Below are 57,671 nucleotides of genomic sequence, written 5' to 3'. Positions count from 1 at the left end.
TAATTATTAATTGTCGAACATATTCATCAATTTTTTGTAGGTGCTAAACAAGTATACATATTATTCTTTGATCCAACTACTGGTTTAACTTGAACAATATATTTATTAATCACCTTTTCTACTTCAATTTTTACATAATTAGACATTAAAGATAACCATCCATCAATATCAATATGCATCCACTTTTTACTAGCCTTATTATCAACAGCAAACTCAAGCAAGCGACTCATATTTGCTGAACCTGCTGTTTCACTAACTTCTTTCATCATAGAGTAAGTCAAGCTGTAAAAAGGTTCGGAACCTTGTTGAAAATATGTTTCCCACCCACTCCAATCTAAGTCCTTACGAGTTAACACTTTCTCAGCAAAAACAGTAGCCAGACCCTCTACATAACAATCAAGTAATTGCGCATTTAATAAGTGAAAAATTTCATGACTTAACTGTCCGTGAAAAGCATATTCAGAGGGTTTACGACTTAAATAGATAGTAAACTCACCTTGATTTGCATTATCAAGTGAAGCTAAAGGAGTTGTATGTAAGCGTAAATTTACTTTTTTTACTGCTATTCTTGGCTCGCCGTAGAGTTGTTGACTATAATTAAATACTGATTGAACAAAAGAAGAAATACTAACATTATTTAAACTATCATCTAAGGCATTAACTTCAGGTGATGAAATAAATTGAGCGGAAACTTTCTGCCGTTTTAAATTAGGAATGTAGAGAAAAATCAGCAATGAAATAAATATAGTGAATAATAGCTTAGGTCTGATAAACTTTAGCATAATTTGTATCAAAATCAACACGGATTACATTTTTTATTTCGCTAATTAATATTGATATTGATGAAATCAAAAAAATCTATGACTATTTCCCAAAAACAAGCGTTCAATAGAGAAATAGCCCATAAAAAAACTCAACTCGATATCGCTTATTCTATATCTCAGAAGTACGGGGTGTTAACAAGAAAAGCTCTAATGTGCCATTAACCTTAATTTTGTAAACTTCTTCAGCTTTAAACTTCTTTTCAATGCCAGACAGTAGGGTTGGTGATGGATTAGCATATGCTAACCAGATGCGCGATCTAGTTTTTGGTAAACTTTCCAGCCAACTTTCTACAGCTTGGGGATTATCTTCAGGTTCGTCTATTCTTACCTCAATAGTTGCAGAACCCCTATAGTAATGATTTAATGCTCTGGGACGTGACTGATTAGCTTTCCAAACAATTACGTCCCCAGACTGCTCGTTGGTTTGAATAAGTTGGACAAAACCCCGCCAATCTTCTCGATCCTTTACTGTATAGTAACGCTTCAAACCCCCACCAATAGCAACAAAATATATCAGAGCGATCGCCACTACCGGGATTCGCCACCGACGCCAAACCCCCATAAACCCTGCTGCCAAAAGGATAAAAAGATAGGGGGCAGTAAACAGAAGGTAACGATCTACCCAGAGAGAACGGGAAATTTGAGAAACTAAAAATATTGGAATTAAAGGTAAAAATCCCCAGGCAGCTGCCCAACCAAGTTTATGTGAATTTCGTTTCTCAAAAAAGGCTAAACCTATTAAACTAGCTACCATTACGGAGTAGAGATTATAAAACCAGAAAATTACCGTTGAATTAGGTCTGCCAAATGACCAAGCAGTAAAACGTCCAGGTTGTAGTAGTACATTAATTATAGTGGGGACAGATTTTAAATTAGATTTTACATTTTCTACACTTGGGTCTACTGTTCCTCTGAATCCACCCATAAATCGAGCCGAACGAATAGCTAAATCAATTATAAGGGGAGACCATAATACAATAATAACAATCAATCCAGTAATAAAACTCAATAATACACGCTTTTGCTTACGAAACTTCCAACCAAATAAAACTATGTCTGGTAGTAATAAGAGTAAATTTAGTGGTGTAGAACGAATAGCTAAATATCGAGCTATTGCCCAAAAACTGATAGAAAACTTATTGGGAGATTCTAAAGCAAAAGTTAAAGCCAGAGTACCAACTAATCCAAAAAAAGTGCTCACCCCATACATCCGCACCTCTTGAGCATGATGAATAAACAAAGGAGACACAGCCATAAGTAGAGCAGAAATTAAACCTACAGGTTTACTTGCCAAACGACAACCAAGTTGATAAATTAAGAAAACGCTACCTATAGTACAAATAACGCATAACCCGCGCAGCCAACTATCGCTATAGCCAAATACCATCCAACCTTTGAGGAGAATGAGATGAGTACGGCCTCTCCACAAGAGATCTAAAATATCTCTTTTTGCTCGATCTACACTGATGAGTTCATCTATCCAAAGACTTTCTGTGCCTAGTTGATAGAGATATAATCCAGTAGCTAATAATAGGATTAAAGTAATAGGAAATATCTGCCAAAATAAATCGGACTTTGCTTGATTTTTTGTAAAAGACCAAATTTTTTCTTTCATAGTAGATCCACCACAAAATTATCGGAAATTTAGGAAAATATAGATGATTTTGTTCGGCGCTGGTGAATCAAGCCATGAAATCCAAGTTGGTACTACAAGAAACTGGGTTTATTGGAGAAAGATGTCAGTATGATAAGGCATCTAAATATAAACCAGGTTTATACACTTAAAAAAAATCATAGCTCAAATCACCAACACCTTTTGTTCAATAAACATCTGCATAAAATAAAATGGCCCTTTATTTGGCATTAACTATAGTTGTAAAATTCGCTCACAAAACCATTTTTAGTTCATTTTTAATGCAAATATATTATTTATTCCTGTTTAATATTCCCTGTTCTTTACTTGGTAAAAAAGTCTATATTTTTTTTCAATAGATGTCTAATATTTTAATTAAGGGTTGTGACAAAAAGGTGCATCAAATCTTTTTCTCTATAAAACTGTTCATTAGTAAATTCCCAGTGTTTTTCCAGTTTTAACTGATCCCCAAAAGTCTTTTCAAACAAGGTTCGGTCGAAATCACCTGAGCAAACTAACCACAGTCTTTCTATTGGTAATAGATTGGATAACTCTACCTCTAAATCAGTTTTGTTCACCTTCGGAATAGAACAAATTTCTGGATTACGAGAAATAGGTGCAGTACCATGATAGTAATGAGTTAGTGCAGTAGTCATTTTTTCAGAATCTATAGATAAAACTATTTTATCCCCTGGTTTTTCTGTCGCACTAATTACTTGTGCAACACCACGCCAATCTTGGCGATCCTGAACTGTGTAGTAACGTACTAAACCATTACTAACAGCGATGAGATATATAATTGCTACTACAATAGCTACTGTACGCTGCAAATTCCACACTCTCATAAAACCAGCAGCAAGTAAAATCAGAATGTAAGGACATAAGAATAATAAGTAACGGTCTATCCATAATCTCTGAGAAACTAAAAATATCATAGTTGCAGGAATAAAAGCCCAAGCTGCAATCCAAAGAAGTTTTCCTGAACGATGCTTTTTAATCAACCCAAAGCTTAATAAAAATAGTAAGATGATTGTGTAAGCTTGATAAAATAAGCTGATTGCTTTTGATGTTGAAGGGAATGGAAAAGCTGTAAAATGCCTCAACTTACGTATTACTTCTACTAGACTGGGAAATGCGTGTGCAGCAGAAGATGTCTCAACCTTGGCAGTTATGTTTACAGCTCCCTTCAAGAAACCTATAGTACCTGAAACTAATGCCCATAATGAGGGAAACCATAAAAAGAACCCTACTAACGCCCATTTTCCAAAACGTAATAATACATCACGTTGTTTGCGAAACTTCCAACAAAATATGAGAATATCTGGTAATAGTAAGGTGGCATTCAGTGGGGCAGTCATGTTCATTAATACTCGTGTGCCAGCCCACCAAGCTATTGAATAGTTAGTAGGATTCTCCAGTGCATAAACTAAAGCAAGGGAACCACCAATAGCTAAACAAGTACCCAGTGAGTACATACGCACCATTTGGGCAAAATTAATGAAAAGTGGTGAAAGTGCCAGCAATAGAGCTGCTATTAGACCTACTGCTTCTCCAGCTACACGACGACCAAGTTGATAAATTAAAAATACATTAGCTAATCCAAACACAACAGATAAGCTGCGTAACCAACTATCGCTAGTACCAAATAACATCCAAAACTTTAGGAGGATGTAGTAGATTGGGCGTATCCCAAATAAAGAGATATTACCTTTAGCATCATTAATACTGTAAAGTTCCTCATTCCACATACTCTCTGTGCCAAGTTGATAGAGATATAATCCAGTAGCTAGTAATAGAATTAAAGCAATTGGCATCCATTGTTGCCAGTAAAATTTTTCTTTGTGAGTAGTTGTATTCATAGCATTTATTAAGGATTAACTAACTTATGGACTATAATAATTCCAGGTCATTTTACTACGGCGGTAATGATTTTGAGACCATAATCGAGGGCGATTCGGATTTGGATTTGGTTCGGGGTTACTGTAAATGTGCAACTGATTTCCGTTGAGAACAATCAATTCCTCTCGCCAGTCTCCAGACACATCTGCTACATAGAGGCGATCAGCCTTTTCTTTAAACCTGTGAAGAAATTTCCCAGTCAAAGGATCGAAAATTGCCACATCTCCTGATTCATGGCGCTCTTTGGCAGCAGCTAACTGTTTCTCTTCTCCTATCCAATCTATGGTAAATATAACTTCCACTCCCTTGACTGTCCAATCTCTAGGGGCAACATTGTCCATTTTATACTTGGCAATGAGCTGACCCTGGGCATCAAACACAAAAGGTTTCTGATGTTCAGGATAACGACTGCGAGACCATATTTCTAACCCCGGTCGATTGGGGTCAAAGTCACCAATAGCACCATTTTGAGGTTCTTTGTTTTTGTAATCAGTTTCCCAAATTAAGCGATCGCTGTTAAATAGAAAAACTCGATTACCACCACCCTCTTCCAAAGCTACTACCTCTAATCCAGGAATGTCTGGTCGGACATCAGCAACAAATATGGCATCAATATGACCTTTCAAGGAAATTTGAATTAGTATCTCTCCATCTGGTGAAATCAGGGTACCACCCAAAACTTCATCTTTCCCATCTGCATTCAAGTCTGCTACTCGTGCCCCATTATGAGCACTGGCCACAAAATCATCTCTCGTCCATAGAGGTTGGGGGTCTTCTTTTTTCAGCAAGTCATCTATTGCATAGGCAGCTAAAAAGACTCCCGTGCGATACCCTTCTGAGTTAGTGGTTTGCAGTAATAAATCCCTATCACCTTGCCCACGGAAATTAGTAATTACTAAGTGTTCCCATCTTTCTGTTCCTGCTGGTGATTTCAGAGTGATAGTTTTCTTAGTTTTTCCACTTTCACCCTCAACAATATGAAGAGTGTTATCTTTAGTTAAAAATAATACTTCTGTTTTACTATCTCCATCTACATCACCTGCTTGTACTCCAGGTCCGTGCCATCCAGGTAATCCATTCTTCTCTGATTTTTTGGCAACTTGAATATCGATTTGTTTTGCCCAAAGTTTTTGTCCATTTCCTTGATAAACTACAAGATGACCAGGTTTAGTGACGATTAAATCTTTCTGACCATCATCATTCACATCTGATGTAATTAGTCCACCTATTCCTTCGTCTTCAGCAGGTAAATCTAATTCTATGCTCTGAGGTTTAATCGAAGAATAGGGTAAACTTGATAATTGACTGCATCCACTACTCAGAAACAATAGAAAAAATAAGAATATGTCAACTCTAAATTTCAAGAAATTTCTTTTGATCAAGTAAGTATTCATAATTGATTTTATTGATTTTTTAGTATCTATAACTATCGCTCTAGGGTTTGCTGATTAAACTATCCGCGGAAAAAGTTAGCATTTTCAGTAGACAAGATTCGATCTCTTCACCCCTCTCCGCACTCCCACACTCCCACTCTAGTTTCTTTTCACCAATCCCTATCTATACTATACCTGAAAAATTGCTTGGGAACCATCAAAAAAACAATAGCCACTATACTTATAGTCATTATTCCTATGGCTATACCAGGGTTTAATCCATACAAAATCAGAGATGGCACCCCCGCAAGTAATAAGCTAATTGTTGCAATTAAACACAAATATCGACCTATTTTATATCCCATGTAAGCCATTAAACCCAAACCAGAAATCGCTAAGACAACTTCACTTAATAAAGTAGCAATCGCTGCACCCACTGCTTGTAGATGAGGAATCAAAATTGCATTAGCAGCAATATTTACGATTACCGTTACTAGCAATAATTTTAGTAAAGATTTTTCCCTTCTTGTAGTCTGTAAAAAAGTTTCTACCAAAGTGCCAAACATTTTAATGCTTAGACTGGGAAGTAGGATTGCTAGAGAATTAATAGCAGGATAGAAAGCTTCCCCATAAATGATACCAACAATGATAGTTTGACAAAATCCAGCAACAACAATTGTTGGTAAAACTATAGTTAGTAGAAGCTTGGTTGATTTATAAGTTTCTATTGGCAGATTATCAGGGTTTGTAGTAAAGCATTTGGTAAATCTGGTGAAACCGACATAAAAGATTACACGAGGTAAGGCAGAAAATATTTCTATTGTCCGGTAACTAACACTGTAAAATCCTGTTTGTTCTGGAGTAGTTAACCCCTTAAGCATTACTAAGTCGATTTGATAGTATAAAATCCAGAGAACTCCAGATATGGCAAAAGGGTAAGCCATCTTCAGGGTTTCCCAGAGATTGCTAAAATTAATGGGAGACCAAATAGATATTTTTTTGCTCAGGTAATAAAGTAGTACTAGGATGTCGAGGGTACGGAATACTACTACAGTTGCTAACACCAATACCAAGTTCTCAGACCAAAATAATACCCCACTTGCAAATAATACTACGAAAAATCGCTCTATAGCAACAGAAATGCTCTCACCACGAAAGTCTCCTAAACCTCGTAATACAGCCCGCAGAGTTTGTTTAGCACTACGACAGACTTCAGAAAAGACAGCTAAGTAGCAAACTATTAGACCATTTCCCTCAAAACCTAGTAATTGTGCAATAGGCACCAGAACTAAAAGAATGGGTAAAGAATTCAATCCTTCGAGTAAAAGAAATCTGATAGTAAATTTAGGAGCTTCTAATGGATTTGCAGCTACTTCACGATTAATTAGGGTAGGAAATCCAAATTGAATAAATAGGGAAAGAATTGCTGCTAGAGCAACTGCTCCTGCAAAAACCCCATACTCTTGAGGTCCTAGAACTCGGGCTAGGATTATATAAAAAATGAAAGTAAGAGCTAGAGTTGCTTCACCTAGAAAGGCGTATATATAGGAGAAGTCGATTCGAGAGAGTAGAGCTTTCATAATTTAATGGGATACCCACAAGAAGAGTTAGAAGAAGACAAGAAAACTTTTTGAGAGTAACATCAGTTTAAATAATTCATTAATCCTATAGAATATCCTTGACAAAAAGGTAAAGATTAGAGTCTTTTTGCAGGTCTCCATAATAGTTGAATATATCTGAAAAACGTTCAAAGATATGACTTTATCGAGGAATAATAATATTGGGATGCGCATCTATAATAATTTGAAGCAAAGTTGTACCTGAGCGTGGACAACCTACGATAAAGAATGGTGTTTCTAGAGTTCGCGAAATTATCTTTTCTGTCATCATCTTAGAATTGTTTTTGTCAGGAATGCCCAATAATTGTTTCTGAGTTATCTCTAAATTCCCGTATTATTTTAACCAAGGATAGATACCAAATTCCCTACTTTTATACAATAGGATAACAGAGAGATCATAATTGATTAAATATTAATACTGGGATTACATAAAAACTGGGTTAAAAATGAAACATTATAATAAATCCGCATAAATTGTAGCTAGGCGCTGTACTGAATTCGATATATCATAATTTTGGCAAACTTCCCAAGCTTTGTCTCCCATCATTTGGACTAACTCCATATCTTTTAGTAACTCAATGATTTTTTCAGCTAACATCTCACTATTTTTGAAAGGTACGATAAATCCTGTCTCCCAATCACTAATCACATCTGGAATTCCTGGAGCAGGAGTTCCCACTACTGGCTTTTTCATATTCACTGCTTCTAAGAGAGTTAAAGGAAATCCTTCCCAAAGTGAAGGCATAGCTATAACATCTGATAAAGTTAGTAAAGCAGGGACATCTTTACGAAACCCAGTAAAAATTACTTGTTTACTAATTCCTTCTTGTTCAGCATAAGACTGAAGCATTGACATATCTGGTCCATCACCAACTATTAAAAAGCGAGTTTTCGGGAAGTCTCTTAAGATAGAAGATGCAGCTTTGAGAAGATAAATTTGACCTTTTTGTGTATCTAAGCGACCCACTGTGGTAATAACTTGTTCATCTGGTAAAATGCCAAGCTCTTGACGAACTACTTTTATTTGGTCTGGTTTAGGTGCTTGAAACTCAGCTAGTGGCAACCCAATAATTACTGTTTCTAGCTTTTTTGGTTGAATTTTGCGCTGGGAAATCATAAATTCTCGCACAGGTTCGGAAACTGCGATTCCCTTAGTTGTTAAAGGAGATAAAAGTGTATCAGCTATAGTTTGATATAAAGGTTGATTAGGAAAAACAGCGTGTTCATGTACTATATTAGGAATTCCTGTTAACCAACTTGCTAAACGACCAAAATTTGCTGCACCATAACCGTGCAAATGTAAAATATTAGGCTTTTCCTGCTTGATAAGTTTGAGTAAACTGGTTAAAGTCGTTGGATCAAATTTTCCTTTACTCAAAAAATAGATTGGTGTTCCCTGTTTCTCAAATATTTCACCTGATATTTCAGGAGAACGAAGACTGCAAACACAAAACTGAAACTTCTCAGGAGCGAAATGAGGTATCCACCTTTCAATGACTCTGGTTACTCCATGAATCACTGAACCAGATACACTTAATTTATCAATTATGTGCATAACCCGGATCGGTTTTGGTAAATGTTGTTGAGTCTCTTCCTTCTGTTTAGTTAGATGTAGATGCATAATATTTATTATTTCGACTATTTATTTAAGTTAATAATATATATTTAAAATTAAGCCCCCCCGTTACGCATCCGAGTTATCTTGGCTGGTACACCAACAGCAATAGCATAATCTGGTAAATCTTTAGTTACCACCGCCCCTGCTCCCACTATACATCCTTTACCAATTTTCACCCCATCTAAAACTATTGCCCCCGCTCCCAACCAAACATCATCACTAATCATAACAGCTCCTTTTGAATAAACCCCTTGTTCCATCATCGGAATATCCAAGCAATCTGATATATATCTACCCCCACCTATATAACAGTTGCCAGCAATTAAAACATGAGAGCCAATAAAAATTCCATTACCTGAAGAGATAATAGTATTACAACCAATATCTGTTTTTTTTCCAATGACAACTGCTCCAGTTTTTCCCTGAATTACGCAATTTCTAGAAACTATTACATTATCTCCTAAACTAACACCTTCCTCTCCAGCACCACTAGCATCAAGCAAACTATAATCGTCTATTGCTACCCCATCTCCCATAGTAATTTTTCCCGGATGACGTAGCACAATTCCCTTGCCAAATATTGCTCCTTTTCCTACTTTTTTAAACAGGGCGGGGTAAATTTTTTTCCTCAATACATATCCTAATCCACCAGAAATATTGCTCAGTAATAATGTTGCTAATTCATATTGAATTAAATAGCTAATATTATCATCTCCTAATACTTTAGCTTGATAAGTTTTTAATAAAGATGATTCTTTTTGATTAAGCTGTTCTGTTAAAGGAATTTTGTCAATTTTTTTTACTTCTTGAGGAACTGTCATTGTTAATCCTCTAGTTAATTTAATTGAATTTTATTTAGAAAGTGAAAGCCAGCCATTATCTAAATACCATTGAGCTTGTTCTTTTAATCCTTCTTCATCTGAATGAGCAGGCACAAACCCTAATAAATTGCTCATTTTGATTGTATTAAATGAGCGGTCTTTTGTATAAAATGCTAACCTCCTTCTATATATAGGTGGTTCAATTCCTAAAGGCCGACAAATAAATTCTAAAATGTCTCCGAGTGCAAATACAGGAGCTGCGGGGAACTGCAAAAATTTTGCCGAAACCCCATAATATTCACTGATAATATTTACCAGATTTTTAAATGTCATAGCTTCAGGACTACCACAGATAAAAACTTCTCCTACTGCTTGGGGATGAGTTGCAGCTAATATAAAAAAGTTAGTCAAATCGTCAACATGAATAAAATGTAGTAAGTTATTACCATTGCCAATGACTGGGACTCTGCCTTTAGCTACCCATTTAAAAATTTTTAATAGTCTTTTTTCTCCCGGACCATATATTCCCGCTGGTCTAACTACGGTAACTGGTAATCCTTCTTTTTCCCCAAATTTTTTAATCCAAATTTCTCCATCTAATTTAGTTTCTTGATAAATATCTCCTGGTTTCATTGGACAATTTTCATCACCAGGTGGATTTTCTATATGACCATGAATTCCTATAGTAGAAACGTGAACAAAACGTTGAAAATTTGCTTCTTTTAATGCTGCTTTTGCTAATAGTTGAGTGCTTAAAACATGAACGTTATAATAACCAACATCAGCAGATTTTGCTTCCCGAAATGGAGTCACCATGTGAAATATATAGTTAACTCCTTTCACAGCTTCATCAATTAAATTTTGGTCAAAAACATCTCCTTGAAGCCATTTTATTGGCATTCCAGCAAAGGGTTTTAAGTTTGAAGTTTTACGAGCGATCGCTACTACTTCTACCCCTTGTTTAACTAATTTATTTACCAGCACTGAACCTGTAAATCCTGTTGCCCCAGTTATTAAGGCACGAGAGTTTGGTTGCAGTTTATATTTAAAGTCTTCCTCCATATTTTTTTCTTTATTCTAAATCAATTAAAGTTTAATTTTTAGAGAATTTGGCAATTACAGGAGATCCCAATAAACTGGTTAATCCTGTCAATCTAATTGACTGTTCTAATACTGAAGAAATACCCGGAGATTTTAAGGCGCGATGAACTACCATTGGCATAAAAAATTGTGCATAGCGTTCTGTTTGTTTTAAACCTAGAGATTTGAAATAATCTAAAATTTCTGGTTCTTGATAACAGATAAATGGTCTTGTATTACCTTCCAAACCTTTCTTCAATTTAAACAAATAGGGAGCAATGGAATTAATACTTCTTATTGTAGGATAATCTATTATTACTGCTTTTTTAGCCACCCTAGTTAGCTCAGTTAAAAAATTCTGCCATTGAGTTACATGAGCTAGAAATCTATAACTAATAACTACATCAAAAGCATCATTTGGATAGGGTAAGTCTAAAACATTCCCTACTTGAAATGAGCAAAGATTAGCATCTACAAATTTCTTAATTCTTGCCTGACAAATCTCGGCACTACCTAGGACTGTAAGTTGGTAGTTCTTGTTAATCAAAGGTTCTGTTAATTGACCATGACCACCCCCTACATCTAGTATTTTAGCATTGGGATGGGGAGCTAACATCTTTAAAGTCGCTTCTTCCTGTATTTTCAGCAACCAAGCACCGATATTTCCCGCAAAACGGGAAGCATAATCATCGGAAGATGTTTCTATATCTGCTGTTTCTGGAAAATTAGTAGTAACCATATTTCATATTCCATTCTTTACCTTGATTAAAAACTTTCTATTTTGCTAATTATGATCACCATATCTAATCGCAAATTGGTTACGAATAAATCTAAATGGTGTTTCCAGGCAACCATAGGGTTGAATTGAAGTAGTAGGGTTTAATAAAATCTGCTTCATGCTTTTTCCTGGTTCCACTATATTAAATTCACCCTCTACTATAAACCCAAAACTTCCTGGTTTGGTATATTCAGATTTTAAGGGTAGAGGGTCTGTTCCTGGCAAAACTTTCCATCCCTTTTTTTCAGCTAGTTGAAAATAAGATGGTCTTGACCAAAAATTAGGACGACCACTATTGTCACCGAGACATATCATAGAAAGGGTATCTGAATTTAATAACTTTTGTAAAATATTACCTCTCTTCCCTATCCATTTTCCTACTCCCCAAGGTAACACAGGTATACTATCTTTTGATACTATGTTTTGGATGGTAGTTTCTACAGGTAAACCATCTACAAATTCATTATCTGAAATTAAGGCTAAAACTTCTAATTTTTCTGCGGTTACAATTTGCCGACCAGCAATGATGAAAATTTTTTGATTCTCGTTATTAGTGGCAGAAATTGATATTGATTCTTGAGTTGGAGCTAATTTCCAGTTATTAATTTGCTGATGATTTTGAGCATATTCTAATATTTTACTAAATTCAAAATCACCAAGCATTTCTGTTAAAAATATCAAAAAAACCGAGTTTTCAGTATCGGTTTTCGTTCTTGATATTTTATGAAAATTTGCTAGAGATGCATTCAATAGTTGGTCAAGTTCAAAACATTTATGAATATGAACGTGAGCATCTGCAATAATTTTTTGATTTATTTTGACTTGACTATTCATTGATTTATTCAATAAATTTGCTAGAGCGAAAATTTTTCCACAGCCATAATATACCGACAATTAATATTGAGTAAGACAATTCCCAAGTAATAAATATAAAATGGCTGACATCAAATAATCCTCTGGAGTGATGAACTGAGGGAAAAAACGGTATTGCTGACTTCAAATATGTATCTGTAAACGGCCAGAAAAGTTGTAAACCAGAACCACTTGTGGCAGTGAAAAAGTCTAAAACCAAATGAGAACTATAGATAACTAAAGTAAATAAAAATAGTTGTTTAAAGGAAGATTTGCGACAATAACTAATTAGCCAACTAACTATGAAACTAAAACCAATGGCAAAAACAAAAGTGTGAGTAATACCCCTATGAAATCTTTCGCCTGTGATTAACTGAGGTAGAAAATCAAAGTCAGCAAAAATAGCGACAAAAACAGGATAAAAAGTTTCCCAGCTCCACCAACGAGAGGGATAATATTTCAATTTTTCCTGGGGTAGAAACTTAGCTAGTACATATCCAGAAACTGAGTGAGCTATTGGAGATGGCATAGTTAAAAATTGTTGATATAAAGGAAAAGTATTAAAATAATTTTGGCGCTGGTATCAGGATAGTTATACTAATTAACTTAAACAATCTCCCCGAGAATTTCAAAACTAAGGGGAGCAAATAATCAGCTCAATTTTTGAGGGCTTAAAGTTTGTTTTTTTCAGATAATTTTACTTTCAATTTTCTGACAAAAAAAAGGTCTCAAGCCTCCCCTTTGAAGGGTATGAAAAAAACAAATCCATTAACAGGAAAGGAAAGGAAAAAACATAGTTACCACTTGGGAGGCTAACTGATAAATGATAACTGAAATGACTTGGATAAAACAAAATTAGAGATTTCCTGGAGTTTATCTAGACGGAAATTTTGACTGGGGTAAATCCAAAAATATTTTGGATTTCCTCTACTTCTTGTTGTAATTTTGTCGGACTCCAACCTAACTCTTTGCTCATAACTTCAGCACAGAATAGAATAGTTTCATCCCCTGGATATCCAGCACTACCTAATTCTGTCCGGCGCAATATTACATCACTTAATTTATGAGCCATTTCTTGATGGATAGCATGGAAAATTTCAGCTTTAATAACTTGCAGTTCACTCTCAGGATTATCCAAATAATTCAGAACTTCTGGATAAGCAGAGCCATAGTTATAAACTAGGCGACGAATAGTTGATTCTGTTAAACCTTTTCCTTGGTTTTCTACAATAGCATTCTGTAAAAAAGCGTTAAAATTTTCTATTTCCCCACCATATATAGGTGTAACTGATGAAACTGACTTAGGAGATTTTTTCCCTAATGATTTGAATAGATAATTAACTACTTTTTCAGCTACGTCTCTGGCAGTGGTATATTTCACTCCTACTATTGAAATTAAACCTAATAATCCAGTTTCGGAATGATCTAAAATTTGATAATGTTTGGCTAAGACGGGTTCGCCAGTTTTAGGATTAACATTAGTTGTTGGTAGCATCCCCCCATGTACAAATGAAATTTCTTCTCGCTTTAACTTTGCTCCTGGATATGCTTGGTTAATAGCAGTAATAAATTGATTTATGTCTTCTTCTGTGATTTGAAAATCATCGGGGTCTTGAGTATAAACTGCATATTCTGTACCAATCATAGACCGCCCACGCCAAGGAGAAATAAATAGAAAGCGACTACCTTTGTTAACTATACCATCTGAGTCAGCAGAACTATTTTTACTGGTAATACCTACTGCATATTTTTCAAATAGAGGACGAGTGGTAACTAAATTCATTGCTTTAGCCAAACCAAAAGGCGATCGCTCTTGTTGGTTGACCATACCTAGAATTTTATTTACCCAAGCTCCAGAGGTATTGATAAATGTTTGACCACGGATATCTAATTTATTTCCAGTTAGTCGGTCTATTGCCGTTACGCCAGTAATGCGATTATCATTTTGAATAAACCCATTAACTTCAACATAGTTTGCTACAGTTGCGCCTTTTTGGTCAGCAGAGCGTAAAAATGATATGTTCAGTCTTTCTGAATTATAGACTTGAGCATCATAGAATATAGCTCCTCCGGTCAAACCTTGAGTTGAAATACCAGGAAGTAACTCCAAACATTTCTTTTGAGAAATTACACGACCGTTAGGAATATGTTTTTGTTGGTCTAGGAGTCTGTTGCGATCGCAACTTACCAAGTCATTAACTGCTAATGCTATAGACAAAGCTTCTTTTCCCTTCAACCCATGTCCATAAGTAGGGATCAAAACTGGCAGTGGATGAATAAGATGGGGTGCTATTCTCATTAAAGTGGTGCGTTCGTGAATTGACTCCCGCATCCGCTTAAAATCGGCATTTTGTAGATATCGCAGTCCTCCGTGAATAGTTTTTAAGCTATTAGCAGAAGTTGCCGCACCAAAATCATTTTTTTCTACAAGGGCTACAGAGAGGCCACACAGACTTGCTTCCCTAGCTAGAGTAGCTCCATATATTCCCCCACCTATTACCAGTACATCGTAAACTTGATTAGTTAGTTCCGTTAAATTTCTTTCCATAACATCTGAAATCTAAGGATGTAGATAACGAAGATAACTTTAGTGACATACTCGCACACTAACCTGACGGTATAGTGTGGGCTTCTCGTTTCACAGTCCCGGTATCCCGTCGGACTCCACGAGCTTTAAGAACGAGATGCCCCACCGCTCTTTTTGCACATAAAAAACTGCTCACCTAGTTCCGGAATAAGATTTTACGTTTTCCCACAGTTGACTAGGAATTCTGGCCAACAACCCCATATCCTATTAAATTTTCATGGTTCATTACTGGCGGCGATTAGCTCAAACCAGCATAGTTCAATGATAACATAAAAATTTGTAAATTAATTAGACATCGAGTCCCATTAATTTACCGCCGATTCATCTCACGCCAAATCGGCGATTTAGCTAACCTTAAGATACTTGATAATCTCCTGATTGCACAAGCTTTTTTTCAGAATCTCCATTCTGATTTTTGTCAGAGTTAATTGTTTCTTTTACTTGATTGTAGATACTACCTAACTTTTCACAAAAAGCAGCATAACTATGTTTTTTCTGAACCATGTTTTTACCTGCTTCCCCTAATTTAAATCTTAATTCAGGGTCTTTAATTAGAGAAATTATTCCTTTGGAAAAAGCTTGAGGATTAGAGTGAGATAACATTGCTGTTTTGTCATCTAATACCTGAGTATGAGTTGGTAAATTAGTTGCTAAGACAGCTTTACCACTATCAAGATAAGAATATATTTTCATTGGTGTATTCTTACCTTTTATCCGAGGAGATACTAAAACGTCAGCTTGAGCAAGATAATTTCCTAATTCACTAGCAGGTTTCTTTCCTAGAAAATATACTTTTTCTTGAATTCCTAACTTTTTAGCTTTATTTTGATATTTTTTAATATCTTCTTGCTCTCCTCCTACTATCACTAAATCAACTTCTTTTGTTTGTTTTAGTGCTAAAGCAAAACTATCTAGCAGTAAGTCCATACCTTGGTATTGTTCCAAATTACCCACATACATTAGCATTGTATTGCTAATTTTTAGCTCTTTTTTGAGGTTATGCTTAGTTGCAACTTTTTTTTCATTTAACAAAGAAATATCTGGTAATAGTACAACCTTTTTGGGTTGATATTGATTGATATTATTAGCCAAAGCTTGACATACTGGAACTACAACTTCTGCATTTTTGACTGCGTGTTTCTCAAGCCACTTTAAGACATAAATAAAAGGTGAAAGAAACGGATATTTTTCGATCATTTGCTGAGACAAAGAAGAATCCATATCATAGATGTAAGGAATATTCAACAAAAATTTCAGTAGTAATGCGATAAATACTGATTCTTCTACAGCATGAATTAAACTATAACGTTTCTTGGAAAGTAGTCTAGCTACTTCTAGGAACATTAATAGGTCATAAATAATTTTCTTCCAAGAAAATCCAGGACGTACATTCTTGACAAATGGGATGTTGATTGTACGGTATATATTAGTATTTTTATAGTCAACATCTTTCCCTTGTGGATAGGTTACTACATCAATTTTATCGTTTTGTTGTGATAAAAATTTTAAAACTAAATTATCAGCAATAGGTGAACCTCGGTCTTGATAAAAAGGATGAGGAATTAAAAATAAAATATCTAAAGGAGAATTATCGTTTTTGGTTTGATCATTGATTATTTCCAGATTTTCATTGTTTTTTGCACCAAATAACTGTATTCCGTGATTTTTAGTTAAAGTAAATGATTCAACCATAATTAAAACCTTTTTAGCACCTCATAAATTTTTGCAATTATATTTGATCACGCAATTTTATTTGCAGATCAATCAAAAAGCTAGATATACTTGAATTCACAAAAGTATAGGTTGTGAATTCAACAGTTAATTGCTTATAGTAAGCATGAATTTCAAAGTTTTTTCTATTACTTAGTATCCTAACAATCAGCATCAGCAATTTCAAGTAGTTTCGAGGAACTTTACCAAAACTTTAAAAATTATGGCCTTTAGGCCCGATGATCTTCATCAGAATTTCATAATTCTCTTGTAAACTCAAGATTACATAATTAAATTCACTACTTATATTAAATATGTATATTGAAAACTTATTTATACAGAACATTACATTCCTCTCTAGGAGGTTTCGGAGTTGTATCCGTATCGGTACAACCATCTACTATTTCTGTTACTCTCTCCAAACTGTAGTCTAATTTCTGTCCAAATCAGGTGGCCAACCTTGATCTTCTATTGCATCCTGAAGTAGTGCTGCTATGGCCTCATCCTCATTCCATATTCAAGGGCAATACTAACTACCCCTAAAAGCTGAGAAATGTGACCCACATATTGAAACACAAAATGTAGTACAATAAATAGACAAGCATCGTCATCAGAATTATCAGTCTACTTATTCTTGTATAGATAAAAAAGCGAGGGTTAAAGTATTGTTCCTGAACAATAAGTTGCTATAATCACCAGAAAACACAGGAGCAACAATACTCCCGTAGATCGCGTCAATCAATTTTGAGTATTAGGTAGTGTGGTCGCACACCACTCAAATCAGTCTTGAAGAAGGAGACAGGAGACAGGAGACAGGAGACAGGAGACAGGAGGAAAATTACATGGGGATAGTCAACGAAGGGCCGCTCCGCGTCTACGCTCCCCCAAGTAATGCGTGAACACCCCCGTTGACGGTGGGGTATTAAACCCACAAAGAAAATGATAATATTTTTGACAAGTAGAGGGTAAAATTTCTCAAATAAAGCTTCGTTCTGATGTAAGATTTATTACTTGTTTTCGACCATTTATTGTGAATAAGTGAATTCCTTGCAAATATTGAAATACCCATCTTAATGTTGGATGTTCTGTAAGTTTTCCTATTTGGGTAGCGTGTAACTCAGTGGCGTAGATTAAAGCTTCTGTAAAACGGTGGGAAAGTATCATTTGTTTAAGTTAAAAGTCAAAAATAAGAAAAATCTATCACTTTTTAGATAGTCAATCTGAGGATGCTTTAATAATAATTGTTCTTGGATATCAATCAACTATAAAACTATAAGATTGATTGAATATAGAAAAATTTTATGGATAAATTTCGGGTAGAAGTGATTGCTAAAACTCCAAATCCTCAACAGGTAATTTATGCAGCTCTGCATCAAGACGTGCGGTTCGTTTGAGGTGTAATGGCCTCAGCACCTGTCTTTATATTGAAAGACAGGTCAATAGGGAAGGGATAAAACCCGATACCGAGACAACTCACTTCCCGTAAGGGTGAGTCAAATCACGACCAGAATCACATGGTCAATAAACATCAGATCATGACAAAATTTAACAAAAGTTAATATAACTACGTTAAATAAATATCAAGATTTGACAAGTCCCTTCTCGAAAGTACCTCGATGACAGCATATACCCCAATGTTAAGCAGGTAGCGACTACTGACATTGAAGCGGGTATAAAAGCGAACAAATACCGTAACCTAAATGGAAAATTTTCGCAAGCATTCAGTCATGGGTAACGAAAGTGAACTTCTATATTTGTCGTGAGCAGCAAAGTTGCGAAACTAGGTTGATACGCAGCGGTCAAAATCACCAAAGGTTAAGGGATAAATATGAGTCTTGATATTTATCGGTACTCCAAAATGACCTCGGCAAAAAGGAAGACCCTAAAACTGATACCAACGGGAAATGGGAACGAATTAAATCTAAGGATAGGCTCTTAAAGTGGTCGAATCTTTGAGTAGTAGCTAGCGTAAGCCACCTTAGATGGGATTGAATCCGAAGCTAATGCCAATTTGTAATGAGTTGGATATGCCCACAGATTCACGATTTAGGAATTATACGTTCTTAAGTAGGAGTAAATATGTCCAGAACAGAGATAAAATCAACGTTGGAATGGAAAGACATCGACTGGAAAGCAGCCGAACAAAACGTCTTCAAGCTCCAAAAACGAATCTATAATGCTTCTAAAAGTGGAAATGTGAGGTTAGCCCACAAACTACAAAAACTTCTTGTCAAATCTTGGTCAGCAAGACTCATCGTAGCAAGAAGAGTCACACAGGAGAATAAAGGGAAGAACACAGCAGGGGTAGATGGGAGAAAATCCCTTCCTCCCTCAGAAACACTAAAGTTAGCTCAAAAGCTAAAGTTAAGTCATAAAAGCACGCCAACCAAAAGAGTTTGGATACCCAAACCTGGAAGGAAGGAACAAAGACCCTTAGGAATCCCAAACATATTACCGCGAGACACAAGCGAGTAAAACGTATGTGAAAGTCAAGGGAGATGCTTCCCCTGACAACGGAGATGATAATTATTGGTCAAAGAGATTAGGGGATAAATGTAAAACCTCAGACTCTTAAAAAGCCAGAATCATTAAAAGACAAGAAGGAAAATGTACCGAATGCGGACTAACTTTCGCGCACTGGAGATATATTGGAAAAACACCACATTGAGCACAAAGCTAGAGGTGGAAACAATACCGATAAAAATCTAGAAGTACTACATTTACACTGTCATGACAAAAGACATGATCCTGGGAAGTCGTTGCAAGCAAAGGCAGCAGTCCTAAATTGAGGAGCCGAATGAGGTGAAAGTCTCACGTTCGGTTCTGAAGCCGAGTATATAAGGTAACTTATATGCTTAGGGTAACTATAGTGAAGGATTTGTATTTGACGAACAAGATAATTGGCCTACGGAAACAAAATGTGGTGAAATAATTGTCAAGAGACTTTTGGCAGGAGACCGTGGGCATTATGGATGTATAGAGCGTGCGACTCGTTGGTCAATAAGCTAGTAAAACTAGATATAAATGGCCATCCTTAGTCAATACATGAGGACAACCTCGACTAATGGATAACTCTTATGTCCTTGATGGTGAAATTCCATCCGCCTTGTTGTTGGGTTGACAGCATAGGCCACAGGGTAGCGACTGAACATCAATCCCTGAAGCTGGCCTAAATGGGATCAAAGCTTTAACTATCAAACAAGTGAGATTTCTAGCAGAGGCTGACAAGTGGACGAACAGGAAGGTAATCAAACTCTCGAAACATCCATCCATCCCTAAGATAGCTATGGGATGTAGGACAACAAGTCAGAGGGTTAATGGATAATAGTATGTTCTAGCTATGATCAACAACCATGCCAAACCCTCCGGGAGATTTTGCCCCACTAAATCAGCCGTAAAAAGGAATAAGGGAACGAGGAAACCTCTCTAAGACACCTAAGCATATAGGTCGAAATCTTAGGAAGCCATTCAAGGTCAATCTGCGCATTTTGGACGTAGGTCTTAGGGAGAGTAGGATTGGGTAAAAAGCAGTAATGCAGACGTACCCACTGTTAGACGTAATGTAAGGCAATGAATAGTAATGAATAAATCTCAGACACTAAAAAGAAAGTTAGGGAATCCTAAGCCCTTTCTTGAGTGCGTCTTACATTCTGAGGAGACCTCAGAATTACGCACTCGCTTTTTAAGCGTAGCATGGGATACAGAGGATATGCTTTCACAAGTTTCAATCAATCCTAACCTTAAATGGAAGGATATTGATTGGAAGAAGGTAGAAAAATCTGTATACAAATTACAAAAATTGATTTACAGAGCATCTAGTCGTGGCGAATTCCGCAAGATGCACAGATACCAAAAACTTCTTTTAAAAAGCTACCACGCAAGGTTGCTAGCTGTTAGGCGCGTGACACAGGATAACCAAGGAAAGAGAGCTGCTGGAGTAGATGGGATTAAAAACTTACCTCCAATGCAGAGATTTAACTTGGCCGAATTATTAAACACACGCTACCCCAAAGCAAGTCCAACCCTTAGAGTCTGGATACCAAAACCAGGAAAAGATGAAAAACGCCCATTAGGCATCCCGACGATGTACGACAGAGCGTTACAAGCCTTGGTGAAGTTAGGTATGGAACCAGAGTGGGAAGCACGCTTTGAACCTAATAGCTATGGTTTTAGGCCAGGTCGGTCAACACATGATGCTATTGCAGCCATCTATGCCAGCATCAACAAAAAGCCCAAATATGTCCTTGATGCTGACATATCCAAGTGTTTTGACCGAATTGACCATGATGCACTGCTAGGAAAAATTGGCCAAACACCCTACAGACGACTAATCAAACAATGGTTAAAATCCGGAGTGTTTGACAACAATAAATTCCTAGACACTGTGGAAGGAACCCCACAGGGAGGGGTAATTAGTCCCCAAAAGCGCAAACATCGCCTTACACGGTATGGAAGAAAGACTCATGACATTTGCAAAAAACCTTGATATGAAAGGTAACAACGGTAGGCAAATAAGCCAGCGAGACAAAATGAAGAGTCTGATCCTAATACGCTATGCGGATGACTTCGTCATCTTACATGAGAACATCGAAGTAGTCTGGCAAGCAAAAATCGTGATACAGGAATGGTTAAACCAAAAAGGATTAAAGCTAAAACCAGAAAAGACTAAAATTGTCCACACCCTAAAAGAGTATGAAAGGAATCAACCCGGATTTGACTTTTTAGGATTCACAATCAGGCAATGGAAAGTAAAGTCAATCAAGCAAGGATTTAAAACACTGATTAAGCCATCCTCTAAGAGTATAAGAACTCACTATCGGAAATTAGCAGATATATGTGACTCTCATAAAAATGCACCAGTAGAGTCACTTATAGGTAAACTAAACCCGGTAATCAGAGGATGGACGAACTACTATTCAACCGTAGTCAGCAAAGAGACATTTAGTAAACTTGATAATCTCTTATGGAAAAGACTATGGAGGTGGGCAAGTAGAAGACATCCAAATAAGTCAGCCACCTGGGTCAAACAGAAGTATTTTCACCAAAAAGGAACCAGAAATTGGGTTTTTACTAATGGTAAGATTATACTAAACCAACACTCAGACGTACCTATTGAACGGCACATCAAGGTGAGAGGTAATAAATCTCCCTACGATGGTGATTGGATTTATTGGAGTAGCAGAATCGACAAACATCCTGGCGTAAGAAAAGAAGTTACAACGCTACTTAAGCGACAAAAAGGTAAATGCGCATTTTGTGGATTACACTTTAGACCAATGGATTTAATCGAAGTTGACCACATCGTTCCCAGGTCTGAAGGCGGTGATAACACCTATAAAAACAAACAACTGTTGTACCGATATTGCCACGACGTTAAAACTGCCGAGGATTTAAAAGCAGTGAACCATTAGGACTCATTAGATCTTAAGTGGAATTTTAAGGATGTACCCATGACAAGGGACGTTTAAGAGAGGAGCCGTGATGAGGTGAAAGTCTCACGTCCGGTTCTGAAGACGAACAGGCTTTATAAAGGAGTAATCCGGAAATAAGCTTGTTTAGTTTAACATCCTCAAATTACTTTTAATTGTGGTTTTTTTCCTCATAGTGTTATGCAGCAAGCAAGAACTCATCGTGTGGGAGTTACTTTCGATGTACAAAGTTATCGATTTTGTTCGGGAAAAGTTATTGCAGTTGCAGAGGGAAAAACGGATATAGAAACTGCTTTTTATTTACGTCCAGTAGGGGAATATTCTGACCGTCAAGGTAAAAAATATTATTATTCTGCTGAACAACGAGAACAAGATTTACATTGGTGTTTGGAGGCAGCTAAGAAATACAAACTTGATATGGAATTTGGAATGTCTGAAGAACACGCAAGAGGAAAAATTCCTTTTGATTATCGTCAGCATTTTGTTGTTAGTTTTAATTGTCGTAGTTTGCTACATTTTTTGGATTTACGTTGGAAAAAGAATGCTCAATTAGAAATTCAAAAACTTTGTGAGTTAATGTGGCCTCATGTTCAATATTGGGTGCCGAATATAGCAGAATGGTATGAAAAAAATAGACTTGGTAAAGGTAAGTTAGCACCATAGAAAGTCAAAAGTCAAAAGTAAGAATTCAATAGAAATTCAAATGAAGAGGAGAGCGATCGCCTCTGGTTAAGAAGCGATCGCTCAATTAATAGGCTGTTCTATAATTGTATGTTCTTTTGGAGAATAAGATTGAATAGCATGAGCCGATATTCCTCAGCCAAAACCACATTCTAATATGTTACCCCCATTTCGAGTTACTAACGCAGCAAAAGCTTTCATATAAGGCGTTTCCCAACGTTCCATTACTGGATGCCTTTCAATTGCTAATTTTTCATCACTCAGCAATGCTTTTACCGGAATGGAAATACTCTAAAAATACTTTTTTATAAGCATCCATTTCAAAATAACGAGAACGAGAAGGGGAGGGAGCTTCGATAATTTGATTACCTATGGCAAGAAACAGATCGCGAGGACAATAATTAAAATGTCCGCAAGTAGAGCAATTAGGGGTAGAAAAAGAGATTGAATGGTTGGTAATTTCTGGACGACGAACTTTCACGTTTAATTCTTGCAACGTGGCAACCAAAATAGCAAGGTCTTCTTGAGTTTCTTCTAGGACGCGATCGCTAAATTGCCCAGTTGGGATATCTTCGTCAGCTAATTCAGGAAAATCTACCCCGCGCACACTGGGGTCAATTTGAGGAAGTCTTGCATTTTCTACCACTCCGACAATAATTTCTTCTAATGGAGACCATTCATCATAAACGGAAACTTTGCAGTTATTTGCGGCTTTGTTGCATACAATTGATCGACATCTTTGTTGTGAGAGTAATTTTGGACTTTATAAACTGTTTTTGACATATTTTTAAATTAAATTTGGTTGGATTTGTCGTTGAGTCTTGGATAGTGATAGTTGAAAGCGATCGCTCTCTCAACCACAAAATCCAAGTATGGGTATCAAGATTTATCATAAATCAATGTCCCAATTGTCACCTTGATTTGTCGCAACCTATTTAGGATTTTTATAGTAATAATCTATCATTTTGTCAAAAAATTATAACTTTTTAACGCATAGGAATTAATTAATTAATTATCAGGAAAAAATTATGTTTCATTATAATATATTTGACTATTTTTTATTTAAGAATTATACAAAATATCTTATACTTACTTTATAAGTCTTTGTTATGAATGACTACGGAATTTTTTAGAAGTCTGAATTAATAATTCAGGAGTGATTCGGGAGTAGCTTTGATATGATTTTTTAGGTCATAAATCATCTTTTTTGTCAAAAATACATCTCCTGCAAAATCTTTTTAAAGTAATGCAGCATTTTAGATGAAACAATCTATTACTGGCGTGTCAAGGTTGAAAATATGAATTAAAAAACCTAACCCTCCCAACCCCCTTCCATCTCGCTTTGAAAGGGAGGAAGAAGGAAGCGGGAGAAAGACTCTCCTGTGAGCTAGAGGGGAGTTGGCAGAGAGGTCTCCATACAGGTATAAATCAAGGTATCATATATTAACAAAGCTCTCTATTTCCTATTATTAAACTGAAAGTTAAAAAGTTAGATAAATCGGCAATTATTCTCTTTAAAGTCAAAATTCAAAATTCCAAAGTAAGAATTAAAGAAAGTAAAGTCAAAATTCAAAATTAAATCAGGTCAATTAAAAATGATAAAACTGAAATTTAAAAAGTTAGATGAATAGGCAATTATTCTCTTTAAAGTCAAAATTCAAAATTCCAAAGTAAGAATTAAAGAAAGTAAAGTCAAAATTCAAAATTAAATCAGGTTAATTAAAAATGATAAAACTGAAATTTAAAAAGTTAGATGAATCAGCAATTATTCCCTTTTACGCTCATAAAGGAGATGCCGGATTAGATTTATTTTCTATTGATGAATTAACTATTAATCCTGGAGAAAGCACATTAATTCATACAGGTATTTCTATAGAATTACCATCAGGAACAGAAGCACAAATTCGCCCGCGAAGTGGATTAGCTTTAAAACATCAAATTACTGTTTTAAATACTCCCGGAACTATCGATGAAACTTACCGAGGAGAAATAGGAATAATTCTGATAAATCATGGTAAAAATTCCTTTAAAGTAACTAAAGGAATGAAAATAGCTCAAATGGTTATAGCATCAGTCTTATCTGTTAAGGTAGAAGAAGTCGATCGATTAAGTACAACTGAAAGAGATATTAGTGGATTTGGTTCAACAGGAATATGACAGAAGAATTATATCAAAGACCGACCTGGGATGAATATTTTTTAATGATTGCTAAATTAGCTGCTACTCGCTCAACTTGTTTAGCTTTTCCAGTGGGGGCGGTAATAGTTAAAGATAGACAAGTTTTGGCAACTGGTTATAATGGTCCTCCTTCTGGTTCTTCACATTGTACAAGTCAAGGTTTTTGTTATCCTGAATTAAGTAGTTGTGATGCTAGTAAAGTTTTACCATCTCGTGCTGTTCATGCAGAAGCTAATGCTATTGCTCAAGCTGCAAAACATGGCATTTCTACGAATGGTTCAGTTATTTATGTCACTCTAGAACCTTGTATTTATTGTTTGAAATTAGTTATTTCTGCTGGAATTAAAGAAGTGTTTTATGAGACTCCTTTTAATAGTGGAGAAAAGGCAGCTTTAAGGGATATGTTTATTAAAGAAGGTTTGGTTATTCTCAAGCAAATTTCCATCTCAGAAACAATTGCTAAAAAAGCAGCAACATCTCTACTTTTTCCTACTTCTGTTGCTAAATCTTCTAAACTTGAGGAAGAATAATTTTTGAAAGTTAAAAGTCAAAAGTTAAAAGTTAAAAGTAATCTGTGCCTGAGTGTCCGCTGTGGCAATGTTCCGCCAAAGGGATTTACCAATATATCCATAAAAGGAAGCATAAACTGTTCCCTGTTCCCAGTTAAGTGTTCCCTACCCTTGCTATACAATACCGATGCTATCGGACATGATATAACTTGGTCTTTTTGTTAGACGTTTATGGTTCTATGAATACTGCCAATAAACTACCCTTAATCAAATCATATTTTCAATTGTTGGTAGGTGAACTAACAGAGAAAGATACTGTTTCAATAGTTGTTTATGCTGGAGCAGCAGGAGTAGTTTTACCACCTACAAAAGGCAACGAAAAAGAGAAAATTATCACAGCAATTAATAACCTCGAAGCAGGAGGTTCCACTGCTGGATTTGTCAATGAATATTTAACCTGATTAAATAAAATACTTTTGTTTTCCTTTCTAACTTGAATGACCGAACTTAATAGGAATCTCAATTATAAATTCCGTACCTTCTCTAAATCGAGAATTACAGTACAATTTTCCATGATGTTTTTCAACAATTAATTCTTGAGAGATTGACAAACCTAAACCTATATTTTTTTCCGTATGTTTAGTAGTAAATAGAGGTTCAAATATACGATTAGATATTTCTTTAGTCATGCCATGGCCATTATCATAAATAGCAATCTCTACAGAATAATCTTTTGCTTTTGTACTAATTAAAATTTGTGGCTCAAATGGTTGATGACTGATATTTTTTGCTACTAAATCTTTGTGTTTCTCCTCCAGTGAATCAATAGCATTAGTTAAAATGTGCATCAAGACTTGATTCAACTGTCCAGGATAACATTCTACTTTTGGTAAACTCCCATATTGTTTAATCAAATTAATATCAGGACAACCTCCTTTGCCTTGAAACTGATGCTGTAAAATTAAAAGTGTACTTTCTAAACCTTTGTGAATATCTACTGTTTTTATAGATTCTTCTTCTACTGCAGAAAACTGTTTGAGTGAGGTGACTACATCTCCAATTCTTTCTGATCCGGCCATGATTGAGTCTAATAATTTTGGCAAATCTTCTTGAATAAAATCTAGTTCTATATCTTCAATTTCTGACTCAATTTCTGGCAAAAGGCGAGGAAGATTTTGTTGGTAGATATTGACTAAATACAACAAATCTTTAACATCATTTATCGCATGAACAATATTGCCAGAAATAAAATTAATAGGATTATTCACTTCATGGACAATACCTGTAATAAGCTGTCCTAAGAAAGACATTTTTTGCCTTTGAATTAACTGAGTAGTTGTCGAGTTTAGTTTCTGCAAAGTTTGCTCTAATTGATAAGCTTGTTGCCGGAATTTTTCCTGACTATTGCGTAGTGAAGCCTCCATTTCCAAACGTTCTGTAATATCTAAACCGACAAAAACTGCTGATGGTAACGATACTTCATCGCGATAATATTTTTGAGCAACTATTAGATAAGTTCTAGTATTTCCTCTAACATTGGTTTTTACTTCTTTGGCATAATTCCAATCTGGTTTAGCAAAAAATTCATAAACAAAATCATTAAATTCTGGGCTAGTTTGCAAAAATCCTACTTCTTGATTAATAAAAGTTTTGATGGGTAAATTATAGGCATTAGCTAAATGTTGATTAACTCCTATATATCGTAAATCTGCATCTACCCATGAAACTAATCCTGGTACAGCATTTAAAACCGCTTGCAATTGTTCCTTAGCTTCTCGTAAATGTAGATTAATTTTATTTTGCTGAGAAATGTTACGTACAAAAGCAAATTGATATTCATTACCCTGAAATTCTAAATAATTAACATTAACTTCTACAGGTAAAATATTGCCTTTTTTTGTGAGAAAATTAGACTCAAATCTCAAATAATTTTGATTTTTAACTTCTCGCCAATGAGTTTGCCAAACTTCTACTGATAATTTTAGGTCTATATCATGAATTCTTAGTTCAAGTAGTTCAGATTCGGAGTAGCCAAGAAAATTACAGCCTTGTTTATTTGTATAACATATTTTTCCAGCAATTGTTATCCAGAAAATAGCATCACCAGCATTATCTGTTGCTAACTGAGTTAATTCTAGTTGTTGTTGAAGTTGTTTGTCTGGTGTTATTTTCTCTGTAGATATAATCAGACCACCAATAATACCTTCATCTGTATGCCAAGATTTGACATTCCATTTTACCCATTGTATCAATCCATTAGAAGCAGGAACGGTAGTTAGATGTTCTAAATCAAATTGGTCAATGATACCCAGTAGACATTTTTTAGCTTGTTGATGCCAAGAATCTGGGAGATTAGGGAATAGCTGAGAATGTTGATTACCAATAATTTTATCAGATTCAAGTTGCCAATATTGTAACCACATCCCAGAAGTGGCCAGGTAACACATTTCTTTGTCTAGCATTGCTATAGCAACAGGTATGTGTTTGATGAATTGGCATAATTGATGGTGACTTCCATGTATCTCTGGATATTGATGACTCTGGGGAAGGGTTGAATGACCATCATTAGTTGCTTTAGTTGCTTTTGTTGGCCTTTGTTTCATTTTTGAAGTTTCTTCCCTAGTCTGATTTGCTGTTTGTACTGTCAGATTGTACATAATCTCAGTTTGATAAATTAGGGGGTGTTGAATATGATTGGTTTCACCACCTCTACTATCATCTTTTTAAGACTAACTTGTCTATAAATGCAAGTTGTCAAATCTTAATTAATAGTTAATTTTTATATTAAGAATATCTCAGTTGGAGAAGTTAACTATGATTTTTTTTAAATAGAAGAATCAGAAAAATATTTATCAGACTTCTTCATAAATTCAAAAGTTATGAATATGAAATAAGTAAATCAAAAATATAATAACTACTAAATAAAAAAGCAAAAATAACTCTCAAAATAGATTTACTATCAGAATTATTTCCTATTTTCTGTATATTTTTTTTTACTTCAGGAAATTGTCAAAAAAAAGGTAAGCATTCAGCCGTCAGCATTCTGCAGGAAATGCTTACAAAAAAAGTTGATTCAATCTAAAATTCACAAATAGGCCACATCAATTACCTGAATATTAAGTGTATAGATGGTTGAATATAATTTAAGCTACATTTATTGTTTTTGGTAATTTCCCACTAATACATAGTTATTTGTAACTTAATCAAATACAGGTTTGAAATTTTTATACTGAACAATAAATATTGAAATGGACTTTTTCATATATTATTAATTCTTGCCAATAAGCCAATAAAAAAAATCCTATATTTTTTATTATCCAATTTTTATGATTACTTTACCTGTAAACATTTATAAACTCAATTCTAAGTATATTTTCCACTTAGAATTATAATTCTCCTCTTTAAGATATTTTAGCAACCTTTTGTGTAGAAACTAAAGTCTACATCAAAACTTTATAAACCAAACTACATTTTACGCAAATTTACACAAAGCAGTAAGTAAATTCATACATTAAATCTACTCTACCTTTGCGTAAAATAGCTGGATCTAGCCTTTCTTTAGTATTACAGGTCATTAAAACAACTAATTTCTGTTTCAGATAAATCCCTGATTCATCTACGACACTTTGATATAAAGTACCATCTAGCAAACTGAGAATATGTTCTGTTTTATTATTAGTTTGTGCAGCTTGAAGCGAGCGGTCCTGAGCTAAATTATCTGCCTCATTGATAATAATACAAATTTGTTCTAGATATGCTGGTGGTACAAAATTTTCTACTGCATCATGATCTAATATAAAAATTACATATCCTAAAGGAACTAGAACTTCTTTTGCTAATGCTTGAGTCCAAGCTGTTTTACCTGTTCCTGGTTTTCCACTTACTAATACAGCTAATTGATTTTGTTCTAGAATTGCTTGTTGTACCGTGTCAGTAAAATTTTGAATATTTTGAGGAAATGTATCGATCGGAAATTGACTTTGAACCTGTCCTATACGACATTGATAACCACTTACCATCACTGCCATATTATAGGTTGATTTTCTTACAAGTGGTGCTATATCTTTAGCAATTAAACTGTAGTAACGTCTACCTTTATCATAAGATTCTATTTGTAACCAACAGGAATATTTTGACCAATAAGCATATACTGTTCCTAAAGTTTCTAGACTTTGCCAACTGATAAATCTTTCTATCGGATAGTAAAAATTTCTTTCCATGAATGACTGGGTAATTATGTCAGGTTTACCCAATAAATCAAGTATTTTAAAAATAGTAATTTCCTGTAGTCTATTGAGAACATACTCAATAGCAATAGTGTCTCTAGTAATAGTGCGTATCACAGGTGTTTCTACACTCAATACATCTTGATAACGATAATCTGGAGCTGGAGGTTGAGGAGTTATATAGTCCCAAAATTCATCAAATTCATATCGTGTATTTTCCGAAAAAACATTTAATATATTCGCCCACCAAGCAAATTGATGACGACCCAAAGCATCAGCAATATCGCTAGCTATATCAAGAGTTTTTTGACTGAGTTCCCAAGGATCTTTAGATAATAAGTGCCATAAATATTCCCAATCAAAGTCTCGGTTAAGTGGTCGCCAACCAGCTCCTAATAAACCTTTATTTTGAGGATTATTTTGTTGAGAATTTTCTTTACTGTCGAAATATTCTGTTCCCATATTTTGTCAAAAATCTACTTGAATAAGGAGTCAGGAGTCAGGAGTCAGGAGTCAGGAGGAAAAATTGCTTATGGATTAGCTCCCCCAAACAATTTTGAGTACCGCGGGTGAGATGTGGGGGTATTAAACCCGCAAAAGAAAAGATAAATAAATTCCTTTTATAAATAGTTTTTATATCATTCAGTATTCAACTTTCATAATTAATTTGATACTTGATTAATTACTTTGATTATTTTCTCATTATTTGTAAATACTGTGAGGGGACTTCATCAACTAACCAGACATGATTTGCAGAAAAGTAAAATTTATAATCATCTTTGTACATGGCACTTGCATCTACAGCAAATACTGCTGGTTTTCCTTTTCTTTTCCCGACATTTATAGCAGTATTAATATCTTTTGATAAATGAACATGATGTCTCGACATTTTTTGTAAACCAGTCTGTTTAATCAAGTCAATTAAATGATTTCCTGTGCCATGATAAAGTATATCTGGAGGTTTGATTGCTTTTAGCTGTAAATCAACTGTTAAACTGTGTCCTTGATTAGCACGAATTAAAGTCTGAGTAGAGTCTAAAGAAAAGCGTTTTTTATCATTTTTTTCTACAACCTCATTTAATTCTATCTGAGTTATCGGAAAGTTATAATTTTGAGATGCTTTCAACAGTTCTTCAATGGCAACCCAACCATTAGCATCAAGTTTTATACCTATTTTATCCGGGCGATGTCTCAAAACCCAGCTCAGATACTTGCTGATTTTTTCTATAGGATAATTATTCATATTATTATTCTGATAATTCGTTATTTTTTCAAAATTAATATATTTATTTTTACTTATTCAACTGAGCAAACTAAGATAACTTATACTGTCTAGAAAATCAAATACAAAAGTCAAATTTAAATTATATACTACTTTTATATTACATTATAGATACAAAAAGTGTCAAGGATAGGTCATTTCAGTTATCAGTTAGCCTCCTGTCAACTGCCTTAAAAGTATTTCTGCAATAAGGAGACTTGACATAAGAAATACGCTCTTTTCTCTTGGTCGATCAGATATGGTGTTTGCTACCGCAAAGCTTTCCGTTCCGGAATGCTACCGCAAACGCTAACCGCCATCTCACCCTACAGGAAGCTGCGAAGATCGACCGCTTTTTATCCCCTAAAAAGGCTATGCTTTATAAACATCTTTCTTAGTATAAAACTTGACAAAATATACAAGTTATGTGCTAGCCTTTCAAAGATTTTTACCAGAGAAAAAGTGTATTAAAAAGTAGATTTTTCTTGATAACTTAAGTAGTTTTTCCGATCTAAATTGATTCTTTATCTCTTCTCCCCTGCTCCCTACTCCCCTACTCCCCTACTCCACACAAGGTTTTCAGGAGTTCCTTATAAGGGATACCTAAAAAGGGGAGGCTTTAGACCGGAATTTTTCGGTAAAAATGATATAATCTTTTTGATTCAATGGTGGTAAAGACAGAAAGCAAAAACTTATCTAAAATTTATCAAACTTACTCATAATTATAGCTATAAAACTAAAATGAGTAAATTTTATCAGTTGTTTATCCATTGAGTCGTTATCACCTACAATTAAGGCATGAAGCTAGTTGAACGTCATGTTATTACCAAATCACATAATTTGTGGTTAGCTTGTCACAACAAGGCTTTTTTGTCAAAAAATCTGTTCAATTTAGCCAATTATTATTATCGCCAACATTTCTTTTCTTATCAAAAGAAACTAAGCTTTAATCAACTGTATCATCTAGTATCTAATACTGATGATTATCAAGCTTTACCAACTAAAGTTAGCAAGCAAATAATCAGGAGATTAGACTCAGCTTGGAATAGTTATTTTGCAGCTTTAAGAGAGTGACAAAAACAGCCAAATAAATTTTTAGGAAAACCGAAATTTAGTGGAAAAAGAGTAACAATAGGGTTGTATAAAACCAGGGAAAATAAATTATTAAATGCAGATGTAAATAGGTCGTTGAACATTATTAAAAAAGTAATTCCTGATGTCTTGGACCAAGGAATAAAGGGTTTGCCGTTTAACCCTGTGGTGGTCGAACCACTAAGAACAACTAAGCTTTCAGGCTTTTGATTAAGTTTGAGTAAGTTTAGTTGAGCGGTAAAGTAGCTATACTTAAAAATAAGGCAAAATAAATAAAAATAAAAAAAGCAGACCGCTAATAACTGAATACTAATATGATATCCGTGTAATAAGTAATAAAAAACTTTCTTCTACTCTGGTCTCTTATTTCCTTCTCACTCCTGACTCCTACGGAAATGATTTAATTAGGGCTTGCTGATTAAATCTAAAAGCATTGACTGATATTGATTTCAGCCTTTTTTTGCCTTTAAAAAGTGCAAGTTTTTCGGTCTAAAGAGCTGCATAAAGCTAGTATTTTGGGATGATTATGGCAGAAAAATCAAGGGATAATTCTTCCTACTGCCTCCTCGCTCCCATACCCATTTCTCCTGTCTCCTGTCTCCTGTCTCCTGTCTCCTACCCCTACCAACAGACTTTATTCAGCAAACCCTAATTACTATAAAATAGCAACCAAAAGAAAGTTCTCTTGGTTGCTCAAAATCAGATATTATTTATAGTTCAAACTCTATAGACACTTATTATACTATAGAGGCTAACTGTGGACTAAATGCTTCCTTCAGTAACTCTACCTTATCTATTTGCTCCCAAGGTAAATCTAAGTCGTTACGCCCTAAGTGACCATAAGCAGCCACATCTTGGTAACAACGGCCTCCTCTTTCCGCAGGTAAGTTTCGGAGGTTAAAAGTTTGAATAATTCCTGCTGGACGAAGTTCAAAGTTTTCTTTAACTACCTCTAGTAACTTATCTTCATCTACTTTAGAAGTACCAAAAGTTTCAATCATCATGCTCACCGGTCTTGCTACTCCAATAGCATAACTAATTTGAACTTCACATTTTTCTGCTAGACCTGCTGCGACAATATTTTTTGCTATGTAGCGACAAGCATAAGCTGCGGAACGATCTACTTTTGTAGGATCTTTACCAGAAAAAGCTCCTCCACCATGACGGGAATAGCCACCATAAGTATCAATTATAATTTTACGTCCTGTAAGACCACAATCTCCCTGTGGACCGCCAATCACAAATTTACCAGTGGGGTTGACAAGGAAACGAGTTTGTGCATCTGGCTTAATCTCTATATCTGCAAATATAGGTTCCACAACATACTTCCAGAGGTCTTCTTTAATCTTTGCTTGAATTTCTGATAATTCTGTAATTTCCCCAATTGTAGCGGCGTGTTGGGTAGAAATTAAAATTGTATCAATACCAACAGGACGACCATCTTCGTAAGCAATAGTAACTTGGCTTTTGCCATCTGGCCGTAAATAAGAAAGTTGACCAGTTTTTCTAACTGCCGCTAGTTGACGACAAACGCGGTGCGCCAAACTGATAGGTAAAGGCATTAATTCAGGAGTTTCATTACAGGCGAAACCAAACATCAATCCTTGGTCTCCTGCACCCACTGCATCAAGTTCTTCGTCACTTAACTGCTCGCGAGTTTCTTGGGCCTTGTCTACCCCTTGAGCAATGTCTGCAGATTGCTCATCTAAAGCCACTAATACTGAGCAACTATCTGCAGAAAAACCATTTTCTGCATAAACATAGCCAATATCAGCAATTTTTTTTCTAGCTAATTCTATGTAATTTACTTGGGCCTTAGTGGTAATTTCACCAGTAATTAGGACTAACCCGGTGTTAACTACTACTTCAGCAGCTACACGACTCTGAGGGTCTTGGGTCAGTAGAGCATCTATAATAGTATCAGAAATTTGGTCGCAAATTTTATCTGGATGTCCTTCAGTAACAGACTCAGAAGTGAATAAGTAACGACTAGACAATAGTAGTTCCTCCTAATATTTTTCCAGGGATTAGCCGTTCAATCAACTTCAGCTTAGGGAGTTAAGGTTGTAAAAAATAACTACTTTCTACTATCTGTGAAGTCGGATGATTTTAAACGGCCTCACCTGAGATTATTTTTACTTGTCAATACATTTTTTTGGCCAGAAGCAGAAAATTCTAGATTACTTTTTACAGTCTCTAAGCTAAAAGTTGTTTTCTACTATAACAGGCGGTTGGTTATGCAAATACACAAATAATTAGGGTTTGCCGAAAAAAGCAGAGTGTGGGAAATTTGCGGAGGGTAGGGAGAAAGATAAAGTAGGAAGAATCATTTTACCTGTATCTTTCTGTGCTTGTCTGCCCAAAGTCCTAACTTTTTGGTCACTCAAGCTGAAAACTTGGCACTTTTTTTCGCTCCAAAAAGGCTAAAACTTTATATATATCAGTGCTTTTAGATTCGGTCGGTAAACCCTAATTAGGGTTTGCGCTCAAAAGTCTTTTTGTGAAGATGGGAGTAGGGAGTAGGGAGTAGGGAGTAGGGAGTAGTTAAGAGTCAGGAGGAATGGGAGTTATAGAGGAGGTAGAAGTAACAATTATCTCTTAATTTTTCTGTCCTACTCAACTTTTTCTGCTAACTTTTTGCGCCTTTTTGACCTCAAAGCTGCTACAATTTGGGGACTAAAAATTGCTTTTAGCAATATCAGTCAATGCTTTCATATAATTTCAGCAAACCCTAATTAATCTCGTAGCCAAGTAAATGTCGCGACTTGTATATATTCTTTTTACCTAAGTATTGCTCAGAAATGAACCCAATTGAGCTGGAGTGGAAGCATCTCAAGAAAGATGAATTATCTATCAGGTCAAATGTTTGATGACAAGTTAGATCTTGCTTATGCAGTAATTGACGGTATTCAAGCTAGGGGAGAAAAGGGAAACTACAGTACGGAACGTTTTAAATTTTACTCAAATCAAACTGCTTAAAATTTCTTTACATACTTTGGTTTTTTTTCACCGACTTACTTAATTTCTATTTACAATACTTTGATTTCTTCTAAATGGGCGATCGCTACATCTGCTCCCTGTAAATAGTTAACTTCTGACTTGCCCCAACAAATTCCGATACAACCTGCTGCTCCTGCTTTTTTAGCCATTTCTATATCCATGGGAGAATCTCCCACCATTAATACTTTATCTGGTGTAACTCCCAATTTTTGGCAAGCTTGTAAGAATAGTTCTGGATCTGGTTTACTTGGACCATCATCAACCCCCATTTCTAGTTGGATATAATCTTTGAGTTGATAGTATTTGACAAAATTTTGTACTGCTTTTGTGGAAGCTGCAGATAATATGCCCAGTTTTATACCCTTTTCCCAGAGATACTTTAGCACTTCCAGACTTCCTATAAATATAGGAGAAGGTTCAGATTGTGGCAAGATTTTTTCAGCTTCCTCAAAAGTCTCTTTGGCAATAGCTAGTGACTCTAACCATCCTCGACCTGTTTCAGCAATATAAGCTGCTGCTGCAATTTCATTTTCTCGCCTACTTCCAACTGCCATTAATCCTGTCGGGTTAAGATTTTGTCCATCAATCCCGAAAGACATTAGTAATGGTTCTCCAATTCCTGGAATTTTAGCGTCGATGAGGCGAGCTAGCTTTTGTCCTAAATTTCTGAGAAACTCTTGGGAGTTTTCCAAAGTGCCATCTTTATCAAAAATTATTGCTTGAATATCTTGGAATATTACATCTCGGCAGTTAATAGCTACCATTCTTTAAAATAGGAAAAAATATATTTTTAATTATTACTATAGCAATGTGCGCTGGCATATTTACAAATTACAAGAGGTGTCCAATAGCTAAAAGTCTTATATTATCAGCTTTTTATTCCTCCTGTTGCCAGATGAGCTGTTGCCTGTTGCCTGCGCACAGCGCTATAGAGTTTATTCTGATTAAGAATATCAAGTCAGCAGGATATAGGGAGTAGTTATAAGTTATTTTTGATTTAGTTATTTTCTAACTTATTCTTTTATTTACTCCCTATTCACCTACTAACCTCAATCTACTTATTCTACAGTTGCTGCTGATTTTTCTTCATCTTCTGTTGTTTCTGCTGTCGCTTCAACTTCAGGTGCTTCTGTTGTTTCTGTTGTTTCTACCGTCGCTTCAACTTCAGGTGCTTCTGCTGTTTCTGCTGTCGCTTCAACTTCAGGTGCTTCTGTGGTTTCTACTGCTGCTTCAACTTCAGGCGCTTCTGTGGTTTCTACTGCTGCTTCAACTTCAGGCGCTTCTGTGGTTTCTACTGCTGCTTCAACTTCAGGCGCTTCTGTGGTTTCTACTGTTGCTTCCACTGTTTCTTCAATCGTCTCTCCCCGTTGTGCCGCCAGCATTTTTTCTCTAAACTTAGCCGCCATTTCTTCTGCTTGGTCATATACGAGTTGTGGATTTTTGACCATTGCCCCTGGTTCTGGTTCTAGTTGCTTAGTTGACAGAGATATTCGACCTCTGTCAGAATCTAGGTCAATGATCATAACTTTTAGTTCATCATTGACCTTTAGTACGCTACTAGGAGTTTCAATATGGTCGTGAGATATTTCTGATATGTGCAATAGGCCACTAACACCACCAATATCAATAAAGGCACCATAGGGCTTAATACCACGAACTGCTCCTATAACTACCTCTCCCACTTCTAAACGATTCATCTTCCGCTCAACTAAAGCGCGACGATGACTTAGAACCAAGCGATTACGTTCTTCGTCTACTTCTAAGAATTTCAGAGGCAATTCTTCGTTAAGTAAATCTTCTTTTGGTTTACGCGTACTAATATGTGAACCAGGAATAAATCCACGCAGTCCTTCTATCCTAACTAAAGCACCACCACGGTTTGTTGCAAATACTTGTGAGCGTACTGTTGCATCTTCAGCTTGTAATTGTCGGACCCTTTCCCAGGCCCGCATATATTCTATTCGTCGAATGGATAAAGTTAGCTGTCCATCTTCATTTTCATCTGTTAAGATAAAAAATTCTCTTGTTTCATTTGACTGTATAACTTCTTCAGGGTTTTCGACCCTATTGATTGACATTTCCTGGATAGGGATATAAGCAGCAGTTTTTGCTCCAATATCAATCAATGCTCCTCTTGGTTCTATGCTAAACACTGTTCCTGCTACAATATCTCCAGGACTAAAGTGATAGTCATATTTATCTAATAAAGCTGCAAAATCTTCGTGAGTAAAGCCAACTTCTTTGGCCGGTGTTTTCAAATTTGTCATGCGTTATAATTTCTTGGGATTTCTCTCCTTAATGTTTTTTACTTGCCTGATTAACACTCTCACTGTTAAATCGCTTGATTATAACGGGAGACTTTTGTGAGTGCTGACGCAACTACGCGTTTTTGGTGCGGAATGCTACGGAAACATATAGCGGAGCTAAACACAGATTCTGGGGCTAGGTAACAAATCAAACAAGTTAAGTTTTACCAATGCTACTACCATCTCCACAAGCTTTCTTGCTCCGTCTTTACGGTTAGGAGACTTCAGCACAGGGGGTGCGCTTTTCTCGGGCGGTGTGCCCGGCCACTATTAACCCTCTACTTCTGATACTGGATTGATTCGCTACCACTCAATTAATTGGCTGGTTAAAATTTGCGTTGGGGCTGTCTGCGTGGGTTTCCCGGGCAGTTTATACCCCTCGTATCACCGCTAAATTAAAAAATTATACCGGGAGTCCTCTTTCAAGATTATCTATAGAGCTAAAACCCTAATGTCATTATTGAGGCATTCTTGTACCTATATATTAATTACAAAGCTCTTGTACTGCCAGGACATCAGCTCTTAGTGAGACCTTTAAAGTCTTTTGGCTAATACTTCTTGCCTAATTATGAGCTTTCACTTCATTAAATTTAGGTCAGTCTCATTCAGAGTTAAACTTCATCTAAAGTCTTAAAGTCCTCTGGTTAAGAATATCATATAGAATATAGATTTTATCCAGCAAAAGCTAACCCTAATCTACTATTATTACTTAAAACAATTTATTTTACCATAAATTTTGATGTTGGTTTTTCATTAACCACTTGTTATCCAAACAGTCCTAACCAATAGTTTTGTATATCTTTTAGGACAAATATCTTGCAGATTATTGAACCTGATATCTAATAATTTGGTTCGCCTAAGTTACCTAATTCTTTTCTCTAAGTAAGTTTGAGGCCACATTAATTGATTGATCCACTATTCTTTTAACTAGTTCAGCTCCAAAATATCTTCAACTTACTTACTGTTATAGTTATCATCATTAAATTTAAGATGAGGTTCCACAAGAAGCAGGGGTTTCAAAATCAATAGCATCTGTTTTTGCAGAAACTTCAGAACTTTCTAAGGGAGTAGAATTGAAATCGAAATTATTTTTTTGATTTTGGAGATGGTCTAAAGTATCTACAAAATCTCTAATACCTTGAAATTTACGATAAACAGAGGCAAAACGGATATAAGCAACTTCACTAATGTGAACCAATTTACTCAGGACAATTTCACCAATTTCAGCGCTGGTAACTTCTCTCTGGGATCTACCCTGTAGTTCAACTTCAATTTCATCTACAAAAGCTTCGAGTTCAGCAGGTTCAATACCAGTTTTTTCACAGGAGCGGATAATACCTCGGAGTAATTTCAACTTGTCAAAAGACTCTTTTTTACCGTCCTTTTTAATCACTGTTACTGTAACAAACTCTATTCTTTCATAAGTCGTGAAACGATGCTGACAGTCCAAACATTCCCGTCGGCGTCGGATACTCTTACCAGATTCAGCTGAACGCGACTCTAGAACACGACTATTTGTATGTTGGCACACTGGACATCGCATACTTTAAAAATTTCTCAGACATATAATTTCAGACATGAATATTTTAGCCTAATTTAGGCCAATGATAATTTATTTAAAAATTAGAATAAATGAGTACTGGGTTAAGGACTCAGCACTCATTTTTCATAAAAAAAGCAATTTATTTGATAATCAACCGATCAAAACTAATTACTTTCCAATTCTGGGAGGATCGCGGAAGGCGATCGCAAAAAATATCACACCCAAGGCCAAAGCCAATACTAATATATAAGCTGCACTTTCCATAAGGGAATTTCCTGAAGATCCAGTTCTATATTAGTTTACCAGCTTAACGTAAATAAAAGTCCAACGAAAATACTTTGTAACTTTTATCAAAGTAGTCGTTGGACTTTTATCGAAAATTTGAAGATGAGAGATACCTAGTTGTCTTAGTGGTTTACCTTTATTATTTGTTAAACCACATTCGCTTTAGGTTTCCTTCCTACGAGTACTTAGGTCACCCAATTTCTGGAATAGACCAAACTCTACTTGTTCCTCTAGGTCTGGGTCAATACCTGCGAATACGTCGCGGAACAATGTCCGACATCCGTGCCAAATATGACCGAAGAAGAATAGCAAAGCAAAACAAGCATGGCCATAAGTAAACCATCCACGAGTGCTAGTCCGGAACACACCGTCAGAGCCTAAAGTTTCTTGGTCAAACTCAAAAGGTTCACCTATCTGAGCTTTACGAGCATACTTCTTAACATCTGTAGCTTTAGTAAACGTTTGACCATTAAGTTCACCGCCTAAGAAGCTAACTGTTACGCCCTTCTCCTCAAAACTATATTTTGATTCTGAACGACGGAAAGGAATATCAGCCTTGACTACACCATCAGCATTGGTCAAGATAACTGGGAAAGTTTCAAAGAAGTTTGGTAGACGACGCACAAATAATTCCTCGCCATCTTTATCCTTAAATACTGGATGACCAAGCCAACCTTGAGCAAGACCATCACCATTATTCATTGGGCCAACACGGAAAAGACCACCTTTTGCAGGGCTATTACCAACATAGTCATAGAAAGCCAATTTTTCAGGAATAGTTGACCAAGCTTCTGAAGCAGTTTTACCTGCTGCTATTTCAGATTGAACGCGACGATCAATTTCTTGCTGGAAGTAACCGCTGTCCCATTGATAACGAGTAGGGCCAAATAATTCAATAGGGGTAGCCGCACAGCCGTACCACATTGTTCCAGCCACAACAAAGGCTGCAAAGAAAACTGCTGCAATACTGCTAGAGAGGACTGTTTCAATGTTACCCATCCGCAATGCTCTGTAGAGACGTTCTGGTGGTCTTACAGATAGGTGGAACAAACCAGCAATAATTCCCACAATTCCAGCAGCAATGTGGTGGGCGACAATGCCACCAGCATTGAATGGGTTAAACCCTTCCGGTCCCCAGGCTGGGGCTACTGGCTGAATAGAACCCGTTAATCCATAGGGGTCTGATACCCACATTCCTGGACCAAATACTCCTGTCAAATGGAAGGCTCCAAAGCCAAAACAGAGTAGACCTGATAAGAATAAGTGAATACCAAACATTTTTGGTAGGTCTAGAGCAGGTTCTCCGGTACGTTGGTCAAAGAACAGCTCTAAGTCCCAAAAAACCCAGTGCCATACAGCAGCTAGGAACAGCAAACCAGAAAGAATAATATGAGCTGCTGCTACACCTTCAAAAGACCAGAAACCAGGGTTAGTAGCGGCTTCTCCAGTAACACTCCAGCCACCCCAAGATTGGGTAACACCTAGACGTGCCATAAATGGCATAACGAACATTCCCTGACGCCACATTGGGTTCAGGACTGGATCGCTAGGGTCGAAGATTGCTAGTTCATAAAGGGCCATTGAGCCAGCCCAACCTGCTACTAGAGCAGTGTGCATTAGATGCACGGAAATTAGTCGTCCTGGATCGTTCAGAACAACTGTGTGTACTCGATACCAAGGTAGTCCCATTGACTACACTCCTCCTAATTAAGTGATGTCTATTCTGAAAGCTTTTTTCTTTTGTTTGTTATGCTCTTGTCTAAAATTGTCTTAGTTTTAGTCCAATAGTCAATATAGTCACTGACAAGATGGCCAATTTTATTCAAATAGGAGCATAAAAATTAAAACTATTTCAAGAATTGTATAGAGTTTTTAAGTTAATAGCAAGCAAACATTACAAAAGGAAAAAGTTGATGATGAATATTCAGTTAGATCAACTTTTGACTTTCAACTTAAGCCTAATGACTTTAGCTAATTTGACAGATGGCTGAGGTAGTACAAAGATATTCCAAGACTTTTTCAGAATTAATCAAGCGAGTCAACACCACGTTGCCAATATTCTGACTAGAAACAGACTTTTGAGCTTCAGCAGTGGGATAAATCTCTACCATCAATACTGGATCTTCGACTCGATGCAGCCACATTTTTTCATTTTTATCCAAAATACAAAGATTCATTTTTTCAATATCTGGTGCTCGTCTCCAAGCTGTTTCACTCCAGAGACCGCCGACAGTCCAAACTCTACCTACGGCCCATCCCTCTGATAAGAAGAAGTATTTCACAGACTTTTCTAAACTTGAGTAATTTATCAGAAAGTTTATCAAAGATTAAACCTTCTTTATGTTTTCAACTTAAAAGGTTCAGGACTTAAGATGTACGCTATATGTAGCGTACATCTTAAGTTTAGTTGGTAAAGAAAAAGAAAATACAATTTAAAATAGTGTTAATGGATAGTTTATCTGCTACTCAAATACTGATGGCTGTAATTGATAATCTAGATCAGATTTATTATTGTTCTCTCAAGAGTAATCGTTTAGTCGATGATACTGATGGTGTAAAAAAAATCTCAAAATCTGGGAACATTAAGTTGGATTCAAGGGGAATTATTATCGGGAAAAATTATAAAAATCAAGGGTTTTCCTAGGGATAAAAAAGCGAGTGCGTAATTCTGACTCAAGATAGTCAAATTATTTCGGGGTACTGTTAATAACAGAACAGAATTTATTGTGACTAATGATTTAAATAAATCTGCTATAGATGATAGCGTAGCTCCTCTGAAAGAGGCTGTATAATTTGAGTATCAAACTAGGTGTAAAATTGAGGAGTTTCACAGGGAGTTCAAGCAACTAACTAGACTTGAATGTTGTCAAGGCAGTTCTACACAAATTCAAAAAAATCACATTGCTTGTGCAATACTGCCGAGTGAATCATCTGAAGAATTTAGCATATAATTTAGGAAAAACTATTTATCAAATTAAGAATGGGTTATTATGAAAATATCTCACTTAGGAACTGAAATATCCAACCATAAGAGCTGATTTATAAAGCAAATATTAAGAGATTTAATTCTTTGCAATACAAGGGTTTTAGGAGTTATAGCCCAATAACACCTAAATTCCTGAGAGTTAGATTACATAAAGGTTTTAGCTAAGTTTACAAATCAGCTCTAAAAATGACAGTTATTTAACTTTTTCAAGATTGGGGATTTAGTTAGTAAATTGAGGCTATCTGATTAAAAATCGACTAACATTTCGGTTTCGCTTCGCGACATGAAAAGCGGAGCGAAAGCCTCAGAAATCGCCAAATTTGTTATGCACTATGCCGCATTTTTGCCTGATTCCTGAAATCTTGAGGCGATCGCTAAATTAGTAGGTGCTATATATAATGTCTTTGGGTAAGTCCTGAGGTTATTAAAAAAAATATATAGAACTCTTCATATCAAATCCGTTTAATTCGGTATAAAAAAATGTTCCATCTTCAACTATTACCAAATATTTCTCGATCTCCCCTACTGCCTATCTCCCCTACTCCCCTACTCCCCATCTAATTACACCGATGCTACCGGATTTGATATCATTCCTGGATCATACAGTCAAGTACAGTGGAAGTCGCCCGCAGTGTTATCCATAATGCCAGATTTGATATCACTAGTGCAGGATGGCGGAAATAACTAACCAGTTAAAAAAGGTTCAAAAGCTTGTACAATAACCTTTCTTCCCTTCTGCCTTCTGCCTCGTGCCTTCTGCCTTTTTGCACTAGAAGTTTACCATTATTCATGTAGCAATTAGAGCGATCGCCACAAGGGAAAAACCAATTTCCATCACCTGTTTTCCAACTGACAAATACTTCAACGTTGCTATCAATCCAAATTTTTTTCACCACAGGGAACCTGCTGATATTGTTATATCCTCCATTGTAATACCCAATGCCTCATCACGACAAAGGAAAGCTGCTAGTTTGCCAACTTCTTGTGGTTGTATAATTCTCTTCTGAGGATAGCTATGCTTGATTTCCTCTAAGTATTCAGCAGCAGTTCGACCTTCAATTTTAGCAAGTCGTCCTATCATCCCTTCAGCTAATTTAGTTTCTACCCACCCTGGACTAATTGAGTTACAAGATACTCCATAAGGTGCGCCTTCCAAAGCGACACAGCGAGTCAGTCCAAGAATTGCTGCTTTAGAAGTACAGTAGGCAGCGTGAAGCGGAGCACCTACTGAAGCAGAAGTCGAGGCAATATTAATAATACGACCCCATTTCCGTTTTATCATTCCTGGAAAACATAGCTTAGTAGTGCGATAGATACCGTTGAGGTTAATATCTATAACCTTATACCACTCTTCGTCAGGATGATTGCACATTTCATGCTCATAAGCAATTCCTGCCGCATTGACAAGAATATCAACTTTGTCAAATGCTTTTATTGTAGTATCATAAAAAGCCTGGACTGAGTCAGTTGAGGATACATCCAGATTCATTACTAGAGCTTTAACACCTTGTGACTCAATTTCACTCTGACATGAACTTGTGCTAGCAGAACGAGAACCGACTGCTACATTTGCTCCACTTTCAGCTAAAGCAATAGCAATAGATTTTCCTATGCCAGATGTACCACCTGTTACTATTGCTACGCGATTTTTTAGAAATTTTGCTTGATTCACATTTTTCAAGAATTATAGAAGCCATTTAGTGTTTTTACAAAGGTGCGGTTTTTTGTCAAAGCAGTTAACCCACCCCTAACCCCTCCCAGGAGGGGAAGTCAGGAGATAGACAAATAAAATATAGTTGTATCTTTCCAGCATTTCGCAGGAAATGCTTAAAATTGTTATTCAATCTGCAAGCGATTTTCGTAGAGTTTTTGGTAGTAAGGTAAACAAAATTCATAGGCTTGCTTTAGATGTTCGCTATCTTCTATTTTGGCATAATCTTTCTTTTCCCTTTCTTTAAATCCTTGACTAGATAACACATAATTATGCCACCCCCCTTCCCATTGATTGATTTCTGGTTGAGGTTTAGATTTCCATTCTAGAGCTTCTTCAATAAATGGTATACCTATAGCATTACAATAGGCTTTAACAGTTGCTTGAGGTTTTTTAACTAAATCATCTGAATCAATTACTACTGGTATTTTTCCAGTAATTTCTTTAGCCATTTCAAACAGCTTATCAAGTTGAGCATATCCAGTTTCTTCTAAGGTAAAATCAGACCAATTTTTAAAGAGAGATGGCAACATTTTTTCTGGATGTCTAATCAGAAAACTATTATTAAAATTAGACAAAAACTCTTGATTAGCTACAGGTGCAACCTGGTAACTCATATCTTTAATAAAAACTGGCTGCTTTTCATTTTCTTGCTTTAATCTTTCCAAAATACAACTAAAATTGTATTGGGGATCTGGTTCTATATCTGGATAACGAGTAGTATTACAACGTTCTTCAGAGTAGTAAAAAGATTTTCCAAAAGGTTCGTCATCTACGAAAAAATCTCCTCTTTCCCGCATCATACGCTCAAATGCAGTGGAAGTTGAGCGTGGTACTGCCCACAAAGCTAATATTTTTTTCATTTTTTAATATCCTGCTTAGTTTACTTTAGTTTAAAATCTCTTAATTTTGTTTTGCTTATCTCATTCTTCTAACACAGCAATTATCTTATTAATTGTGGGAATATTGACTTTTTGATCGAAGTTATAGTCTTTAAATTTGGCAACTATTCTATCATTAGGTTGATAGGAATTTTCATTGTCAGACACCCAACTACTTCCACAACCCCAGCGAATAACTTTAACTAATAAGTCTTGACTTAATCCTATCTTTTGACCTAATTTATAAGACTCCTGTAAAATAAGGTAATTGATATATGCCATTAACTCTGTTAGAGTTTGAGCAATTTCTTCTAAGGGTTCTTGTAATTTCTGCTGAGGTCTATCATAGTTGAATTGATAGGGATGAGGTTTTATCCGACCAAAATCATCTTTAACAAACTCATTAGAATAAACATAGTTCCGATTTAAACCATAGGGGGAAGGTGCTGTAAATCCTGGTATTCTCAAATCAATGTTATTCTCATCTTCAACTAATTTAGTTACAATGATATAATTTTCAGAAAATTTATATGTCTTTCCAGCTTGCCGATATCTAGCCTCAATAATTTTTCCCAAAGGTAAAGGAACATTGAATTCTTCAGCTAATTTCACAGTTAAATCACTATCCTTAGCTGCAATTTCTAAACTACAGGAATTGTCGTAACTGCCATCAAAGATAAATGGAGATATTTGTTCTGCTGCAAAACTATTAGCTTGGGATGCTTTCATAAACTGCCACATCCAATCTAAGGGAATACCACAGGTTTTAGCAATGATCAGCACTTCCCCCAAAACAACTATAGCAGTATAACACAGTAAATTAGTCAAGAGCTTAACAGCTTGTGCTTCGCCAATTTGATTCATAACGAAGAAGGATATTTTGCCTACACCATTCAAAACTTCCTTACTAATGTCAAACCCCTCTCGATCTCCACTAACATAAAAACTCATATTACCAAAATCTACCCCCATGTGGGATAAATTACTCACAGGAGCTTCTAGACTATAAACACCTTTTTTCTTAGCTTCCCCAGCAATATACTTGGTATTATGATAATCTGTGGTTGAAAAATCAATCCAAGTCGATCCAGTTTTCATTCCATTCAAAGCCCCATTTTCCCCTAATATATTTTCTGTAACATGATGGGGTAAAGGTAGATTAGTGATCACAATATCAGCATTCTGAGCCACTTCTTGGGGACTATTACACCAAACTGCTCCAGCTTCAATTACTGTTTTAGCTGCTTCTGGATATTTATCATAAACTTGCACAGGATACCCTAATTCTAAGAGTTTAAAAATCATAGGTCGTCCCATATGACCTGTTCCAATATAAGCAACTGTAGCTTTGTTTTTCATCTCAAATTTTTTCTCACTTACTTTAAGATTATTTGTTAAATAAGTCAATTCATTTTTCGGCTTTACGCTCAATCTCAGAAAGGTAGTTTTCAACAATTAATAATTAATAATTACCTCTCCTTGAAAAGAAGAGGATTGACTAATCATGAAAATTTTTCTTCTCTTGGTCGATTGGATATGGCGAGGATATCCGTTCTTGCAGACCCGCTCCGCTAAAGCCATCCCACCCTACGGGAAGCTGCACTAACGACCGCTTATTATCCCCTTAAAAGGGGAGGCGCATACCCACAATTTTTCGGTAAAACAGAAGAAGCAACTAATTTAATTAAGACTTTTCCCGGTTGAGGAATGGGTTTTGGTAATTGGGCATATTCCAGTTTTTCCATTTCTCCATACCCTTTTAGAATAACAGCTTTCATTAATTGTCTCATAGTTACTATAATTATTTGTAGCTGACTAAAAACTTGCTATCAATAATCTGATATCCTTGATTAAATCCAGCATCAATCAGCGCTTGAGTTGTCTTTCCTCCATCAAAAAAATAAAAACGGCAAAATTGCTCGCTGAGAATTTCCCCATTAGCTTGAGAAAACACATACCATTTATCAAGATAATTTCCCTCCTTCTTGATTTTCTGCTCATAAAAAATCTCATCTTTAATTTCCTTTTTATAGCTGGTATGACCTCCCTGAATTCCCAATGCTAATAATCCACCCTCGTCTAACTGACTGTGTAACTTTGCCAGCAACTGCTGATTTTTTTCTGGATCGATTATGTGGCTAGAAATTCTATATTCTCCATCTTCTTCCAATATACAAATAACACCTCCAGTTGAAACTATAGCTTCAAACTTTTCCTCAGTTTCAAATTCCGTAATATCTTGACAAATCAACCTAACATTTAAATTTGCTAATCTATTCTTAGCAATTTCTAACATTCGGGGAGAAAAATCAACGCCAACAATGTTATAGTTTGCCAAATAAAGCATTTTTTCAGTCAGTAATCCAGTTCCTACACCAATATCTAAAACTTTTCTTCTAGCACCAAGTAAGTTGTACAAAATATTGCTAAGGGAATCATAGTTAAAGTATCCACTTGTTAATAGGTTGTCATAGTAATTGGCTATCCCAATGTACTCATTAATCATTCATTTATTCTCATTAATTATTCCTCTGCTGATTAAATATCAAAGCATTTACAGATCAAGGTAAGTGCCTTTTTAGATATTGAAAAAGTGCCTATTTTTCAGCTATTCATGCTCAAAAAGTTAGCATTTTGGGGAAGAGTAGGGCAAAAAAATTACTGCCCCTACTCCTTAAAAAGAACTTTTTCAGCAAACCATAATTATTTTGAAGGTAATCCAATTTATAGTAGGTAATGAAATATTTTACACTACTCAAACAGGATTGCTATATTAAAGCTTAATTGGTGGAAACTCAATAATTTTTATCTATCTATAATTAAACTAATTCTTTCGCCCTACCTGCCCCTTCATGGGTTTCCCAAATTGACACAAAATTCTTCAACATTACTTCTTTAGAACTAATTTTTTCAGTAGTACCAAATGGTTCAATTATTGCATCAATATTAGGATAAACAAAGAAGGGAATTGATATTCTAGTTGCATCAGAATTACTATGAAATACTTCATGGGGCGTACTGACAAATAAACCTTTTGTCCACATTTGCAACAGGTCCCCTAAATTAATCACAAAAGCGTCTTCTACGCAGGGAGCATCTATCCATTCTTCTTTAGTATGAACTCTCAAAGAAGGCTGGGGAAAATATTCTTGAATTAAAACTGTAAATATGCCATTATCAGTGTGTTTTCCTGCTTTTCCCATCCCCGCAGGATAATAAATCGTGCGCTGGATTAATGTCGGTTCTGTAAAATATCGATCGAAGAAATTTGCTTCTAATCCTAAAGCTAAGGCGAATCCTTTTAATAATTTAGGAGTTACCTTTGTCATTATTTCTTTTTGTAGCTGATAATGAGAACTAGCAAAACCTGGAGCTACACTATCATCAGGTATAACTGTCGGACCGGTAAAAGGTTCCTCAGATAGAGGTCTTTCTATACCTAAATCGAAAACTTGTTTGGGGTCAAACCCAATTTCTTTATTCAGAAATTCTCCATACAAAGGAACGTAACCCCTGCAAGTTTTGGGATAAACTTTTTGGATATCTTGACGGTAGTTTAATTTAACATCTTCAGGTAGTTCAAAAAAATTCCGGGATGCCTCAATAGTTCGATTGATTATTTCTGAGGAAACTCCATGTTCTTTAAGATAGAAAAAACCATGTTCGTAGCAAACATCGTACAATTTTTTGATTTCTTGAGGGCTAGCTTTTTCTAATTCTGATAAGGAGATAATTGGCAGACTTTTCATAGAATCAATTTTATTTACCTATATAGTTCAATTTTACGTCTGAATTGCCACAATAAAAACCATAGAGTTAGCTAATTTTTGCTTTCCTCTATTGCTAGAAAATAGCTAAGGTTTTGGTAAAACCTAGGGAGTTGATTCTATCAGGTTTCCTGTTTGACTCTTTTGCCCTATTATGGAAGTAATAAGGGCTATCTTAAAAGTACTAAGACTAATTCAAAAACAGTACCCGAGCGAAACTTTTAACAAGCTCCTGTTCATAGAGAGAAACAGGAGTAGTGCTGCATAACTTTTCGGGGTGGAAAAATTATCAGAATCAACATCCTAGGTAAAACTGGCTGCACGTGATCGCTAAAGCTATGTAGTTAGCTTTTTCTTGGGTAGCTTTCACTCTTCGCTCACAGCAGCTTGTCAATTAACAAACTGCAAAAGCCCAATAATGCGCCCCTTCTTCGGAAATATATGGACTATCTTTAACATGGTTGACCAATGTAACTTTACCTTCTTGTTGGTAGCGGTCGCAAACTTCTTGGAAGTTAGTGCTATCATAATAGCTCTTGCGAGTACTTACTACTATCCATCCTCCTGGTTTGGTAATGCGGATTAGTTCTGACAAAGCAGTTGGTGGTACATGACCTAAAGTGAACACGCCACAACAAACTGTCGCATCATATTGGTTGTTCTCATAAGCTTCATTTTTTTTCGTGAGGTCAATTCCACTTTCCAGAAAATTATAAACACCTGTCGAGCGAGCTTGTTCTACCATTCTTTCAGACAAATCAGATCCATCTATATTCTGATAACCTTTTTGCTTGAGGACAATACCTACTAAACCAGTTCCACACCCTGCATCAAGGATTTCAATATTGCGATTACTGGTGTCTATTGCTTTCAACCCATCATCGCTCTTTAGACTTCCTAAGAAATTCACGATGTACTCAGGACCTGTATACTCTTCGTTAGATACATCATTATTGTATGCTACTGCCCATTTATCATAATATTCTTGTATCTTTTCAGGATTACCAGACAAAGTATGGGCTTCTTTAATTGCGTCAAAACTATCGTTAGTTTTTGCTGTTACTGCTTGATTCATAATTTTTAATGGCTGAAAACTACTTTTTTTAGAACCTTTGTTGACTATAATACTATTTCTTCAGAGTTTACTCTAACTTAATTACCATGATTTTGGTCAGTTTGCAAAGATATTCCTACCATATCTTCTAGTAATTTCACTACGGACATTTCTCCCTGGTCTTGACCATATTTTGCCTGGGCAGCATGGAAAATATTCCTTGCTTGATTTCCCATCATTAAAGGTACATTTGATTTCTGAGCGAGTTCATCAATAAGCCGTAGATCTTTAACGCACAATTTGATAGTAAAAGACGGATCGTAATGTCCTGCAAAAATAGAGGAAATATCATGATGTGCCACCCAACTACTACCCGCACTAGATTTAATCATTTCTGCTAAATTAGTTAGGGGAATGCCAGCTTTTGCTCCAAGAACAAGTGCTTCTCCAATTGCACAAGCATTGATAAACCAGAGCATATTAGTAATTAGCTTAGTTATATTTCCTGTCCCTAAATCTCCTGCATAAAATATTTTTTCTGCCATAGGTTCAAGGATAGGTTTTGCTTGTTCAAATACCTCTAACTCACCACCTGCAAAAAATATTAATTCTCCCCTTTCTGCCCCATCTACTGCATTGGTTACCGGTGCTTCTAGCACTTTTATTCCTGCGGAAATAACTTTTCGAGCTATTTCTTGGAATAAGGTGGGAGAATTAGTTGTGCAATCAATCCAGATGGAACCGGGACTAAAACTTTTCAAGATACCTTTTTTTCCTAGCACAACACTTTCTACTGCTGCAGGATTAGGTAACATGGTAATAACGGTATCTGTTTGACTAGCAACTATTTCTGGGGATTCTGCCCACTTTGCCCCTTTTTCAAGGAGGTTTTTTGCCGCCTCTTGACGTAAATCATGGACAACTACAGGAAAACCCGCTTCAAGTAAGTTTCGCGCCATGGGATTTCCCATGTTGCCAACACCGATAAAACCTATCTTATTCATGCTTTATTTATTTAATTTAATGACAAAAAAATCAGGTATCAAGCCTCCCATTTCCAGGCAGGGTCAATTTACTCTAACTAGATAAAAATTTTATCCTTTGAAATCTCCTGCATCTTGCTAGAATTAGTTAACCAAAAATATAGGGTTGTAAATATTGTCTGATGACAAAGAATTAGCCCTGCCCTTTCAAGGGGATAAAAAAATCAACTTCAGTATTTCAAACCTTCTACTAAAGTAGGAGAGGAGGTACTAATAACTGAAATGATACGATGTGCAACAAAGCCGGGAAAAATTACTGTTTCTGAGTCTTTAGATCAAAGTCTTTTGATCTAAAGTTACTATTATCTTCTTGATTGGAAAAAGTTGCACATGACGTTTTAATTTCTTAATTTTCTAACTTTTAACTTTTAGTTTGACTAAAATCAGGATTACCTAATTTTCTGATAGACATGATATTGCTTGCAGGAAGTTATATTTTGAAATTTAAAACCACATTCATCCAATAAGAGTTGAGCCATAGTTTCTGGTAGAAGTTGATAAGTACAAGTTTGCTTTGCTAAGACAACTTGATCCTGAGAAAATATATAGTGTTTATCAAATTTATCATGGGGAATTGGTAAGATTTTTTGACTGTAAGTTATCCCATTAGATAGAGTTTCTTCATAATCTTTGTGAACACCTTGAACACTAAAAATTAAGTATCCTGCATCGTTTAAATGATTTGCCACATTCTGGAAACTTTTAATAATATTTTCTACTTTTGGCAAATGGCTACAAAAGGTATATTCTGTTTGGCCGTCGTCGATAAAATACCAAATTCCTCCATTAGAAAAAGCTGCATCAAACTTCCTTTCTAAATCCATAGTTAATACATTTTTATGGTGTAAAGCCACGTTTTCACCAAGGCGCTGTCGTGCTTTCACCAACATACTTTCAGTGAAATCGATTCCTAAAAAATCAATTTCAGGTAATTTTTTGATTAATTTTTCCGCAACTAATCCTGTACCAACTCCTAATTCCAAAACAGAGTCACTTGATTTAAGAATTTCTGCTAGGGCATCTGTTTGAGTGTCGTAATCATAATAACCTGCGGTCATCAAAAGATCGTAATATTTTGTAATGCCAGTATATTGATTGATTTGTTGTTTCAATATTTTTTTCATTAGTTTTTTAGTTTCATTAACATGACCTAGACAAAACAGTGCCAGACAATAAGCTTAAATTATAAACAGGCAGAACCCTCGACGTTAAAAAGGTATATAACCCTAATTACCGTGCAAATAGTTAAAAAGTTTTTAAATGCCTTCTCTAAAACTCTTTAAGCCTCTTGAAGAGGGCATTTAGACACTTCATAATACTATTGAATAAAACTTTAGTTTTATCTATCATCAAAAATCTTTCTTGCTAGAGTTACAAGAAAGTCCTACAGAACCCATTTGATATGTTCTTGCCTAATCATTAGCCTACAGTTTCTTGGTTTAATCATTTTATTGGCATAATATATTTCCATTCAACCTACCTAGTCCGAAATTGCTCAATATACTAGCTACTTCAGAAGCTAAATTTAGCTCAAAAAGTATAGCAAATCGGTTGTATATATTCAAGATTAGTTGAGAAACTGACCACAAGTCAACACTTAAATTTTGGCTTAATCCCTGAGAAATGGGAAGAAACTCAAAAATTACACTTGTTGAGTTTCTTCCCCTAATATTTTTGGTATTATCGCTCAGTTTTTGCTAGTTTTCGGCTAACTTCTTCCTTTTGGTCCTAAACCTACTGCACCTGCATAAACTGCGCGATCACCCAATTCATCTTCAATCCGCAACAATCGATTATATTTGGCCACCCGTTCACTACGACAGAGAGAACCAGTTTTAATCTGACCTGCCCGTGTTCCTACGGCTAAATCAGCAATAGTTGTATCTTCTGTTTCTCCCGAGCGGTGACTGATAACTGAACGGAAACCATTACGAGTGGCTAAGTCAATAGTTTCTAGAGTTTCAGTCAGGGAACCGATCTGGTTAAGTTTAATTAAAATTGAGTTACCAGCACCCATATCAATGCCTTTTTGTAAACGAGAAGGGTTGGTAACAAATAAGTCATCTCCCACTAATTGAATTTTGCTACTTAATTTTTGGGTGAGCTGTACCCAACTGTCCCAGTCGTCTTCATGTAGGCCATCTTCTATGGAGACAATGGGATATCGATCTACTAAACTAGCTAAATAATCAATCAATTCAGTGGGAGAATGAGTTGCGCCGTCGTAAATATAGTTACCATCTTTGTAAAATTCGCTAGCTGCTACATCTAGGGCAAGAGCTACTTGTTTTCCTGGTTTGTAACCAGCTTTCTCAATCGCTGCAATTAATATATCTAATGCTTCTTGGTTTGAACCTAAGTTGGGAGCATAACCACCTTCGTCTCCTACTCCACCTAGTAAACCTTTGTCTTTGAGAACTCCACTTAGGGTAGCGAAGACTTCTGCACCCCAGCGCAATGCCTCTTTAAATGAAGGTGCGCCCACAGGTACGATCATAAATTCTTGAATGTCTACGTTATTCGCAGCGTGAGCACCGCCGTTAATGACGTTCATTAGGGGTACTGGAAGCAGACTTGCTTGTGGGCCACCTAAATAGCGATACAATGGCATACCAACAGAGTTAGCTGCCGCTTTAGCTGTTGCTAGGGAGACCGCAAGGATAGCATTTGCTCCTAGGTTGCTTTTGTTAGGGGAAGCGTCTATTTCGATCATTTTGCTGTCAACTAAGGTTTGGTTGAGAGCATTAATTTTGACTAGGGTGGGGGTAATTTGTTCTTCTACGTTTTTGACTGCTGTGAGTACCCCTTTGCCACCGTAGCGTCCCTGATCTCCATCCCGAAGTTCATGAGCTTCAAAGCTACCTGTAGATGCACCACTAGGCACTTGGGCCAGTCCAACTATACCGTTGCCTAGGTGGACTTCCGCTTCAATTGTTGGACGACCACGGGAGTCAAGAATTTCTCTGGCGTGGATTGATTCAATACCTGTCTCCATATTTTTTCTTCCTTATTCTGTCAAGTTTGATGGTATTGGCTAAATACTAATTACGGGTTTCTTACGCTATGGGGAGTCGTCTTTGTCAACCCAAATTAGCAAAATTTAGCATTTCCACTGACAGAATAGAAGGTTAATCCGGCTTTTGAGCTAGATATCAAAAATGTTTAATAATTTTATCAATTCTCTTTCTATACCACTAATTTTACCTAAATATGTAATTTCATATATTTTTTTAATAATTTTTTAAAATATATTTAATCTCAATATTTCTATTCGTACTCATATCAAAATGATGAGTTTTAGTTGAATATTAATGATGAGTTAATTTTTCAAAATATACTTTTTTTGACTATAAAAAATTGATTTAATGGTTTTATATATGCTATTTTTATTGGGATAAATAACTCTATAAATTTATAAAATTTTTACTTTAAATTAAGGACAATATACGTATTTTAATCTTTTTTTTTGCTAAAAAAAACTTGATTTGCTTTAGGTAGTATACTTTTTATAAGGATAGGAAAAATAGGATAGCTGTTGGTTTTGCCAGGTAAATAGGGCAAAAGGTAGTAAGGTAGTAAAGATTAAGACGAGGCATGAAAAACTACTTTTTGATCGGCAGATTTGGTATCAGGAAGATTTAACCTCTTTTTGAATCAAAAAATAAAATTGTAAAAACTTAATACCAAGTTAATATGAAGTTGCATAGAATAATATTTTAATCAGAGTGAAATGTAGATCGAGACAGACAAGTTAATAAATTTCATAATTCTGTGGAGTCTCACATAATATTGGTATAACACCTAACAGCTAATACCTAACACCTAATTCTGTAGAGTCTCACATAATATTGGTATAACGGCAGAAAAAAAATTAGTAGTCATGAATAGAGTTACTTATAGAAATATCAAAAGTTATACCAAATTCAAAAAAGTATGGTCATAGTCTAGAAGAAGGGAACAAGGACTAGGTAACGTGCATCTCGGAACAGAGTTCTATCACTAATTATCCGGACTTGATATAAGTAAAGAGATTTGCGCTCCTGTTAATTCTTAGCTCCTGACTCCTCCTTTTGCAAAAGCCACTATAAAAAGGTAGTCCTGCATAGTAGTGGTAAGATAATTTAAGGATAAAATCAAAAGTTTTTTGTATCTACTCAATATGATGGGGTAGGCAATTATGATAGCTGCCAAGACCAAAAATCGCGCTCGAGAAGATCGGCTAAATCACAAAAAAGAATAAAGGATCAAGAATAATAACAGGAGAATCAAGTTGGTTATAGAAGATGAAATATGAGACAAAATAATGACAGCAAAAAATTAGTAGAGCAAGTCCTGCAAACAATTAACCCGACCGAAATTGCAGACAAATCCTTGTCTCAAACAGTAGAGGTATTACTGAACCTGATAGAGCAATTACAGACACAACTCAAAGAATTACAAACAGAAAACCAACGTTTAAAAGACGAAAATAACCGTCTTCAGGGAGAACAACAACAGCCCAAAATCAAAGCCAAAAAACCAAGAGGATTTTCCCAGAACTACTGATCACAAAAAGAACGAAAGCCACCTCAAAACCATTCAAAGGGCAGTAAAAAATCTCAGCTCAAAATAGATAGGGAAGAAATACTAGAGTACCCTATGGAATTACTACCCATTGATGCAGAGTTTAAAGGTTACGAAGAAGTAATCATTCAAGATATTACCTTGGGAACCGATCATGTATTATTCCTGAAACAGAAATACTACTCACACTCTACGCGAAAAACTCCCAAGGCAGAATTACCATCAGGTGATGAAGGAGAATTTGGCCCAGGAATTAAAAGCTTAATCATTAGTTTGTACTATGGGGGAAATATGACCCAAGGCAAACTATTAGAGTTTCTAGAGGACATGGGCATTTCCATGTCAGCCGGGCATTTGTCCAATCTGTTAATCAAAAACCAGTCTGGTTTTGAGACAGAAAAAAGTGAAATCTATGAAGCCGGACTATTAAGTAGTCCCTGGCAGCACTTTGACCAAACAGGAGCCCCTGTGGGAGGGGTTAACTATACTACGAATGTAGTGTGTAACCCTCTTGATACGGTCTACTTTACTACTGCCAAAAAAGATAGATTAAGTGTACTTCAAGGTTTACTTGACCGACGAGAATTAGAGTTTATTATCAATCAAGAGACTTTTTCACTGTTGGAGACCTTACATATACCAGATAAATGGAAGAAGTCTCTGGAATTGTTGCCCCAAGAAACTGTATTGAATTCCATAGAGTTTAATGGGCTACTAGATAGAGATTTACCATTATTAGGGCCACAAATGCGTCAACGTATTAAAGACGCAGCAGCAATCGCTTTTGATCATCAGCAAACTGACTGGCCAGTTATAAAAACTCTCCTCTGTGATGATGCACCGACCTTCAAGTTACTAACCGATAATTTAGCTTTGTGTTGGGTACATGAGGGACGAGATTATAAAAAGTTAACTCCCAAGGTTAATGATCATCAACAACTCCTGGAACAATTCTTGGATGATTTTTGGGATTACTATCGAGAGTTACTTGCTTATAGAGATGCTCTCACAATTTCAACTGCCCATAGATTACGCTCTGAATTTTCTCGACTTTTCGACACTCAGAGTGGTGATCAGCAGTTGGATGAACGAAAACGATTAACTGCGACCAAGATTTCGGAGTTGCTGTTGGTGTTAGACCATCCGGAATTGCCGTTGCATAATAACCCGGCAGAGTTAGCTGCTAGGACTATGGTGAGGAGACGCCATATCAGTTATGGAACTCAGACGACTGAGGGGACTGCATCTTGGGATACTTTTATGTCCCTTGTTGCTACTACTCGCAAGCTGGGATTGAGCTTTTTTGAATATGTACGCGATCGCATTTCTCAGACCAGAAATATTCCCTCTCTGGCAACTATTATTGACGATCGCTCTTCTATTAATTCCCTTGGCTGGTCTTGGCAGCTATCATAATTGCCTACCCCATCATATTGAGTGGATACAGTTTTTTGATAGTTAGATAATATTGCTAAGGCTTGGGAAAAAACTTATTGTTCCTCGGAAGTGATAGAATCGTTATGGTTAACTTTATTAATAATCTAACATCGCAAACGGTTGATCTTCGGAGCTTCTCTTAGGGTGGGATGGCGTTAGCGCTTGCGATAGCATTCCGCTAGGAAAGCGGCTCTGTCAAGAGCGGACCTCCTCGTCATATCTAATTGACCAACAGAGCAGTCAGATCCCGCATCGGTGGCAGATGCAAGGGAATGCTGACCAAGAGAGGGAATGCGCACCAAGCAGGTTAAAAAATATTCCCCACCTCCTTATATTCCCACATCCCCATCTCTTTTTAAATAGATCTCAAATGGGTTCTATAGTAATTATTTTGGTCAAAAAACAGCAGTGGAAGCATCTTGCTCCCTTATAGTGCCACGCGCAAGTCAGATAGGGGAACAGTGGAATTGGTGAGGTACAGAAGTAATTGACTGAGGAGAGAGCATTTATAAATTTCCTAACCTTTGCCTTTACTACTTTACCGAAAAAATGGGTTTAAAGCCTCCCCTAAAAGGGGGACTTTCTCTGCATCAATATTTTTTTCAAATAATTGTTTGATCTGGGAAAATGTGTGATCAAATAATAGTATAAAAGCAAAAAGATAACAATCTTAGTAAGAGAGGCCAAGTTATTAAACGGGACATCAAATCAATATAAATCCTTGGATGAAGCTATCAGAACAGCACAGTTTATTAGAAATAAAGCTGTCAGATATTGGATAGACAACCAAGGAGTAGATATAGCAATGAGCGCTGGCACGCTTTACATACTACTAATGTCTTAACATGTAGTATTAAGTTCTGCTACATGACCGATATTTTTGATATGCGATCGCAACTCAGTTCCTCTGTCGTGAGCCAAATAT

Annotated in this window: 51 protein-coding genes and 2 pseudogenes; 14 read left to right on the top strand and 39 right to left on the bottom strand. The window is 35.9% G+C overall.

Annotated elements, in window-relative coordinates; all coding sequences use genetic code 11:
* Positions 1-26 precede the first annotated feature (26 nt).
* The 15 genes and pseudogenes from F6K06_RS23715 to F6K06_RS34645 form a co-directional block, all read right to left on the bottom strand.
* Positions 27-782, bottom strand: coding sequence for a hypothetical protein (locus F6K06_RS23715; RefSeq protein WP_124146968.1), 756 nt, complete (start codon positions 780-782; stop codon positions 27-29).
* A 151-nt stretch (positions 783-933) separates the two neighbouring features.
* Complete coding sequence (locus F6K06_RS23710; RefSeq protein ID WP_287243164.1) at positions 934-2,439, bottom strand: glycosyltransferase family 39 protein; 1,506 nt, start codon at positions 2,437-2,439, stop codon at positions 934-936.
* Between the two features lie 389 nt (positions 2,440-2,828).
* Positions 2,829-4,316, bottom strand: a complete 1,488-nt coding sequence (locus tag F6K06_RS23705) for a glycosyltransferase family 39 protein (protein ID WP_287243163.1) — start codon at positions 4,314-4,316, stop codon at positions 2,829-2,831.
* 24 nt (positions 4,317-4,340) lie between these two features.
* Positions 4,341-5,750: an FG-GAP-like repeat-containing protein gene (locus F6K06_RS23700; protein WP_287243161.1), complete on the bottom strand. Its 1,410-nt coding sequence runs from the start codon at positions 5,748-5,750 to the stop codon at positions 4,341-4,343.
* Between the two features lie 149 nt (positions 5,751-5,899).
* Positions 5,900-7,309, bottom strand: a complete 1,410-nt coding sequence (locus tag F6K06_RS23695; protein ID WP_287243160.1) for a flippase — start codon at positions 7,307-7,309, stop codon at positions 5,900-5,902.
* Between the two features lie 181 nt (positions 7,310-7,490).
* Positions 7,491-7,616, bottom strand: coding sequence for a sulfotransferase (locus F6K06_RS23690; RefSeq protein ID WP_287243167.1), 126 nt, complete (start codon positions 7,614-7,616; stop codon positions 7,491-7,493).
* Positions 7,617-7,802: 186 nt separating this feature from the next.
* Positions 7,803-8,969, bottom strand: a complete 1,167-nt coding sequence (locus tag F6K06_RS23685) for a glycosyltransferase (RefSeq protein WP_287243158.1) — start codon at positions 8,967-8,969, stop codon at positions 7,803-7,805.
* Positions 8,970-9,019: 50 nt separating this feature from the next.
* Positions 9,020-9,787, bottom strand: a complete 768-nt coding sequence (locus tag F6K06_RS23680) for a DapH/DapD/GlmU-related protein (RefSeq protein WP_287243157.1) — start codon at positions 9,785-9,787, stop codon at positions 9,020-9,022.
* A 30-nt stretch (positions 9,788-9,817) separates the two neighbouring features.
* Positions 9,818-10,849 (bottom strand): NAD(P)-dependent oxidoreductase, encoded by a 1,032-nt coding sequence (locus F6K06_RS23675; protein WP_287243156.1) that lies wholly within the window; start codon positions 10,847-10,849, stop codon positions 9,818-9,820.
* Between the two features lie 31 nt (positions 10,850-10,880).
* Positions 10,881-11,606 (bottom strand): class I SAM-dependent methyltransferase, encoded by a 726-nt coding sequence (locus F6K06_RS23670; RefSeq protein WP_287243154.1) that lies wholly within the window; start codon positions 11,604-11,606, stop codon positions 10,881-10,883.
* A 45-nt stretch (positions 11,607-11,651) separates the two neighbouring features.
* The gene (locus F6K06_RS23665; protein WP_287243152.1) at positions 11,652-12,479 is read right to left on the bottom strand and encodes a hypothetical protein; all 828 of its coding nucleotides are present in this window, start codon (positions 12,477-12,479) and stop codon (positions 11,652-11,654) included.
* Positions 12,480-12,483: 4 nt separating this feature from the next.
* On the bottom strand, positions 12,484-13,026 hold the full coding sequence (locus F6K06_RS23660) for a metal-dependent hydrolase (protein WP_124146956.1): 543 nt from the start codon (positions 13,024-13,026) through the stop codon (positions 12,484-12,486).
* Between the two features lie 348 nt (positions 13,027-13,374).
* Entirely contained in the window at positions 13,375-15,045 is a 1,671-nt protein-coding gene (locus tag F6K06_RS23655; RefSeq protein WP_287243150.1) for a glycerol-3-phosphate dehydrogenase/oxidase, read from the bottom strand.
* A 393-nt stretch (positions 15,046-15,438) separates the two neighbouring features.
* Positions 15,439-16,776 (bottom strand): glycosyltransferase family 4 protein, encoded by a 1,338-nt coding sequence (locus F6K06_RS23650; protein ID WP_287243148.1) that lies wholly within the window; start codon positions 16,774-16,776, stop codon positions 15,439-15,441.
* A 377-nt stretch (positions 16,777-17,153) separates the two neighbouring features.
* Positions 17,154-17,358 (bottom strand): annotated as a pseudogene (locus tag F6K06_RS34645) (HD domain-containing protein); the annotation flags it as partial.
* Positions 17,359-17,552: 194 nt separating this feature from the next.
* On the opposite strand from F6K06_RS34645, the gene F6K06_RS23640 reads away from it, so the two are divergent.
* Positions 17,553-17,693, top strand: a complete 141-nt coding sequence (locus tag F6K06_RS23640; protein ID WP_287243146.1) for a hypothetical protein — start codon at positions 17,553-17,555, stop codon at positions 17,691-17,693.
* 76 nt (positions 17,694-17,769) lie between these two features.
* Here F6K06_RS23640 and F6K06_RS23635 read toward each other — a convergent pair whose 3' ends face one another.
* The gene (locus F6K06_RS23635; protein WP_124147204.1) at positions 17,770-17,958 is read right to left on the bottom strand and encodes a hypothetical protein; all 189 of its coding nucleotides are present in this window, start codon (positions 17,956-17,958) and stop codon (positions 17,770-17,772) included.
* 915 nt (positions 17,959-18,873) lie between these two features.
* Here F6K06_RS23635 and F6K06_RS23630 point away from each other — a divergent pair.
* The 4 genes and pseudogenes from F6K06_RS23630 to thyX all read left to right on the top strand — a co-directional run bounded on the left by F6K06_RS23630 (position 18,874) and on the right by thyX (position 22,886).
* Positions 18,874-19,269, top strand: a complete 396-nt coding sequence (locus tag F6K06_RS23630) for a reverse transcriptase N-terminal domain-containing protein (protein ID WP_287243144.1) — start codon at positions 18,874-18,876, stop codon at positions 19,267-19,269.
* Positions 19,270-19,442: 173 nt separating this feature from the next.
* On the top strand, positions 19,443-19,583 hold the full coding sequence (locus F6K06_RS34205; RefSeq protein WP_353734884.1) for an HNH endonuclease signature motif containing protein: 141 nt from the start codon (positions 19,443-19,445) through the stop codon (positions 19,581-19,583).
* 791 nt (positions 19,584-20,374) lie between these two features.
* A pseudogene (gene ltrA, locus F6K06_RS34640) lies at positions 20,375-22,205 on the top strand (group II intron reverse transcriptase/maturase).
* 162 nt (positions 22,206-22,367) lie between these two features.
* On the top strand, positions 22,368-22,886 hold the full coding sequence (gene thyX, locus F6K06_RS23620) for an FAD-dependent thymidylate synthase (RefSeq protein WP_275670449.1): 519 nt from the start codon (positions 22,368-22,370) through the stop codon (positions 22,884-22,886).
* Positions 22,887-23,039: 153 nt separating this feature from the next.
* Here thyX and F6K06_RS23615 read toward each other — a convergent pair whose 3' ends face one another.
* Together F6K06_RS23615 and F6K06_RS23610 are read right to left on the bottom strand one after the other, a co-directional pair.
* Positions 23,040-23,171 (bottom strand): hypothetical protein, encoded by a 132-nt coding sequence (locus tag F6K06_RS23615; RefSeq protein ID WP_275670447.1) that lies wholly within the window; start codon positions 23,169-23,171, stop codon positions 23,040-23,042.
* The gene (locus F6K06_RS23610) at positions 23,161-23,550 is read right to left on the bottom strand and encodes a hypothetical protein (RefSeq protein WP_124147206.1); all 390 of its coding nucleotides are present in this window, start codon (positions 23,548-23,550) and stop codon (positions 23,161-23,163) included. Before F6K06_RS23610 ends, F6K06_RS23615 begins: the two co-directional genes overlap by 11 nt.
* 1,082 nt (positions 23,551-24,632) lie before the next feature.
* Here F6K06_RS23610 and dut point away from each other — a divergent pair.
* From dut to F6K06_RS23595, 3 genes are all read left to right on the top strand, one after another.
* Positions 24,633-25,061, top strand: coding sequence for a dUTP diphosphatase (dut, locus tag F6K06_RS23605; protein ID WP_192901209.1), 429 nt, complete (start codon positions 24,633-24,635; stop codon positions 25,059-25,061).
* Complete coding sequence (locus tag F6K06_RS23600) at positions 25,058-25,612, top strand: dCMP deaminase family protein (protein ID WP_124147208.1); 555 nt, start codon at positions 25,058-25,060, stop codon at positions 25,610-25,612. The genes dut and F6K06_RS23600 overlap by 4 nt, the downstream gene beginning before the upstream one ends.
* 188 nt (positions 25,613-25,800) lie before the next feature.
* Complete coding sequence (locus F6K06_RS23595) at positions 25,801-26,052, top strand: VWA domain-containing protein (RefSeq protein WP_353734882.1); 252 nt, start codon at positions 25,801-25,803, stop codon at positions 26,050-26,052.
* 27 nt (positions 26,053-26,079) lie between these two features.
* On the opposite strand, the gene F6K06_RS23590 is transcribed toward F6K06_RS23595, so the two are convergent.
* From F6K06_RS23590 to F6K06_RS23580, 3 genes are all read right to left on the bottom strand, one after another.
* A complete protein-coding gene (locus F6K06_RS23590; protein WP_240041652.1) occupies positions 26,080-28,248 on the bottom strand; it encodes a PAS domain S-box protein in 2,169 nt (722 codons plus the stop codon).
* An 825-nt stretch (positions 28,249-29,073) separates the two neighbouring features.
* Positions 29,074-30,279, bottom strand: a complete 1,206-nt coding sequence (locus F6K06_RS23585) for an AAA family ATPase (RefSeq protein ID WP_124147211.1) — start codon at positions 30,277-30,279, stop codon at positions 29,074-29,076.
* A 229-nt stretch (positions 30,280-30,508) separates the two neighbouring features.
* On the bottom strand, positions 30,509-31,060 hold the full coding sequence (locus F6K06_RS23580; protein ID WP_124147212.1) for an RNA 2'-phosphotransferase: 552 nt from the start codon (positions 31,058-31,060) through the stop codon (positions 30,509-30,511).
* 816 nt (positions 31,061-31,876) lie between these two features.
* Here F6K06_RS23580 and F6K06_RS23575 point away from each other — a divergent pair.
* Positions 31,877-32,152, top strand: a complete 276-nt coding sequence (locus F6K06_RS23575) for a transposase (RefSeq protein ID WP_192901206.1) — start codon at positions 31,877-31,879, stop codon at positions 32,150-32,152.
* Positions 32,153-32,907: 755 nt separating this feature from the next.
* Here F6K06_RS23575 and metK read toward each other — a convergent pair.
* Positions 32,908-34,167, bottom strand: a complete 1,260-nt coding sequence (metK, locus tag F6K06_RS23570; protein ID WP_124147213.1) for a methionine adenosyltransferase — start codon at positions 34,165-34,167, stop codon at positions 32,908-32,910.
* Positions 34,168-34,971: 804 nt separating this feature from the next.
* Here metK and F6K06_RS34190 point away from each other — a divergent pair.
* Together F6K06_RS34190 and F6K06_RS23565 are read left to right on the top strand one after the other, a co-directional pair.
* The gene (locus tag F6K06_RS34190; protein WP_338043253.1) at positions 34,972-35,040 is read left to right on the top strand and encodes a hypothetical protein; all 69 of its coding nucleotides are present in this window, start codon (positions 34,972-34,974) and stop codon (positions 35,038-35,040) included.
* Positions 35,012-35,149: a hypothetical protein gene (locus F6K06_RS23565; protein WP_161564700.1), complete on the top strand. Its 138-nt coding sequence runs from the start codon at positions 35,012-35,014 to the stop codon at positions 35,147-35,149. The genes F6K06_RS34190 and F6K06_RS23565 overlap by 29 nt, the downstream gene beginning before the upstream one ends.
* A gap of 50 nt (positions 35,150-35,199) precedes the next feature.
* Here the strand turns inward: F6K06_RS23565 and F6K06_RS23560 are convergent, their stop codons facing one another.
* From F6K06_RS23560 to F6K06_RS23535, 6 genes are all read right to left on the bottom strand, one after another.
* On the bottom strand, positions 35,200-35,934 hold the full coding sequence (locus tag F6K06_RS23560) for an HAD family hydrolase (RefSeq protein ID WP_124147215.1): 735 nt from the start codon (positions 35,932-35,934) through the stop codon (positions 35,200-35,202).
* A 294-nt stretch (positions 35,935-36,228) separates the two neighbouring features.
* Positions 36,229-37,437 carry a 30S ribosomal protein S1 gene (locus F6K06_RS23555; protein WP_287243138.1) on the bottom strand — a complete coding sequence of 403 codons (1,209 nt, stop codon included), beginning with the start codon at positions 37,435-37,437 and terminating at the stop codon, positions 36,229-36,231.
* Between the two features lie 1,024 nt (positions 37,438-38,461).
* On the bottom strand, positions 38,462-39,019 hold the full coding sequence (gene nrdR / locus F6K06_RS23550) for a transcriptional regulator NrdR (RefSeq protein ID WP_287243137.1): 558 nt from the start codon (positions 39,017-39,019) through the stop codon (positions 38,462-38,464).
* A 168-nt stretch (positions 39,020-39,187) separates the two neighbouring features.
* Complete coding sequence (locus F6K06_RS23545; protein ID WP_011613950.1) at positions 39,188-39,283, bottom strand: photosystem II reaction center protein T; 96 nt, start codon at positions 39,281-39,283, stop codon at positions 39,188-39,190.
* 183 nt (positions 39,284-39,466) lie between these two features.
* Positions 39,467-40,993 (bottom strand): photosystem II chlorophyll-binding protein CP47, encoded by a 1,527-nt coding sequence (psbB, locus tag F6K06_RS23540; protein WP_124147422.1) that lies wholly within the window; start codon positions 40,991-40,993, stop codon positions 39,467-39,469.
* A 278-nt stretch (positions 40,994-41,271) separates the two neighbouring features.
* Complete coding sequence (locus F6K06_RS23535) at positions 41,272-41,586, bottom strand: hypothetical protein (protein WP_124147428.1); 315 nt, start codon at positions 41,584-41,586, stop codon at positions 41,272-41,274.
* A 164-nt stretch (positions 41,587-41,750) separates the two neighbouring features.
* On the opposite strand from F6K06_RS23535, the gene F6K06_RS23530 reads away from it, so the two are divergent.
* The gene (locus F6K06_RS23530; RefSeq protein ID WP_124147423.1) at positions 41,751-41,948 is read left to right on the top strand and encodes a hypothetical protein; all 198 of its coding nucleotides are present in this window, start codon (positions 41,751-41,753) and stop codon (positions 41,946-41,948) included.
* A 1,034-nt stretch (positions 41,949-42,982) separates the two neighbouring features.
* Here the strand turns inward: F6K06_RS23530 and F6K06_RS23525 are convergent.
* The 11 genes from F6K06_RS23525 to eno form a co-directional block, all read right to left on the bottom strand.
* The gene (locus tag F6K06_RS23525; protein ID WP_124147424.1) at positions 42,983-43,186 is read right to left on the bottom strand and encodes a hypothetical protein; all 204 of its coding nucleotides are present in this window, start codon (positions 43,184-43,186) and stop codon (positions 42,983-42,985) included.
* On the bottom strand, positions 43,180-43,962 hold the full coding sequence (locus F6K06_RS23520) for an SDR family NAD(P)-dependent oxidoreductase (RefSeq protein ID WP_124147425.1): 783 nt from the start codon (positions 43,960-43,962) through the stop codon (positions 43,180-43,182). Before F6K06_RS23520 ends, F6K06_RS23525 begins: the two co-directional genes overlap by 7 nt.
* Before the next feature lie 164 nt (positions 43,963-44,126).
* Entirely contained in the window at positions 44,127-44,864 is a 738-nt protein-coding gene (locus F6K06_RS23515; RefSeq protein ID WP_124147426.1) for a sulfotransferase family protein, read from the bottom strand.
* A 60-nt stretch (positions 44,865-44,924) separates the two neighbouring features.
* Positions 44,925-46,241, bottom strand: coding sequence for an NAD(P)-dependent oxidoreductase (locus F6K06_RS23510; protein ID WP_153183512.1), 1,317 nt, complete (start codon positions 46,239-46,241; stop codon positions 44,925-44,927).
* A gap of 257 nt (positions 46,242-46,498) precedes the next feature.
* A complete protein-coding gene (locus F6K06_RS23505) occupies positions 46,499-46,660 on the bottom strand; it encodes a hypothetical protein (protein ID WP_161565068.1) in 162 nt (53 codons plus the stop codon).
* A gap of 23 nt (positions 46,661-46,683) precedes the next feature.
* Positions 46,684-47,388 (bottom strand): bifunctional 2-polyprenyl-6-hydroxyphenol methylase/3-demethylubiquinol 3-O-methyltransferase UbiG, encoded by a 705-nt coding sequence (locus F6K06_RS23500; protein WP_124142745.1) that lies wholly within the window; start codon positions 47,386-47,388, stop codon positions 46,684-46,686.
* 313 nt (positions 47,389-47,701) lie between these two features.
* Entirely contained in the window at positions 47,702-48,631 is a 930-nt protein-coding gene (locus tag F6K06_RS23495) for an isopenicillin N synthase family oxygenase (RefSeq protein WP_124142746.1), read from the bottom strand.
* A 412-nt stretch (positions 48,632-49,043) separates the two neighbouring features.
* Positions 49,044-49,724, bottom strand: coding sequence for a class I SAM-dependent methyltransferase (locus F6K06_RS23490; protein ID WP_287243135.1), 681 nt, complete (start codon positions 49,722-49,724; stop codon positions 49,044-49,046).
* Positions 49,725-49,801: 77 nt separating this feature from the next.
* Positions 49,802-50,707, bottom strand: a complete 906-nt coding sequence (locus F6K06_RS23485) for an NAD(P)-dependent oxidoreductase (protein WP_124142748.1) — start codon at positions 50,705-50,707, stop codon at positions 49,802-49,804.
* A gap of 428 nt (positions 50,708-51,135) precedes the next feature.
* A complete protein-coding gene (locus F6K06_RS23480) occupies positions 51,136-51,870 on the bottom strand; it encodes a class I SAM-dependent methyltransferase (protein ID WP_124142749.1) in 735 nt (244 codons plus the stop codon).
* Between the two features lie 584 nt (positions 51,871-52,454).
* Complete coding sequence (eno, locus tag F6K06_RS23475; protein ID WP_124142750.1) at positions 52,455-53,741, bottom strand: phosphopyruvate hydratase; 1,287 nt, start codon at positions 53,739-53,741, stop codon at positions 52,455-52,457.
* A gap of 1,295 nt (positions 53,742-55,036) precedes the next feature.
* Between eno and F6K06_RS23470 the strand changes: the two genes are divergently transcribed.
* Both F6K06_RS23470 and F6K06_RS23465 read left to right on the top strand, forming a co-directional pair.
* Positions 55,037-55,291, top strand: coding sequence for a hypothetical protein (locus F6K06_RS23470; RefSeq protein WP_205127189.1), 255 nt, complete (start codon positions 55,037-55,039; stop codon positions 55,289-55,291).
* A 93-nt stretch (positions 55,292-55,384) separates the two neighbouring features.
* Entirely contained in the window at positions 55,385-56,725 is a 1,341-nt protein-coding gene (locus F6K06_RS23465) for a transposase (protein ID WP_287243133.1), read from the top strand.
* Positions 56,726-57,671: the final 946 nt, after the last annotated feature.

Origin of the sequence: Okeania sp. SIO1H4 (assembly GCF_010672695.1) — a bacterium.
Taxonomy (GTDB): Bacteria; Cyanobacteriota; Cyanobacteriia; order Cyanobacteriales; family Microcoleaceae; genus Okeania; species Okeania hirsuta.
The sequence above is the reverse complement of the archived record's forward strand: the minus strand, read 5'-3'. Positions and strand labels throughout refer to the sequence as shown.

Bases quoted from the DNA above. Each gene is read 5' to 3' on its own strand.
- F6K06_RS23565 (WP_161564700.1), top strand. From the start codon at position 35,012: ATGAATTATCTATCAGGTCAAATGTTTGATGACAAGTTAGATCTTGCT.
- F6K06_RS23545 (WP_011613950.1), bottom strand. From the start codon at position 39,283: ATGGAAAGTGCAGCTTATATATTAGTATTGGCTTTGGCCTTGGGTGTG.
- F6K06_RS23465 (WP_287243133.1), top strand. From the start codon at position 55,385: ATGGAATTACTACCCATTGATGCAGAGTTTAAAGGTTACGAAGAAGTA.
- F6K06_RS23600 (WP_124147208.1), top strand. From the start codon at position 25,058: ATGACAGAAGAATTATATCAAAGACCGACCTGGGATGAATATTTTTTA.
- psbB (WP_124147422.1), bottom strand. From the start codon at position 40,993: ATGGGACTACCTTGGTATCGAGTACACACAGTTGTTCTGAACGATCCA.
- F6K06_RS23710 (WP_287243164.1), bottom strand. From the start codon at position 2,439: ATGAAAGAAAAAATTTGGTCTTTTACAAAAAATCAAGCAAAGTCCGAT.
- F6K06_RS23490 (WP_287243135.1), bottom strand. From the start codon at position 49,724: ATGAATCAAGCAGTAACAGCAAAAACTAACGATAGTTTTGACGCAATT.
- F6K06_RS23470 (WP_205127189.1), top strand. From the start codon at position 55,037: ATGAGACAAAATAATGACAGCAAAAAATTAGTAGAGCAAGTCCTGCAA.
- F6K06_RS23670 (WP_287243154.1), bottom strand. From the start codon at position 11,606: ATGGTTACTACTAATTTTCCAGAAACAGCAGATATAGAAACATCTTCC.
- F6K06_RS23660 (WP_124146956.1), bottom strand. From the start codon at position 13,026: ATGCCATCTCCAATAGCTCACTCAGTTTCTGGATATGTACTAGCTAAG.
- F6K06_RS23690 (WP_287243167.1), bottom strand. From the start codon at position 7,616: ATGACAGAAAAGATAATTTCGCGAACTCTAGAAACACCATTCTTTATC.
- F6K06_RS23635 (WP_124147204.1), bottom strand. From the start codon at position 17,958: ATGATACTTTCCCACCGTTTTACAGAAGCTTTAATCTACGCCACTGAG.
- F6K06_RS23480 (WP_124142749.1), bottom strand. From the start codon at position 51,870: ATGAAAAAAATATTGAAACAACAAATCAATCAATATACTGGCATTACA.
- F6K06_RS23505 (WP_161565068.1), bottom strand. From the start codon at position 46,660: ATGAAAGCTGTTATTCTAAAAGGGTATGGAGAAATGGAAAAACTGGAA.
- F6K06_RS23580 (WP_124147212.1), bottom strand. From the start codon at position 31,060: ATGAATAATTATCCTATAGAAAAAATCAGCAAGTATCTGAGCTGGGTT.
- F6K06_RS23555 (WP_287243138.1), bottom strand. From the start codon at position 37,437: ATGACAAATTTGAAAACACCGGCCAAAGAAGTTGGCTTTACTCACGAA.
- F6K06_RS23500 (WP_124142745.1), bottom strand. From the start codon at position 47,388: ATGATTAATGAGTACATTGGGATAGCCAATTACTATGACAACCTATTA.
- F6K06_RS23680 (WP_287243157.1), bottom strand. From the start codon at position 9,787: ATGACAGTTCCTCAAGAAGTAAAAAAAATTGACAAAATTCCTTTAACA.
- F6K06_RS23685 (WP_287243158.1), bottom strand. From the start codon at position 8,969: ATGCATCTACATCTAACTAAACAGAAGGAAGAGACTCAACAACATTTA.
- F6K06_RS23585 (WP_124147211.1), bottom strand. From the start codon at position 30,279: ATGGGAACAGAATATTTCGACAGTAAAGAAAATTCTCAACAAAATAAT.
- F6K06_RS23515 (WP_124147426.1), bottom strand. From the start codon at position 44,864: ATGAAAAAAATATTAGCTTTGTGGGCAGTACCACGCTCAACTTCCACT.
- F6K06_RS23655 (WP_287243150.1), bottom strand. From the start codon at position 15,045: ATGGAAAGAAATTTAACGGAACTAACTAATCAAGTTTACGATGTACTG.
- F6K06_RS23665 (WP_287243152.1), bottom strand. From the start codon at position 12,479: ATGAATAGTCAAGTCAAAATAAATCAAAAAATTATTGCAGATGCTCAC.
- F6K06_RS23530 (WP_124147423.1), top strand. From the start codon at position 41,751: ATGGATAGTTTATCTGCTACTCAAATACTGATGGCTGTAATTGATAAT.
- F6K06_RS23485 (WP_124142748.1), bottom strand. From the start codon at position 50,707: ATGAATAAGATAGGTTTTATCGGTGTTGGCAACATGGGAAATCCCATG.
- F6K06_RS23650 (WP_287243148.1), bottom strand. From the start codon at position 16,776: ATGGTTGAATCATTTACTTTAACTAAAAATCACGGAATACAGTTATTT.
- F6K06_RS23700 (WP_287243161.1), bottom strand. From the start codon at position 5,750: ATGAATACTTACTTGATCAAAAGAAATTTCTTGAAATTTAGAGTTGAC.
- F6K06_RS23705 (WP_287243163.1), bottom strand. From the start codon at position 4,316: ATGAATACAACTACTCACAAAGAAAAATTTTACTGGCAACAATGGATG.
- nrdR (WP_287243137.1), bottom strand. From the start codon at position 39,019: ATGCGATGTCCAGTGTGCCAACATACAAATAGTCGTGTTCTAGAGTCG.
- F6K06_RS23510 (WP_153183512.1), bottom strand. From the start codon at position 46,241: ATGAAAAACAAAGCTACAGTTGCTTATATTGGAACAGGTCATATGGGA.
- F6K06_RS23715 (WP_124146968.1), bottom strand. From the start codon at position 782: ATGCTAAAGTTTATCAGACCTAAGCTATTATTCACTATATTTATTTCA.
- F6K06_RS23575 (WP_192901206.1), top strand. From the start codon at position 31,877: ATGAAGCTAGTTGAACGTCATGTTATTACCAAATCACATAATTTGTGG.
- F6K06_RS23675 (WP_287243156.1), bottom strand. From the start codon at position 10,849: ATGGAGGAAGACTTTAAATATAAACTGCAACCAAACTCTCGTGCCTTA.
- F6K06_RS23590 (WP_240041652.1), bottom strand. From the start codon at position 28,248: ATGTACAATCTGACAGTACAAACAGCAAATCAGACTAGGGAAGAAACT.
- F6K06_RS23695 (WP_287243160.1), bottom strand. From the start codon at position 7,309: ATGAAAGCTCTACTCTCTCGAATCGACTTCTCCTATATATACGCCTTT.
- F6K06_RS23495 (WP_124142746.1), bottom strand. From the start codon at position 48,631: ATGAAAAGTCTGCCAATTATCTCCTTATCAGAATTAGAAAAAGCTAGC.
- F6K06_RS23560 (WP_124147215.1), bottom strand. From the start codon at position 35,934: ATGGTAGCTATTAACTGCCGAGATGTAATATTCCAAGATATTCAAGCA.
- F6K06_RS23630 (WP_287243144.1), top strand. From the start codon at position 18,874: ATGTCCAGAACAGAGATAAAATCAACGTTGGAATGGAAAGACATCGAC.
- eno (WP_124142750.1), bottom strand. From the start codon at position 53,741: ATGGAGACAGGTATTGAATCAATCCACGCCAGAGAAATTCTTGACTCC.